Source organism: Rhodococcoides fascians NBRC 12155 = LMG 3623 (assembly GCF_001894785.1).
Lineage (GTDB): Bacteria > Actinomycetota > Actinomycetes > Mycobacteriales > Mycobacteriaceae > Rhodococcoides > Rhodococcoides fascians.
This window is the reverse complement of sequence record NZ_BCWW01000012.1, coordinates 113,934-168,174: the sequence shown is the minus strand read 5'-3', so window position 1 is coordinate 168,174 and position 54,241 is coordinate 113,934. Positions and strand designations below refer to the sequence as shown.

The 54,241-nt window shown below is 64.5% G+C and carries 60 protein-coding genes (1 of these 60 running past the window's edge); 22 read left to right on the top strand and 38 right to left on the bottom strand.

All coding sequences use genetic code 11. The features are described 5' to 3' along the window. Positions 1-23: 23 nt before the first annotated feature. The 6 genes from RFA01S_RS23015 to RFA01S_RS22990 all read right to left on the bottom strand — a co-directional run bounded on the left by RFA01S_RS23015 (position 24) and on the right by RFA01S_RS22990 (position 3,849). Positions 24-623, bottom strand: a complete 600-nt coding sequence (locus tag RFA01S_RS23015; RefSeq protein ID WP_032407536.1) for a DnaB-like helicase N-terminal domain-containing protein — start codon at positions 621-623, stop codon at positions 24-26. Between the two features lie 50 nt (positions 624-673). Then, complete coding sequence (locus tag RFA01S_RS23010) at positions 674-910, bottom strand: glutaredoxin family protein (protein WP_032407535.1); 237 nt, start codon at positions 908-910, stop codon at positions 674-676. Between the two features lie 402 nt (positions 911-1,312). After that, the gene (locus RFA01S_RS23005; RefSeq protein ID WP_032407534.1) at positions 1,313-2,437 is read right to left on the bottom strand and encodes a hypothetical protein; all 1,125 of its coding nucleotides are present in this window, start codon (positions 2,435-2,437) and stop codon (positions 1,313-1,315) included. Positions 2,438-2,475: 38 nt separating this feature from the next. After that, on the bottom strand, positions 2,476-3,132 hold the full coding sequence (locus RFA01S_RS23000) for a DUF6349 family protein (RefSeq protein ID WP_032407533.1): 657 nt from the start codon (positions 3,130-3,132) through the stop codon (positions 2,476-2,478). Next, positions 3,132-3,407: a hypothetical protein gene (locus tag RFA01S_RS22995; protein ID WP_032407532.1), complete on the bottom strand. Its 276-nt coding sequence runs from the start codon at positions 3,405-3,407 to the stop codon at positions 3,132-3,134. Before RFA01S_RS22995 ends, RFA01S_RS23000 begins: the two co-directional genes overlap by 1 nt. A gap of 64 nt (positions 3,408-3,471) precedes the next feature. Beyond that, positions 3,472-3,849 (bottom strand): hypothetical protein, encoded by a 378-nt coding sequence (locus RFA01S_RS22990; RefSeq protein WP_072692205.1) that lies wholly within the window; start codon positions 3,847-3,849, stop codon positions 3,472-3,474. A gap of 101 nt (positions 3,850-3,950) precedes the next feature. On the opposite strand from RFA01S_RS22990, the gene RFA01S_RS22985 reads away from it, so the two are divergent. Together RFA01S_RS22985 and RFA01S_RS22980 are read left to right on the top strand one after the other, a co-directional pair. Next, the gene (locus RFA01S_RS22985; protein ID WP_230074509.1) at positions 3,951-4,193 is read left to right on the top strand and encodes a transcriptional regulator; all 243 of its coding nucleotides are present in this window, start codon (positions 3,951-3,953) and stop codon (positions 4,191-4,193) included. Between the two features lie 110 nt (positions 4,194-4,303). Further along, positions 4,304-5,137 (top strand): DUF2971 domain-containing protein, encoded by an 834-nt coding sequence (locus tag RFA01S_RS22980; RefSeq protein WP_162182890.1) that lies wholly within the window; start codon positions 4,304-4,306, stop codon positions 5,135-5,137. Between the two features lie 90 nt (positions 5,138-5,227). Here the strand turns inward: RFA01S_RS22980 and RFA01S_RS22975 are convergent, their stop codons facing one another. The 3 genes from RFA01S_RS22975 to RFA01S_RS22965 all read right to left on the bottom strand — a co-directional run bounded on the left by RFA01S_RS22975 (position 5,228) and on the right by RFA01S_RS22965 (position 7,858). Further along, positions 5,228-6,865 (bottom strand): ParB/RepB/Spo0J family partition protein, encoded by a 1,638-nt coding sequence (locus RFA01S_RS22975; protein ID WP_052060752.1) that lies wholly within the window; start codon positions 6,863-6,865, stop codon positions 5,228-5,230. A gap of 89 nt (positions 6,866-6,954) precedes the next feature. Next, a complete protein-coding gene (locus RFA01S_RS22970; protein WP_032407529.1) occupies positions 6,955-7,338 on the bottom strand; it encodes a hypothetical protein in 384 nt (127 codons plus the stop codon). Between the two features lie 133 nt (positions 7,339-7,471). Further along, entirely contained in the window at positions 7,472-7,858 is a 387-nt protein-coding gene (locus tag RFA01S_RS22965; RefSeq protein WP_027494207.1) for a hypothetical protein, read from the bottom strand. A gap of 249 nt (positions 7,859-8,107) precedes the next feature. On the opposite strand from RFA01S_RS22965, the gene RFA01S_RS22960 reads away from it, so the two are divergent. The 4 genes from RFA01S_RS22960 to RFA01S_RS22945 are packed head-to-tail and all read left to right on the top strand — an operon-like array spanning position 8,108 to position 13,927. Continuing rightward, positions 8,108-9,580, top strand: a complete 1,473-nt coding sequence (locus tag RFA01S_RS22960) for a tyrosine-type recombinase/integrase (protein ID WP_081371403.1) — start codon at positions 8,108-8,110, stop codon at positions 9,578-9,580. Continuing rightward, entirely contained in the window at positions 9,577-11,385 is a 1,809-nt protein-coding gene (locus tag RFA01S_RS22955; RefSeq protein ID WP_032407528.1) for a hypothetical protein, read from the top strand. The genes RFA01S_RS22960 and RFA01S_RS22955 overlap by 4 nt, the downstream gene beginning before the upstream one ends. Then, positions 11,382-13,541 carry a hypothetical protein gene (locus tag RFA01S_RS22950; protein ID WP_032407527.1) on the top strand — a complete coding sequence of 720 codons (2,160 nt, stop codon included), beginning with the start codon at positions 11,382-11,384 and terminating at the stop codon, positions 13,539-13,541. Before RFA01S_RS22955 ends, RFA01S_RS22950 begins: the two co-directional genes overlap by 4 nt. Beyond that, positions 13,538-13,927, top strand: a complete 390-nt coding sequence (locus RFA01S_RS22945) for a hypothetical protein (RefSeq protein WP_032407526.1) — start codon at positions 13,538-13,540, stop codon at positions 13,925-13,927. Before RFA01S_RS22950 ends, RFA01S_RS22945 begins: the two co-directional genes overlap by 4 nt. Before the next feature lie 159 nt (positions 13,928-14,086). On the opposite strand, the gene RFA01S_RS27905 is transcribed toward RFA01S_RS22945, so the two are convergent. Both RFA01S_RS27905 and RFA01S_RS22940 read right to left on the bottom strand, forming a co-directional pair. Further along, a complete protein-coding gene (locus RFA01S_RS27905; RefSeq protein ID WP_155290127.1) occupies positions 14,087-14,227 on the bottom strand; it encodes a hypothetical protein in 141 nt (46 codons plus the stop codon). 370 nt (positions 14,228-14,597) lie between these two features. Next, positions 14,598-15,155, bottom strand: a complete 558-nt coding sequence (locus RFA01S_RS22940) for a TetR/AcrR family transcriptional regulator (protein WP_032407525.1) — start codon at positions 15,153-15,155, stop codon at positions 14,598-14,600. A 62-nt stretch (positions 15,156-15,217) separates the two neighbouring features. Here RFA01S_RS22940 and RFA01S_RS22935 point away from each other — a divergent pair, with 62 nt between their 5' ends. Next, entirely contained in the window at positions 15,218-16,582 is a 1,365-nt protein-coding gene (locus RFA01S_RS22935; protein WP_052060751.1) for an MFS transporter, read from the top strand. A 14-nt stretch (positions 16,583-16,596) separates the two neighbouring features. Here RFA01S_RS22935 and RFA01S_RS22930 read toward each other — a convergent pair whose 3' ends face one another. The 3 genes from RFA01S_RS22930 to RFA01S_RS22920 all read right to left on the bottom strand — a co-directional run bounded on the left by RFA01S_RS22930 (position 16,597) and on the right by RFA01S_RS22920 (position 20,151). Then, positions 16,597-17,796 (bottom strand): MFS transporter, encoded by a 1,200-nt coding sequence (locus tag RFA01S_RS22930; RefSeq protein WP_032407524.1) that lies wholly within the window; start codon positions 17,794-17,796, stop codon positions 16,597-16,599. 76 nt (positions 17,797-17,872) lie between these two features. Next, positions 17,873-19,384 (bottom strand): SulP family inorganic anion transporter, encoded by a 1,512-nt coding sequence (locus RFA01S_RS22925; RefSeq protein ID WP_032407523.1) that lies wholly within the window; start codon positions 19,382-19,384, stop codon positions 17,873-17,875. Between the two features lie 359 nt (positions 19,385-19,743). After that, a complete protein-coding gene (locus RFA01S_RS22920; protein WP_032407522.1) occupies positions 19,744-20,151 on the bottom strand; it encodes a MerR family transcriptional regulator in 408 nt (135 codons plus the stop codon). A gap of 227 nt (positions 20,152-20,378) precedes the next feature. Here RFA01S_RS22920 and RFA01S_RS22915 point away from each other — a divergent pair, with 227 nt between their 5' ends. Next, positions 20,379-21,596, top strand: a complete 1,218-nt coding sequence (locus RFA01S_RS22915) for a glycosyltransferase 87 family protein (protein WP_032407521.1) — start codon at positions 20,379-20,381, stop codon at positions 21,594-21,596. A gap of 123 nt (positions 21,597-21,719) precedes the next feature. Here the strand turns inward: RFA01S_RS22915 and RFA01S_RS22910 are convergent, their stop codons facing one another. From RFA01S_RS22910 to RFA01S_RS22880, 9 genes are all read right to left on the bottom strand, one after another. Continuing rightward, on the bottom strand, positions 21,720-21,989 hold the full coding sequence (locus tag RFA01S_RS22910) for a hypothetical protein (RefSeq protein ID WP_174557305.1): 270 nt from the start codon (positions 21,987-21,989) through the stop codon (positions 21,720-21,722). After that, positions 21,986-22,837, bottom strand: a complete 852-nt coding sequence (imuA', locus tag RFA01S_RS22905; protein ID WP_051364841.1) for a DnaE2-dependent mutagenesis accessory factor ImuA' — start codon at positions 22,835-22,837, stop codon at positions 21,986-21,988. Before imuA' ends, RFA01S_RS22910 begins: the two co-directional genes overlap by 4 nt. Positions 22,838-22,902: 65 nt before the next feature. Further along, positions 22,903-23,103, bottom strand: a complete 201-nt coding sequence (locus tag RFA01S_RS27525) for a hypothetical protein (RefSeq protein WP_139278507.1) — start codon at positions 23,101-23,103, stop codon at positions 22,903-22,905. A 2-nt stretch (positions 23,104-23,105) separates the two neighbouring features. Next, entirely contained in the window at positions 23,106-23,258 is a 153-nt protein-coding gene (locus tag RFA01S_RS27900) for a hypothetical protein (protein ID WP_169879469.1), read from the bottom strand. Positions 23,259-23,299: 41 nt separating this feature from the next. Beyond that, on the bottom strand, positions 23,300-23,686 hold the full coding sequence (locus RFA01S_RS22900; RefSeq protein ID WP_032407520.1) for a hypothetical protein: 387 nt from the start codon (positions 23,684-23,686) through the stop codon (positions 23,300-23,302). Next, positions 23,683-23,883, bottom strand: a complete 201-nt coding sequence (locus RFA01S_RS22895) for a type II toxin-antitoxin system HicA family toxin (protein ID WP_027494210.1) — start codon at positions 23,881-23,883, stop codon at positions 23,683-23,685. Before RFA01S_RS22895 ends, RFA01S_RS22900 begins: the two co-directional genes overlap by 4 nt. A gap of 99 nt (positions 23,884-23,982) precedes the next feature. Then, positions 23,983-24,816 (bottom strand): hypothetical protein, encoded by an 834-nt coding sequence (locus RFA01S_RS22890; protein WP_027494211.1) that lies wholly within the window; start codon positions 24,814-24,816, stop codon positions 23,983-23,985. 117 nt (positions 24,817-24,933) lie between these two features. Continuing rightward, on the bottom strand, positions 24,934-25,887 hold the full coding sequence (locus tag RFA01S_RS22885) for a DUF2637 domain-containing protein (protein WP_051364842.1): 954 nt from the start codon (positions 25,885-25,887) through the stop codon (positions 24,934-24,936). Positions 25,888-25,990: 103 nt separating this feature from the next. Then, a complete protein-coding gene (locus RFA01S_RS22880) occupies positions 25,991-26,608 on the bottom strand; it encodes a recombinase family protein (RefSeq protein ID WP_027494212.1) in 618 nt (205 codons plus the stop codon). A gap of 924 nt (positions 26,609-27,532) precedes the next feature. Between RFA01S_RS22880 and RFA01S_RS22875 the strand changes: the two genes are divergently transcribed. The 9 genes from RFA01S_RS22875 (at position 27,533) to RFA01S_RS22835 (ending at position 34,749) form a co-directional block, all read left to right on the top strand. After that, positions 27,533-28,018, top strand: coding sequence for a fluoride efflux transporter FluC (locus RFA01S_RS22875; protein WP_027494245.1), 486 nt, complete (start codon positions 27,533-27,535; stop codon positions 28,016-28,018). Next, a complete protein-coding gene (crcB, locus tag RFA01S_RS22870; RefSeq protein WP_027494244.1) occupies positions 28,015-28,380 on the top strand; it encodes a fluoride efflux transporter CrcB in 366 nt (121 codons plus the stop codon). The genes RFA01S_RS22875 and crcB overlap by 4 nt, the downstream gene beginning before the upstream one ends. 26 nt (positions 28,381-28,406) lie before the next feature. After that, positions 28,407-28,967 carry a universal stress protein gene (locus RFA01S_RS22865; RefSeq protein WP_027494243.1) on the top strand — a complete coding sequence of 187 codons (561 nt, stop codon included), beginning with the start codon at positions 28,407-28,409 and terminating at the stop codon, positions 28,965-28,967. Positions 28,968-29,334: 367 nt separating this feature from the next. Beyond that, positions 29,335-30,213: a phosphatase PAP2 family protein gene (locus RFA01S_RS22860; protein ID WP_051364869.1), complete on the top strand. Its 879-nt coding sequence runs from the start codon at positions 29,335-29,337 to the stop codon at positions 30,211-30,213. Positions 30,214-30,525: 312 nt separating this feature from the next. Further along, positions 30,526-30,957, top strand: a complete 432-nt coding sequence (locus RFA01S_RS22855) for a MerR family transcriptional regulator (protein ID WP_027494242.1) — start codon at positions 30,526-30,528, stop codon at positions 30,955-30,957. Next, positions 30,954-31,988 carry an arsenic resistance protein gene (locus tag RFA01S_RS22850; protein WP_051364866.1) on the top strand — a complete coding sequence of 345 codons (1,035 nt, stop codon included), beginning with the start codon at positions 30,954-30,956 and terminating at the stop codon, positions 31,986-31,988. Before RFA01S_RS22855 ends, RFA01S_RS22850 begins: the two co-directional genes overlap by 4 nt. A 170-nt stretch (positions 31,989-32,158) precedes the next feature. Further along, complete coding sequence (locus RFA01S_RS22845) at positions 32,159-33,064, top strand: LysR family transcriptional regulator (protein ID WP_230074817.1); 906 nt, start codon at positions 32,159-32,161, stop codon at positions 33,062-33,064. Positions 33,065-33,133: 69 nt separating this feature from the next. Beyond that, positions 33,134-34,306, top strand: coding sequence for a TDT family transporter (locus tag RFA01S_RS22840; RefSeq protein ID WP_080729195.1), 1,173 nt, complete (start codon positions 33,134-33,136; stop codon positions 34,304-34,306). 95 nt (positions 34,307-34,401) lie between these two features. After that, positions 34,402-34,749 carry a hypothetical protein gene (locus tag RFA01S_RS22835; RefSeq protein WP_051364864.1) on the top strand — a complete coding sequence of 116 codons (348 nt, stop codon included), beginning with the start codon at positions 34,402-34,404 and terminating at the stop codon, positions 34,747-34,749. A 31-nt stretch (positions 34,750-34,780) separates the two neighbouring features. Here RFA01S_RS22835 and RFA01S_RS22830 read toward each other — a convergent pair whose 3' ends face one another. From RFA01S_RS22830 to RFA01S_RS22790, 9 genes are all read right to left on the bottom strand, one after another. Beyond that, a complete protein-coding gene (locus tag RFA01S_RS22830) occupies positions 34,781-35,416 on the bottom strand; it encodes a uracil-DNA glycosylase (protein WP_051364861.1) in 636 nt (211 codons plus the stop codon). Positions 35,417-35,920: 504 nt separating this feature from the next. Continuing rightward, positions 35,921-36,598 (bottom strand): zf-HC2 domain-containing protein, encoded by a 678-nt coding sequence (locus tag RFA01S_RS22825; RefSeq protein WP_027494239.1) that lies wholly within the window; start codon positions 36,596-36,598, stop codon positions 35,921-35,923. Further along, on the bottom strand, positions 36,595-37,146 hold the full coding sequence (locus RFA01S_RS22820; RefSeq protein ID WP_027494238.1) for a sigma-70 family RNA polymerase sigma factor: 552 nt from the start codon (positions 37,144-37,146) through the stop codon (positions 36,595-36,597). The genes RFA01S_RS22825 and RFA01S_RS22820 overlap by 4 nt, the downstream gene beginning before the upstream one ends. Continuing rightward, entirely contained in the window at positions 37,147-38,133 is a 987-nt protein-coding gene (locus tag RFA01S_RS22815; RefSeq protein ID WP_080729192.1) for a DUF302 domain-containing protein, read from the bottom strand. A 259-nt stretch (positions 38,134-38,392) separates the two neighbouring features. After that, the gene (locus RFA01S_RS22810) at positions 38,393-39,382 is read right to left on the bottom strand and encodes a site-specific integrase (RefSeq protein ID WP_052059180.1); all 990 of its coding nucleotides are present in this window, start codon (positions 39,380-39,382) and stop codon (positions 38,393-38,395) included. Positions 39,383-39,483: 101 nt separating this feature from the next. After that, positions 39,484-40,656, bottom strand: a complete 1,173-nt coding sequence (locus tag RFA01S_RS22805; protein ID WP_032407519.1) for a site-specific integrase — start codon at positions 40,654-40,656, stop codon at positions 39,484-39,486. A gap of 204 nt (positions 40,657-40,860) precedes the next feature. After that, positions 40,861-42,093: a TniQ family protein gene (locus tag RFA01S_RS22800; RefSeq protein ID WP_052060749.1), complete on the bottom strand. Its 1,233-nt coding sequence runs from the start codon at positions 42,091-42,093 to the stop codon at positions 40,861-40,863. Further along, a complete protein-coding gene (locus RFA01S_RS22795) occupies positions 42,090-43,028 on the bottom strand; it encodes a TniB family NTP-binding protein (RefSeq protein WP_052060748.1) in 939 nt (312 codons plus the stop codon). The genes RFA01S_RS22800 and RFA01S_RS22795 overlap by 4 nt, the downstream gene beginning before the upstream one ends. Positions 43,029-43,032: 4 nt before the next feature. After that, positions 43,033-44,712, bottom strand: coding sequence for a TnsB C-terminal domain-containing protein (locus RFA01S_RS22790; RefSeq protein WP_072692204.1), 1,680 nt, complete (start codon positions 44,710-44,712; stop codon positions 43,033-43,035). A gap of 140 nt (positions 44,713-44,852) precedes the next feature. Between RFA01S_RS22790 and RFA01S_RS22785 the strand changes: the two genes are divergently transcribed. The 3 genes from RFA01S_RS22785 to RFA01S_RS22775 all read left to right on the top strand — a co-directional run bounded on the left by RFA01S_RS22785 (position 44,853) and on the right by RFA01S_RS22775 (position 46,852). After that, entirely contained in the window at positions 44,853-45,296 is a 444-nt protein-coding gene (locus tag RFA01S_RS22785) for a bleomycin resistance protein (RefSeq protein ID WP_237606111.1), read from the top strand. Positions 45,297-45,413: 117 nt separating this feature from the next. After that, positions 45,414-45,848 carry a MerR family transcriptional regulator gene (locus RFA01S_RS22780; RefSeq protein WP_052060743.1) on the top strand — a complete coding sequence of 145 codons (435 nt, stop codon included), beginning with the start codon at positions 45,414-45,416 and terminating at the stop codon, positions 45,846-45,848. Next, the gene (locus tag RFA01S_RS22775) at positions 45,845-46,852 is read left to right on the top strand and encodes an arsenic resistance protein (protein ID WP_032407487.1); all 1,008 of its coding nucleotides are present in this window, start codon (positions 45,845-45,847) and stop codon (positions 46,850-46,852) included. The genes RFA01S_RS22780 and RFA01S_RS22775 overlap by 4 nt, the downstream gene beginning before the upstream one ends. 236 nt (positions 46,853-47,088) lie before the next feature. Here the strand turns inward: RFA01S_RS22775 and RFA01S_RS22770 are convergent, their stop codons facing one another. The 6 genes from RFA01S_RS22770 to RFA01S_RS22745 form a co-directional block, all read right to left on the bottom strand. Beyond that, positions 47,089-48,330, bottom strand: coding sequence for an Nramp family divalent metal transporter (locus RFA01S_RS22770; protein WP_027494232.1), 1,242 nt, complete (start codon positions 48,328-48,330; stop codon positions 47,089-47,091). A gap of 99 nt (positions 48,331-48,429) precedes the next feature. Beyond that, positions 48,430-49,278 carry a cytochrome c biogenesis CcdA family protein gene (locus tag RFA01S_RS22765; RefSeq protein ID WP_027494231.1) on the bottom strand — a complete coding sequence of 283 codons (849 nt, stop codon included), beginning with the start codon at positions 49,276-49,278 and terminating at the stop codon, positions 48,430-48,432. Then, positions 49,275-49,844: a TlpA disulfide reductase family protein gene (locus tag RFA01S_RS22760; protein ID WP_027494230.1), complete on the bottom strand. Its 570-nt coding sequence runs from the start codon at positions 49,842-49,844 to the stop codon at positions 49,275-49,277. The genes RFA01S_RS22765 and RFA01S_RS22760 overlap by 4 nt, the downstream gene beginning before the upstream one ends. Before the next feature lie 59 nt (positions 49,845-49,903). Beyond that, a complete protein-coding gene (locus tag RFA01S_RS22755) occupies positions 49,904-50,533 on the bottom strand; it encodes a TlpA family protein disulfide reductase (protein WP_032407488.1) in 630 nt (209 codons plus the stop codon). A gap of 55 nt (positions 50,534-50,588) precedes the next feature. Further along, positions 50,589-51,236 (bottom strand): vitamin K epoxide reductase family protein, encoded by a 648-nt coding sequence (locus RFA01S_RS22750; protein WP_027494228.1) that lies wholly within the window; start codon positions 51,234-51,236, stop codon positions 50,589-50,591. Beyond that, the gene (locus RFA01S_RS22745) at positions 51,211-51,870 is read right to left on the bottom strand and encodes a DsbA family protein (RefSeq protein WP_027494227.1); all 660 of its coding nucleotides are present in this window, start codon (positions 51,868-51,870) and stop codon (positions 51,211-51,213) included. The genes RFA01S_RS22750 and RFA01S_RS22745 overlap by 26 nt, the downstream gene beginning before the upstream one ends. Positions 51,871-52,006: 136 nt before the next feature. Here RFA01S_RS22745 and RFA01S_RS22740 point away from each other — a divergent pair, with 136 nt between their 5' ends. Together RFA01S_RS22740 and RFA01S_RS22735 are read left to right on the top strand one after the other, a co-directional pair. After that, positions 52,007-52,405 (top strand): ArsR/SmtB family transcription factor, encoded by a 399-nt coding sequence (locus RFA01S_RS22740; protein WP_027494226.1) that lies wholly within the window; start codon positions 52,007-52,009, stop codon positions 52,403-52,405. After that, positions 52,398-54,241, top strand: the 5' portion of a protein-coding gene (locus RFA01S_RS22735) for a heavy metal translocating P-type ATPase (RefSeq protein WP_027494225.1). 373 nt of this gene lie beyond the right edge of the window; the window shows 1,844 of its 2,217 coding nt (coding positions 1-1,844); its start codon is at positions 52,398-52,400; its stop codon lies off the right edge, out of view. Before RFA01S_RS22740 ends, RFA01S_RS22735 begins: the two co-directional genes overlap by 8 nt.

The window sequence follows — 54,241 nt, the reverse complement described above, 5'->3', positions numbered from 1 at the left end:
GTCGATGGTTGCGTCGGTCATGGTCACCGCCTTCCGCGAAAAGTGTTGAGCCGCTGCCACAGTGCACGTTGAGCGCGCCCGTACTCGACCATGTGCTCGAACAGGTATTCCTCCGGCAGCTCCTCGGCGGCCTGGACGATCGACGCTGCCACGGTCCGGTAACTGCGCCGGTATGCCTGGGAGAGCACGATGTCGGCGTAGTGGACGGCGGTGAAGCCGTCCGCTCCGGCGGTGATGACCTCGTTCAAGCTGCGGAGCAGGGGCGCGTCCTTCGCTCCGCTGGATCCGGATCGCATGAAGGCTGCGGTGACGCTCGCCGGGTCGTACGGTTCGCCGGCCGCGACGAGACCTGCGATCACGACGAATATTCGCCGGTAGGCGACACCGTCGAAGTCATCGGCGGTCACGGTCGCGGTGATCCGCTGGTCCTCGGTGGACACTCCCCCGGTGTGTGCGCTCCACATCAGGGCGCACAGCAGCAGCGCCTCGGGGTCGGTGGCGGGTCGATGGGCTGCGCTCCAGTCGTCGACGGCAGCGACATCGTCGTCCACGGACACCAGGCCCCGCACAGGGATACGAGCGGGTTCGTCGGCGGGTGAGGGAACTGCACTCAGAGGCGTCATCGAAATAGGCTCGTTTCGCGGGCAGGTTCGAGCAGGGCAGAGGCGATCGGTCAGACGGCGGCGGTGAGCTTGTCGAGTGCGTCGATACGGAAGCCGCTCCAGTGGGTGTTCTCGTCGACGAACACGACGGGCATCTGCCGGTAGCCGAGTCGATCGGTGACGAAGTCGCGGGCCGCATCGTCTTCGGTGACGTCGACGGTCTCGTATTCGATGCCGCGCTTGTCCAGCCGCCGCTTCGTTTGATCACAGCTGTTGCATTCCGGCTTCGTGTACACGGTGATCGACATGAATAGCTCCTGAAGAATTGTTTCGGTGCCCTCAATTCTATATCAATGCACTCGACTTTTCCATAGATGGAGGTGGTCATAATTCGTCTAATTCGTTGCAGTGCAGACGTTTACATAGGATTTTACCCTGACGTCCAGCAGTGCCGAATATCGAATTACCAATGTCGGTAAAAGAAAGAGGCTCGTGGCCAATTCTGCTTTCATATGGGACGTACGACCGATTCCGGAGACGACTCCGACAAACCAAATGTGACGGGTAAGCAGAACACCGCCGGAGCTGGTGCTCTACGGCGGCGTTGTGGGATACGGCTGGCGGGGGCCTGCGTGGAAGTGACGGAGGGTGACGAGGCTCGTCAGTGGTCGAGTTCGTAGCCGTCGGTTGCGCGACGTTCGTGTTCGCGGTCAGTCTTCGTTCCGAACACGGTCAGCGCTGTGGGGTTGACGAGATTCATGGGGTGTCTCCGTTTTCGAGCTGTGGGGTCCAGCCGTAGTCGACGGTTGTGTCCGTTGTTGTGTCGTTGGTGCGTCATATTGCCAGGTGGTGCCGACACACTGCTGTGTGTCGGCACCACCGGGGCCGGGTTGGGGGTCAGCTGGTGAGTTGTTTGCGTGTGGGGTGGTCTCTATCGCGATCTTGGCGCTGGCGTAGATGCGGTCGGGGATGGTGACGATCCCGGCCGCGAGTTCCTCGACGGTGCGTAGCGCTGTTTGTCGTTCCTGCCCGGTGGCCGAGGCGTCGAGGGCGATACCGAGGGCGCTGCGGATCCGGCGCACGGTTCGTTGGTCCTCGACGCTGGTCACGCGCAAGCCCATGGTGCGGGCGTAGCCGTCGGCGCTGCGCCAGGCGGTGCGTGCTTTCTGTGCGGCGACGGCGAAGGCCTGCACGCGCTCTGCGGTGTCGGGGCACTGTTCGGCCCGGACATCGTTCATGGTCGCGAAGGCGTCGATGAAGGCTGCGGTGCGGGGCTCGGTGAGGTCGTCGAGCAGAGGCCTGATGAAGATGGAGTAGGGGTCGGCCAGGTAGGCGGCGTAGGAGTCCGCGACCTCGCTGTAGACGGTGTGGGCGGCGGCGTAGTCGGCTTCAAGTGCCTTCTTGGCGTTGCGTCGGTCGACGACATGGCTGCGGGTCCGAACGCTCAGGTACGCGGCCAGCGCGAGGGCGAGCACCGCTACGACAATCCAGACCAGCGGCGTCCAGTCGATCGGAACGTCGGGGGCTGCATCGACCGTCGGTGGTGCCGGAATCGCGGGCTGGTCGGCGGACGGCAGATCCGTCGCCTCCTCGGCAGGCACCGGTGGGAGGACCGCTCGGGCTGCGGTGGCGGCGATGGCGATGAAGAGCCCTCCCCCGCACATTTGCGGGGCGGTCCTGGCGTCTCCACCTGACATGCGGGACCAGTAGAGCGTGGCTGCGCCGAAGATCATGCCAGCGATACCGAGGATGGTGCATCCCCACAGGACGTACGACAGGAACACTTCGAGATCGGCGGTATAGGCGAGCGTCGGTTGGGGTATCGGGTTGTTCATCGGTGATGGGCCTTTCCGGCTCGGGTTGGGCAGCAAGGTCACGGGTGGCGGGCGAGGTGTGCGGCTGCGGTGGCGGCGGCGACGTCGTAGCCGCCCCACGGGGAGCGGCTCGGGACCGAGCGAAGGCCGATGGTGTCGCCGCGTCGGGTGATGACGGGCCATCCGGTGGGGCGTTCCCCGACGAGCTCGATGACCTTCGCGGTCCACACCTGGTCCTTCTGCGACGGTCTGCGTTCGGGGATCACGATCGGGAGGTCGTCGATCCAGCCGGGGTGGGCGTGATCGAGGGCGTCGCAGACTGCTTCGGCCTCGTCGGCGCAGTTCTCCCCTTCCCACGGGCAGCCGGTACACGCGCCGCGGTAGAGGTCGCCGCCGACGCATTGGCAGTCGGTGTCCCTGCTCGTGTCCGGGCAGCAGCAGTCCAGGTCCGCTGCAATACAGGTGGGTTGGCAGGTGTCTGTGGCTGCGGTGGGGTCGCAGATTCCCGGCCGGAACGCGTGGGAGGCGGCGGTCGAGCCGTGTCGCCCCCAGGTGGTCGCCCAGGTCTCGAATTCGGCGATGCGAGCTGCCACTCCTCGGGTGGGGCTGGCGAACAAGGTCGGGATGCCGTGCCGCTGGACGTGCAGGTTCTGCACCTCGGCTTCGGCGGCGGCGAGCACCTCGAAGATGTCGATCTGGCCTGCGGTCTCGGTCATCACTGCACGCCCAGTTCGGGGCCGGTGAGGGACTGCAGGGCGAGCGAGAGTCGTACGTCGTTGGCGTCGACGACGACGGGGTAGGTGCGGCTGTACCAGGCGCCGGGTGCGTCGAGGATGGCGGTGATCTCGACGCGGCCTGCGGGCGCGGTGCGGTAGCCGAGAATGTCGACGATCGTTCCGTCGAACTGGCTATCGAGCGAGATCAGTTTCATTCCAACTCCTTTGAGGCGGCGGCGCGCGGTCGTGGTGGGCGCGGTGAGGGTGGCGGTCATGAGTACTCCCCAGGTCGGTGGAGAAGGAGGTGAGCGACGACGGTCGCGGGCCGTGCGCAGATGTTCAGGAAGGCAAGGTTTGGCAGTCGGCGCATTCCCAGCGCCCGGCGGTCGAGGTGCAGGTCCGCCGCTCTTCACAGAGCCAGCAGATCTGGTTGCGCTTGCGGGTCGAAACCTGCTGCGCAGCAGCCACGGTGGCGGCTTGTGCGCGGTACTGCTCGCGGGTGCTCGCGTCACGGGCAGCGAGGTCGGCGCGGACCCGCTCCGGATCACGGGCCAATCCGTCGGTTCGTACGTTCAGCATGTCCCCGAACGCCGCGCGGCAGGACTGGCACACATCGCCCGGTGTAGCGACCGGAGCGCCACAACCCGGCAAAGCGCAGTCATCGAACAGCGTTGACTGCCAATCGCATTGGCGCGATTCGGTGTGCGTCGAGGTCATACCCCAACCCTACAGCGTTCCGCTGTAAGGTTGCAAGGGGTTCGTCGAAGTTTCTACAGCGAATCGCTGTAAGGTGCAGGTATGTCGAGTACCGCACCACTATGCGCATCCGCGAGGCAGTGATGGATGCCGACGAACTGTCCCTCGCCGACGTTCTGGCGTTGATCGAACGTAGGACCGGCAAAGCAATCACATCGTCGACGTGGCGGTCCTACGTCGCACGCGGGCAGGCCCCGAAGCCGATACGTCGGATCTCCAATGCCCCGCTGTACTCGCAGAAGGCAATCGAGCAATGGATCACCGACCGACCCGGCAGCGGCGCACGAACCGACCTGCGTCCGTGACCAGCGAACCAGCAGGCCAGCCCGAGAGCGAAATCGCAGTGCCCGAGTTCCCCACGGGGACGCTCTGGCACTACACAACCCCCGCCGGCCTTCTCGGCATCCTCGGCAACGTGGACGACAAACCCGAGGACGGCAAGCCCCGATCCGGCACCTACAAGCCGATACTTCACGCGTCCGCAGCCCAATTCCTCAACGACAAGCGCGAATTGATTTTGGGCTTGGAACTGATCAAGGACGGCCTGGTGGAACTTGGCATCGGAGGATCCTTCGACCACACCCCCGAAGCCAAGGCGTTCCTTCAAGAAATTGCGCGCAGCATTCAGCTGATCATCGACCAGAAGTATCCGCACATCATCGACTGTTCGACGATCTCGTTCTCAGCCGAACCGAATTCGTTGAGTCAGTGGCGCGCCTACGGCCAGGGCACAGGCGGGTTCGCCATCGGCTTCGACCCGAAGACGTTTCCTCGCGATTCCACGCCCGAGCGGATCGGGGGGCTGGGGTTCCAAAGGGTCACCTACGTGCGCGACACCCTCGAGGGCCGATTACTCGACGCCTTTCATTTGTTCATTGCGCAGGCCCAGGCCGACATACGCTCCGGTAAGCCCACCCAGATTGCGGTTAACACCGGCATTCAACGCCTCGCACTTCGTGCAGCCAGCGTCAAACACACGGGCTTCTCTGAGGAAAACGAGTGGCGGTTCGTAGAACCACGTTTCGGCCATCAGAAGGATGAGCCGAACGATCCCGATTTCAAAGTCGGAGCCGCAGGCCTCGTCCCCTACCGAAAGGTTCATCTACCGGTAGAGGCCGTGGTCGACCTCTGGGTCGGCCCGGGGCCGTACCAGTACGAGAACTACCTTGCAGCCAAGTCGATGTTGCGGCGCTACGGGTACGTCGCCGCCTTGCACAACGTTCATTGCTCGGACACGCCGTTCCGCTGACACATCAACTATTCGTCAACATATCTTGACGAGCGAAGAGGGCCCCGGCCATCGGGTGATGGTCGGGGCCCTTTGTCTACGCAGGGTTGGTCAGGCGTCGTCGTCGACTGCGGCGTAGGCGGCGTCGACGGTGATGTTGCCGATCGCGGCCTGCTCCACTGGGGTCAGGGTGTGTCCGCTGTTGGCGAGGAAGGTCAGGTAGCTGTCGATGCCGACCATGCCTCGGTAGTGCTTGGCGGAGAAACGCCAGTAGTCCTTGGCGTCCTGGGGGCCGGTGAGTCGGGCCTCGAACGCGGTGAGCACACGAGCGAGCAGCAGCACCTCGGCGCGTGCGACGGTGGCGCTGTCGGCTTTCTGCGGTGCCTCGCGTAGTGGAGAGCCCATGATGTCGACGTAGCGCTCTCCGCATTTGGATTCGGTGAACACATCACCGTGGGTGGCCAGGACGGTCACGATCCACTTGGTGGCGTTCTTCGGGACGTCCTTGCGTGACAGCAGACCGGTGAGGAACGCGCGCCGGGCCTCGGTGGCTGTCGCTCCGGCGCGGTTGAGTGCCTTGACCTTTCGGCGTTCGGCACGCTCGGTCTCGATGCGTTCGGCTTCGGCGCGCGCTGCCTTGCGTTGGGCCGGGGTCAGCCCGTCCTGAGCATCGTCATCGGATGCGCCGCCGAGTGCGGCGATTCGTTCGGGTGCGAGTTCGAGGCCGGCCGCAGCGCGGTTATCACGGTGCAGGAAGAACTCGTAGCTCCAGGCGGGCACTTTCTCGACCGTGTTGGCGTGCCGCAACTCCTCGTAGGGTTCGGCGTCGTCGTCGCCCTCGGTGTCGAAGTCGATGTCGTCTTCGGCTACTTCGTCGCGGGTCGCTTTGTCGACCCAGATGGCACCGGTCTCGTGGACGTGGATATGCCACAAGTTCGGTGCCTGCTCGGGCGCGTCGGCCGGGACCGCGCCGCCGTTGGCGGTACGTAGGTCGGCGAGCGAGAACCACTCCCCCTCACTGGTGGACGGTTCGTCGTGGAGCAGGGTGAATCCGCGTGCAATGTGGTCGGCGGCGGCGACTCGGGCGTCGGCTCGTTCGTCGAGTTTCCGCTGGAGGGTGCCCAAGCGGTACTCGAAGCCGAATCTGTTCTCGAAGATCTTCTCGATCGCATCGGTGATCCATGGCTCTGCGCGGGCCGCATCTTCGAGATCTGCCAGAATCGCGGCCCCTTCGAGGGTGAGCTGACGGTCGTCGAGCTGCTGGCGGGCACGCTCGGATCGACCCGCACGACCGGCCTGCTCGACGTACGACTTGGGGACGTGCAGCGCTGTCGCGACCTTCTGCACGTTCAGTCCCAGGTCGAGCAACTCTGCGACGCCTGCGGCGTGTTGGCCCTTGGTGAGGGCTTCGCGCTGGTCGTTGAGGTTGATCTGCTCGGTGATGCGCTCGATGCCTGCTGCCCGCTCGTCGACGGTCTGATCACGCACCATCACCGGGATGGAGGTGAGGCCGGCTTCTCGGGCGGCGAGGACGCGGCGTTGCCCGTCGTGAACGGCGAGGGTCCCGTCTGCGCGGCGCACTGCAAGCACGGCCTGACGGACGCCGAGTTCGGTGATGGAGGCGATGAACTCGGGTGCAGCGGTGATGTCGACGCCGGTGCGGACGTTGGCGGTGATGTCGATCTCGTTCGGGTCAGCGTCGACGAGGGTGTAGCCGGTGGAGGCCGGTGCGGGCATGGTGATGGTCATTGGTTTCTCTTTCCCCTGGTGTGATGTGATGCGGTGGGGCACCGGGCAGATAGCAGCTGCCCGGTGCCTCGTCGATTCGGGCCGGTCGGTCACGCCGGGTTGCACTCCGGGCAGTCGTCGTCGCATTCGATGCCGAACAGCCACTCGACTGCCTGCTCGGGGTTGCACTCGACTGCCGTGAATTCACCGAAGATGTCGGTCGCGACATCGGCTTGCGGTCCGGTCCGAGTCACGGTGGCCTCCCAGATGGGATCGGCGGTGCCGATGTCGGACCAGTCCCCGATCACCTCGTAGCCGTGCACGGTCAACAATTCGACCGACGCGGCACGGGTCCAGGACTCCGAATCGGTTGTTGCCGAGAGGAAGTCGATATCACCGTCGATGCAGCGGATCGTCACCCCCACCCGGCCGTCGGCTCGTTCGTCTCCGAACTCGGAGGTGATCGCGGTCAGATTCTTGCTTGTTTCTTCCATACCTCAACCTTACAGCGTTTCGCTGTAAGGTCAAGTGCTGCAACGCTTTCCGTGGAAATTACTCAGCGCTCGACACCAAGGTCCGTATTGCCGCCGGACCCGTTTCGCATCGCAGGGCGAACCATGCCTGCGCTCAGGATGGACCCGCTTTGCGGGTGGGGTTTTCGATGCGGGGTCGCAGGTTGTAGGTGTCGTACCACTGCTGTGCGGCTTGCTTGCTCATGCCGAGTATCTCGCCGATCTTCGACCACGGCACGGGCCGTTCCCGACCCCGCAGTCGTTTGATGATGGCGTACCGGTCGGAGGTCATCGTCGAGACCAGGAAGGCGTTGATCTCGAGTGCGTCGACGTCGGAAATGGCTGCGGCCATACCTCGCTCGGCGTTCGCCACCCAGGTAGCGGCGTCCTCGCGTCCTTGTTCGCGGACCATCTGCGCGAGGTCGACATCGACGAGAGCGTCGTTGTATCGGACGTAGAGCTCGGTCAGCTCGGTCGGAGTGAGGACCTTCTCGGATTCCATAACGTCAAGATATCTTGACGCTTACGATTCGTCAAGATATCTTGACGTTAGACGCTTCGGTCAGGCGACCGGGGTCGCCGCTTCGGCAGGGCACCACTGCTGTTCCAGGCGAAGGAAGCCCTTGCCGTTTCCGATCGGCATCTGGAAGCTGAGGCAGCAAAGCTTGTGCATACTCGGTCACTGACCGGATCATGAGCGGCGATGACAAGCAGCCGATGGCATGTTCGCACTACTGCCGCAGAGCTTCCCATGCCCCGCTCTTCTCCTACTGCAGACAACCTCACCCGCGCCGAAGACTGGACGGACTGGCTCGTAGAGACTCGCCAGACTCCGGGAATTCCCTTCTTGCTCTCGCCCGCTTTCGACTACGACACGGACCTGAACGATTTCTTTCGCACCACAGCGATGGTCACCATGGCCGCAACGACACAGATCGGGTACGCACGCGACCTCGCGAGCTTTCTCACTTTCGTCAACCACATTGACTGCAAACGTCATTGGCGGGACTTCAGCGAGAGCGACCACCTCTCGTACCTGCATTGGCGTCGACACGATCCCCACGGCCCACGCGTGTCCGGCAACACGTGGAACCGTGAAGTGGCGGCAGTCAATAGGTTCTACCGCTGGGCGCACACCGCCGGCCACGTGCGAGTCAATCCGATCCCCCAGACCTGGCGACGGCCCGCTCCTGCACACACCGGCTACGCGGTCTCGCGGCGGTCCGACGAGCTCCGCCCCGCGACCTACAGTCACGACGGCGGCCGGGACCGCATCCAATGGCTCCCCCTTGCCGACTATCGCAGATGGCGCGACGTCGGTGTTCGCGGATTCGACAGCTGCGGGATGCCGCGAGAAGGTTTTCGTGGCCGGTGGTCGGGGCGTAACGCGACCTACTGCGACGTGATGGTCCGGACAGGACTTCGGATCTCGGAACAATCTGCTCTCACCGTGCTGGAGCTTCCACACATCGATACGAATCAGAATGGTTATCAACGATTTTGGCTTCCCGGTGCTATCGCAAAAGGCCGCTCCGCACGGTGGGTCTACGTCCCGGCATCCCTCGTCCGTGATCTGGCTACTTACAGTGCCTTCGACCGAGCCAACGTCATCGCTGCAGCCCAGGAAAAGCAACGGTACGAGCGCATCCGGCACCCTTTGGTGGTGGAAGATCCGGAACATGCGATCGCCACGCACATCACGGGTGCAGCACTGAAGCGGACCATGAAAGTCTCGGAACTGAATTGGTCGGAGCGACAAAGTTTGTTGATCGCGCGCCCCGGCGGTCTCGAACCCGCCGCATTCTGGCTCGGCGAGCACGGTATGCCGCTGTCGGTTGCCGCCTGGAAGAAGATGTTCGCCGAGGCCAACGCCCGCTGCCAGCGCGCCGGTGTCCCGCTGGCAGCGCACGCCCACATGCTCCGGCACACGTTCGCCGTCATCACCCTTGAACAGCTCCAACGCGGTCACATCGCTGCCCTCGGCGCGATGAGACCGGAGCAGCGCGGGCACTACACCCGCATCTTCGGCGACCCGCTCGACTGGGTACGGCGCCGACTCGGTCATCGATCCGTGGTGACCACACAGATCTACCTCCACGCACTCGCCGAACTCGAGATGGAGACGAGAATGGCACTTGTGCCCGATGATTGGGAAGTCTTCACCCCGGACCCGGCCAGTACCGACGACGTAACGACTCTCCCGGCCAGCGGTGTCGTGCTGTGACCGAATCGCGAACTCACCCCGGGATGCACGCCCCACTTCCTACGCCCGGAAGCTACGCCCCGCCATCCGTTGCGTCCTCGGTTTCGTCTCTGGTCGTCGACTTTCACGGCGACGACGGACGCACCGAAACGTTCGACGTCGAGGTCCTGGCCATGCCGAGCTGGCACGTTCCGGTCGCGGAAGCCTTGTCGCTCCGTATCGGTCCTGCCGGCGACAGACGGACCCACAGTTCGGCAACGACCGTGTTCTCGTTTGCCGCACGGCTAATGCGTTTCCTCGAGAGTCTCGACAACAGCCCCGCTGCACCGGCTGACTTGACCGTGGCACACGTCGATATGTTCCTCACCAGGATCGACACCCCGCGAACAGTCGCCACGTGCACAGCCGAACTCAGTGAGCTCCGCCTGCTTCTTCGGCTGCCTCCGCTAGCAAACCAACTCAATGCCGAGGTGCTCGACCATCTCAGCACCCCGGCGGGGAAAGGCACGTTCACTTCTCTGACCGGGTATTCCGACGGCGAGTTCGCGCGCATCCTCGATGCCGCTCGTACCGACGTCGCGGAAATTCGTAGACGCATCACTGCAGGAAACGACGCAGTCACGGCTATGGCTGTGTCAGGTGTGGAGCCGTCGACGGAGTTCGAGCACATGGTCTCGCGTATGGCGACCACCGGCATCGTCCCGGTGACCGGCGGACGAATCGTCGCGCACCGTCACCGCCGCACAGCGTGGGCCGGCCAGCTGTTCGTCACACGCGACGATCTCGCACCCTTGCTGACCTTGTTCGTTGCAGTCACCGGCCGCAACGTCGAAGCCCTCAAAGAACTACCCGCCGAGCATCGGATCGTCGGTGACCGAGCGGTAGAAGTCCAGTTGAGCAAACGACGCAACGGCCCGAACCGATGGCACGACACCGTGACCTGGGAAATCGGACCGCCGCACCGAGAACTGCACACCCCCGGCGGTCTGTACCTGCTGCTGCACCGCCTCATGGAACGTGGACGGGCACTGAGCGATACGGCCGCACTCTGGTCGTCGTGGCGCAACACCAACCACGATCGTGGAACCGTCTCCGAACATCACAACCCGTTCGCGCAATCCCTCGCCGGCCGCGCCACCTTCGCGAAATGGAGCAGATTGCGAGAACTGCACTTCGACCCAGACGTTTCCGGACACAGCGCACCGCTGGGGCTGGACATGCGCCGCGTTCGCACCAGTGTCGAAGTACGCCGCACTCGATCCGTCGGTGGACATCTGCCCTCGGCTGCCCGATCGAACAGCGTCGAAGTGCTGTTCAGCCACTACCTTCGTGGTGATCCCACCGCCAAAGAGTGGGCGCGCCAGACGATTTCCGAGGCTCTCCGCGATGCCGAATCAGCGGCCCTGTCCGCACATACCCACGTCCTGGCCGAACACGGCGTCACGGAACTCGAGGTGCGCGCCGACACCGACGCCGATGAACCGGCTGTAGTAGAGGAGGGTGCCTGGACAGCATGCGCCGACTCCTCCGCGCACCCTGTCACCGGTCGTGTGTGTCGACGGGTGTCGTTCCTGGACTGCTTCCACTGCGGCAACTGTGTCGTCACCGCGACGCATCTACCCGCTATCACCGCGCTGACGTCGACCTTGTCCACGCGACGCACCGAACTCGACGAGCAGACCTGGTGGACGCGCTACGGGCCGACCTGGACTGCGATCCACCACGACATCTACCCGAAGTTCACTGCCGCACAACTCGACTCGGCGAAAGACGAGGCACCCGAGTGCCTCCTCGAACTCGCCGAAGACCCCTGGGAGCACCCATGAGCAACCCGATCGCCGTCACCCCGGCACCAGCTACCGACCCGCTCCTGTCCAATCCGGTACTCGGCGAGCATCACGTCCTGGCCGGCTTGTGGCTTCGTCCCGGCTACTCCCTCACAGACACGTCGCAATTCCGCGAAGACGCCTGGCGATTGGAACCTGCTGTTGCACAGGCACATGTCCGATCCTTGGTCGTCTCATTCGACACCCTCGCCGACCGCTACCGTCTGCCGGCCAAGGAGTTGTGCCTGGCGATGCTGTCCGGGCCGCTACCCGCAGGCGAGCGGCGGCAGTCTGCCGTTGGAATCCGCGGCACCTTCATCGAAGTGCGCAAGTTCCTGCACTGGCTCGCCGAACGCACACCGGCACACTCTGATCGAGAGCAGACGCCAGCATTGAGTTCCCTCACCGCGGCCGACGTCCTCGACTACCACCACTACTTGATGACTTTGCCCGTCGGAGTCGGATCGCGCGAGAACTCCCGACGGGCGGTATGCATGCTCTGGCGTTATCGCACATGCCTGACCGACACGCTCACCTTCGATCCGCGCCGCGTCGAGGGCTGGACCATGGCCAAATCCAGCTCCACCGAGAACGCCACCGGTCGCATCCCCGAACTTGTTCTCGGCCCGCTGATCACCTGGGCGATCCGCTTCGTCGACGACTTCTCCGGCGACATCCTCACCGCCGCCGCACACCGAGATCACCACCGATCCAAGCGCACCAACGGACGGTACGGGCGCAACAGCGGTGCCGCCGAAGCGCTCGAACACTACCTCGCGCAACACGAGGCCGACGGCGACCCGCTCCCCGGACATCAAGGCCGCCCGAACTTACGACAGATCGCCGCTGAGATCGGCACGAGCAGACACGGTCTCGACACCAACCCAGCAATCCGCAACCGTCTCTTTGCCTGCGCGGCACTAGTCGGAGTCACCGACCACACCTGGATACCGCTGACCATCGAGGGCCGACTTCACGGCCGTCCGTGGATCGCGGGCATCGTGCACCAGCACTCCAGCAGCGGATACCTGCGGCTACAACGTATGTTGCACATCGCTTGCTACATCGTCATCGCGTTCCTCTCCGGAATGCGGGACGCCGAGATAAAACACCTACGCCGCGGTTGCCTTAGCACCGCACGCGATCCCGGCGGCACCCCCTATCGGTGGATACTGACCGGGCTGGCGTTCAAGGGCGAAACCGATCCTCGCGGAGTCGCTGCCGAGTGGACCGTCGGGGCTCCCGCCGCCAGGGCGATCGCGGTCCTCGAGAAGATGCACCCTCCCGGCCAGGATCTGCTGTTCTCGCATCCGCCAGGCTCGGAGCAAATCCGCCCCCGAAACGACGCCACAATCGGGGCCTTGACCACCAATGCCACCTCCAGCCAACTGAAAAGCTTCGCCCTCTGGATCAATTCTTACTGCACCGAACATGCTCTTGCGGAATCGATTCCGTTGGTGAACGGCCAGCAGTGGGTTCTGAGTACTCGCCAGTTCCGCAGGACGCTGGCATGGTTCATTGCCCGCCGGCCGGGTGGGTCGATCGCCGGTGCCATCGCCTACCGCCATCTGAGCGTTCAAATGTTCGAGGGCTACGCAGGCACCTCGGATTCAGGGTTCCGCGCCGAGGTCGAAGCCGAACAGGCTCTCGCTCGCGGTGAAGACTTGATGAGCATTGCCACCGACCATCCCCACACGGTCACCGGTCCCGCTGCCGATCTCGCCTACCGCCGACTGGATGCGTTCACCACTGCCGCTGCATTCGCTGGAGCAGTCGTCACCGACGGCACTCGCCTCAAGCGCCTGATGAAACGATCCGAGCCCGCCATCTATCCCGGCACGTTCGCACTGTGCGTGTTCGATCCGGACAAAGCGATGTGCCAGCCTCGTCCGGATCAGGGCGGCAACACTCGACCACAACTCGGTCACTGCCAACCCTTGGATTGCAGCAACGTTGCACTGACCGCAGACAACATCGACGCGCTACGCACCGAACATCGATCGTTGCAGCAAGAACTGGCCACCGGGGCAACCCTTCCGCCGCTCTTGGTGCACCGACTACGTGAGCGACTGAGCCGACTGACCAACTTCCTCGACCTCTACGTAGATCCCGACCCGGCACCGATCCGCTCCCAGACGGTCAACCCGAAACGATGACCGATCAAGTAGATCAATCGGATGCAGCGCTCATCGACGAAGCGATCGAGCGCCTCGAAGCCGCCTCCGGCCGCACACCGTCGGTGCTGACTCTGGCGCGGCACCTGGGTCTTGCGAACACCACATTTCGGCGGCGCTACCCCGACATCGTCGATCGGCTGCGTGCCTCGGGCCCGGCATCGACCGCACCTGCCGTAGATCCTCCCAAGGTCGATTCGGACATTGTTCGACTTCGGCAACGGAACCGACAACTCACCGATGACCTCACGCTGGCGATGTCGAGTATCCAGCGCCTTTCCATCGACAACCGTTCCCTGCGTCGGCAGCTCCACGCTGCCGCTGCCGTCACGCACCTCCCGAGAAGGGGTGACGAGATCGAATTCTGATAGGCATCGCCACACACCTCAGTGCGCCCTTTTCAGTAGGCACGGCTGATAAGACCATCGCCGCTATTCGAGGGAATTACCGAGCTGTTCGAGGCGACCTGGGGTTTTGTCGCAGATTTTGGACAGACTTCTCCCAGGTAAGGGCGATAGGCGTTGTTGCTAGCGCTGTCGGCGGTGTGCCTTGGCGAGTCGGACTTGGCGTGTGCACGCCCGGTCCGAGACCAAGGGCAGCAGCAACCGAAGTTCGCGAAGAACTCCGGCGACTGCGCCGAGCAGAACAGCGTTCAGGACGAGGTCCATGACGCCACCTCCGCTTCTGGGGTGGAATGGCTGGCGCTGAAGAGCCAGCGTGACCTGCCGCGTTCTCGGGCAGGAGCTTGCGGCCCGACAACGGGCACGAAAAAACCCGGCCTCACGAATTGGGGAGCCGGGTTGTCGGTGTCGGACGAGATTTGGGCACGAAAGTACCGCGCGGTGGACATTACCCTGTGGATAACTCGATCCGCGGCCCTTCCGGCTGTGCGTTCGCAGATATGTCGGTTCGGGGAGTTGAACGATCACCGTCGTGACTGCTCGACCGGAAAGTCACGATCAGCCGACATCCGGAGCTCCATCGGACGCGGTCGACGCTCCGCGTGGCGACTGCCGACGATCGCTGATCAGGCCCTGACTACTTCAGACGTTCGACGAAGTCGGCGATGCATGTGCGCGCTTGCTGCGGTGTCGTATGCCCGGCCATGACCAGCGACCCGAGTCCGTGCATGAACGCCATGCACTGAGTTGCCAGATCCGTCGCCCGACGCCGGCTGATGCCCGGGCTACGGGTGTGGCACAGGTCTGTGAGGTGGTCATGGATCGCTGTGAGGTGTGCGCGATACGCATCGGCGACTGGGGATTCGGTTGTGATGGAGAGCAGTTCGAGCGATACCCCGACGCGGTGAAGCGAGCGGCTGGCGTCGTCGGTCGGTAGGGCTTCGAGAAGGAACTCCTCGATCGAGGGGTTCGGGCCCGCAGAGGCGTGCTGCCACCGTTCCACGCTGCGCCGGGACAGCCGGCTGAGTGCAGCGTGGAGGAGCTCGTCTTTGCTGTTGCCGTAGTACTGCACCAACCGGAGCGAGACACCTGCTTCGGCCGCGGCAGCACGCATGGTGACCGCGTCGAGTCCTCCGCGGGCCAGTAGTCGTTCGACCGCGTCGAGAATCTGCGTTGTTCGTTCCTCGGTGGCCATTCCACACACCTCCCGTCCTTGATACATTCGTATCACTTATACGGATGTATCAAAGGGGGAAGATGAGCTCGCGTCGCGCTCTGTGGGTCGCATCGATCGCTCAACTCGTCGTCGTGGTGGACGTGTCGGTCGTCAATGTGGCGCTCCCCTCCATCCAGGACGACTTGGGTCTGGGTACTGCGATGACGTCATGGGTGGCCACCGGGTACAGCGTGGCGTTCGCGGGAGCGTTGTTGGCGGCCGCGCGGCTGGCGGACTCGTTCGGTGCGGCTCGGGTCGTGTTGTGGAGCACGGTCGCGTTCACGTGCGCCAGCATTCTGGGCGGCCTGGCTGTGACCGGGCCGATGCTGGTCGCTGCTCGTATTGGACAGGGAATGGCTGCTGCAGCGTTGTCTCCGGCCACGTTCACGTTGCTGACCGTGACGTTTCGCGAGGGCCCTGATCGGACTCGGGCGATCGCCCTGTGGACTGCGGTCAGTGTCGCGGGCGGCGGGGTCGGCAACATCCTCAGCGGCGTACTGACCGAAGCGTTCTCCTGGCGCGCAGTGCTGTTGATCAATGTCCCGGTCGGGGTGTTCGTCGTCGTCGCCGCCCGCCGCCTGCTCGCCGCACGAGGACCGGTCGCCGGCACCGGGGTGAGGTGGTCGTCGGTGGGAGCATCGATGTGCGCGTTCGGTTCGGTCGTGTATTCGCTGTCGATGTTCGCCGACGACGGCCGGCTCTCCGGTCCTTTGGTGGCGGCGTTCGCGATCGGTGTCGCTTCGGCCGCGACTTGGATGCGTCTGGACCGACGAAGTGAGTCACCGTTGATCCCGTCGAGTCTGTGGCGTCGACGGAACATCGCCTTGGGGACGACTGCGACGGCGCTGACCGCGGTCTGTTTTCAGGTGGGTATCTGGTACTTCCTGACGTTCCGATTGCAGCAGGACTGGCAATACAGCCCGGTCCAGACAGGTCTCGCGTTCCTACCGCTGACGGTCTCGCTGATGGCGGTGAATCTTGCGCTCGTGCCTCGACTTCTCGACCACATCGGTGCCCGCGTACTGATCTCCACCGGGGCTTTGATTGCCGCGGCGGGGGTGTGGTGGATCGCGGACGCGCAGACAGGTGCGTTCTGGAGTGCCGTAGCCGGTCCCTCGATTGTCATCGGAATCGGTGGAGGCCTGATGAATACGCCACTCGCTACCGTCGTGACCTCGGGAGTACCGACAGAGCAAGCAGGGGCGGCATCAGGCCTGATGAACACCGCCAAACAATTCGGCGGCGCGGTCGGACTGTCCGCAGCAGCGGCAGCCACCACGATCTCTCACAACGAACGAGCACCGTATCTGGTGATGATTGCAGCACTGGCAGCAACGGCTGCGATCATCACGCTCACGCGAGCCCCTGCTGCAGACGATCTCACGCCGCGCCCGAACGTGAGATGACAACAGGGGCAGCGTCATTCGGCCCTGAGAGGAAGCGAGGGCACCGGTGTGAGCGCAACGAGCACTGCCACCGCCGCGGGAATCACCGCGAATGCGAGGACGACGGGGGTGTAGCTTCCTGCCACGTCATGGCCCACCGACAGAGCGAGTGGACCGAACGCGGTGGATCCCACAGCGATCATCGTCGATACCCCACGTATTCCGCCGATGTGCGCGGTGCCGAAGTAGTGCGCGTACGCGGCCGCCTCGATGGCACGCATCGAACCCGCCGCACACCCCAGGATCAATCCGTACACGATTGCCATGACTCCTGGTGCTACCAGCGGTATCGACACCAGGGCCGCGCACAACAGCGCCATCGATATCGCGACACCGAGCTTCGGTGCCATCGAATCGGCCAACGCCCCGAGAGCCAGGGTGCTGAACAGTCCGGCAACCGTCTGCGGGATGAAGTTCGCGGCCGCCGCCGTGGCGCTCAATCCCTGCTCACCCAGCAGAGACACCTGATGAAAGTTGACGGCGGTGCTGAGCATGCCCGATGCCGCGAGACCTGCGGCGATGGCCCAGAACATCGGGGTGCGAAGAGCTTTTCGGGTGGTCCATACGTGTTGTTCCTTGGCAACCGTGGGATGGCCGTTGTCGGATGACTGCGGCGACACCACGGACCGTGGGTCGACTTTTCCGGCTGCTCGCAGTCCGATCAGAGCTACCGGAACAACGATGAGCCACACGGCAATTCCCTCGTAGCGCCACACGGCGTCGACGCCGTGGCTGGCGACGAGTCGTTCGAGAAGCACCGGTGCCAGGGAGATTCCCGCTGATCCTGCCGCGGCGGTGATGCCGAGCGCCAGCCCGCGGCGCTGCGTCACGTGGACCGCGACTGCGGTGGTGGCGGCGAGTCCGAGTGCACCCTGGCCGACCATGCGGATACCAACGAAGCCTGCCGTCAGGCCGAAAACGTCAGCGGCGAAGCTCAATCCGATCAGGACGGCTCCGAAGATCAACCCGAGAACCGTCATGACCGCGCGGACGCCGTACCGGTCGAGGGCTCTGCCGACCATCGGCATCGCGGACGCTCCGGCCAAGGTGCCGATGAGGTAGCTGAGCGATAGATCCGTTCGCGTGATTCCGAGTTCGTCGATGAGGGGGTCGGTGAACACCGAGATAGCAGCTGTCTGACCGGGTGCGGTCATGATCGATGCGATGCTCGCCATGGCCACTATCAGCCACGGCGAGCTCGATCGGGTTACGCTCCGACGGTTGGTGGGAAGAAGACGCACGAGGTTCGGCTCAGTGTCCGCCGGACAGCTGCCCGGTCAACCGAACGTGCCGCTCGGCGGACGCCGCGTTCAGTCCGATGATCTCGGCGTGCTTGCCTTTGGCCTCGTATTTGGTGGTGATGGCGTCGAGTGTCGCCACGGTGGATGCGTCCCAGATGTGGGCACCGCTGAGATCGATGATGACGTTCTTCGGGTCGTCGATGTAGTCGAACTGGTAGATCAGATCGTTGCTCGACGCGAAGAACAGCTCACCGGTAACGAGGTATACGCGGGTATCGACCAGGCCGTCGTTGTTGGTGTCTTCCTCGGACACCTTGGTGACGGTGGTCAGGTGCGCGACCCGGCGGGCGAAGAGCACCATCGCGGTGACGACTCCGACGACGACTCCGTAGGCCAGGTTGTGGGTGGCGACAGTGACGACGACCGTCGCGAGCATCACTGCGGTTTCACTCTTGGGCATGCGCCGCAACGTCTTCGGGTGGATGCTGTGCCAGTCCATTGTGCCGATCGCGACCATGATCATGACGGCGGCGAGTGCGGCCATCGGGATCAGCGCCACGATGTCGCCGAGTCCGACCACGAGGATCAGCAGGAACACTCCGGCGAGGAATGTCGAGATTCGTGTCCGGGCACCCGAGGCTTTGACGTTGATCATCGTCTGGCCGACCATGGCGCAACCACCCATGCCGCCGAAGAAGCCGGTGATGATGTTGGCTGCGCCCTGGCCCCAGCTCTCGCGGGTCTTGTTCGAGTGTGTGTCGGTGACGTCGTCGACGAGCTTGGCGGTGAGCAGGGACTCGAGTAGTCCGACGATGGCCATGGCGATCGCGTAGGGCGCGATGATGCTCAGTGTCTCGAAGTTCAGTGGCACGTCCGGGATCAGCAGGGCGGGCAGGCTCGACGGCAGCTCGCCTTCGCCGCCGACGTTGGGAACATTGAGGGCGAAGACCACTGTGGCGACGGTCAGCAGGACGATGGCCACCAGGGGTGCGGGAACGACGGAGCTGATCTTGGGCAGTAGGAACATGATCAGCAGACCGACGGCTACCAGCGGGTAGACCAGCCACGGCACCCCGATGAGTGACGGGAACTGGGAGGTGAAGATCAGGATGGCCAGTGCGTTGACGAAGCCGACCATGACGCTGCGCGGGATGAAGCGCATCAGTTTCGCGACACCGAGGACGCCGACGACCACCTGCAAGAGTCCGGCGAGGATGACGGTGGCGATGAAGTAGTCGAGGCCGTACTGCTTGGCGACCGGGGCGATGACCAGGGCGATGGCACCGGTGGCGGCGGAAATCATCGCGGGACGTCCGCCGAGGAAGGCGATGGAGACGGCCATGGTGAAGGATGCGAACAGCCCGACTCGCGGGTCGACGCCGGCGATGATGGAGAACGCGATGGCTTCGGGGATCAGTGCCAGGGCGACGACGAGGCCGGCCAGGACTTCGGTTTTGAGCCGACGCGGTGATTTCAGGGCGTTCATGACGGTGTGTTCGCTCTCGGACACCTCGTTCGGCATCGTCGAGACGTGTTCTGCTGGTGACACAGTTGTCTCCGTTTCCGGTTGTTCTCACCACGGACTCGTCGGCATGAGCAGGCGTCGCCAGCGGTAGCGGGTGGACGCATCGCTGCGTCCAGGGAAGGTAGGTGCGCGGAACCCGATGGGCATCCGCGTGTCGTGTCGACGCGTGCGTTGTTCGCGCGCTGTCTGTCACGATGTCAGCAATCTCTACTCTTACGCAATGGTAGGGTTAATGCAAATCGGGCGGGCCGTGCGCCGCGTGCAAGCGAGGTGGAGGTGACGAACCAGTCGGTGCGGCAGGATGCGTGCGCACCCCGAAGCCTTTGCGACTGAACGTTATCGACCTCGGTCGGGTTTCACTCCTGCGCGGCGGCGTGTGAGTTGTCGAGCAAGTCGGTGAGTTCTTCGGCGTATCGCAGATGTCGGCGAGCTCGACGCACGCTGTCTTCGGCTTTTGCGTGACACTGCTCGACGAACTCTGCGGCCGCTGCACGCTGGGTTGTCGAGGCTCCTCGGTCGTCGAGTACGTCCAGGGAGTCGAGGAGTTCTTTCATCTCCGAGAGCGTGAAGCCCAGTGGCTTCATCCGGCGGATCACGAGCAGGCGGTCGACGTCGCTCTCGGTGTAGAGCCTGAAGCCGCCTGTCGTGCGCGCGGAGGGCATCAGCAGGCCGACGTCTTCGTAGTGCCGGACGGTGCGAACCGATAGCTCCGTTCGCCGAGCGACCTCGCCGATTTGCATCGTGGTTCGTTCGTCACGCGACATACGCACCCTCCGTTGAGTTCTCACGCCGACGTCGATCGATTCGCATACAGGCGCGCGTGGCCACTCTAGCCGTGCGACAGGCCACCGCTAGCGAGTGGCGGACCACCCATCACCTACTCTACTGTTACGTTAGTGTAGACATGGCTGTGGTGGTGCGTCCCCGATGCCCGACACGGCATCGCCCCCCATCGAGCCTCGATCCCCCGCTCTGTCAGGAGAGAACTTGCATGCGTGTGTCCGCTGAACCTTCCACCCGCCGTGAGCGAGTCACGCTCGCGGCGGTAGTCGTACTCGGGTTGGCGCTAACGGGTGTGGCCGTCACCGTTCTGATCGGTCAGGCCCTGAACGACCACCAGATCGATCTGGCCGTCTTTCAGGATGCGGGAGCCGCGTACGTCAATGGATTCCCGCTGTATTCCGAAGACTTCCCCACTCGGTCCGGCCTTCGCTTCATCTACGCGCCGATAGCCGCAGTGCTGTTCGCGCCGATGACGTTGCTGGAGATGACGACTCTGCAATTGCTGTGGTCGGCGGTCAATGTTGCGCTCGTGTGGTGGGTCCTCGCTGCGGTACTACGCAAGCTCGATGTCTCGCGACCTGCTGTGACGGCGTTCGCTGCCCTCGGTGTCGCGTTGCTCCTCGAACCCGTCCGATCGAACTTCGGGTTCGGGCAGATCAACATCATTCTGATGGCGCTCGTGGTCGCCGACTGCGCCGCTGTGCTGCCGCGTCGAGTTCGCGGCGTAGCGACAGCGGTCGCGGCGTCGATCAAGATCACCCCGGCAGCGTTCGGGTTGTTCTTTCTCGTTAGACGCGACTACACCTCGATCGCTCGCGCCGTCGCCACGGCGATTGCTGTTGCTGCGGTGGGCATTTGGCTGCTCCCCGGAGCCTCGGTGCACTTCTGGCTCACCGAGTTCTTCGCCACCGAACGAGGCGGTGGCCACGGTTTCGTTCGCAACCAAGCGTTCACCGGGGTGCTTGCTCGACTGGGAGTCGATGGCCTGGTCAAGGACGCAGTGTGGGCGCTCGCCGCCGTGGCCATCGTCGGCGCTGCCGCCTGGTCGGCACGCAGGTTCACCCGGTCCCACGAACCGATGCTCGCGCTGGCGGTTGTCGCACTCGCCTCGCTGCTGGCCGCTCCCTTCGCTGTGACCCACCATTGGGTGTACAGCGTGCTGCTCATCCCCCTCACCATTGCTCCGCAGTATCGGAGTTGGCGCCTGTTGCTCGTCGGGTCCATCGCCGTGTTCGTGATCGCTCCGTACCAGCTCCTCGACGGAATCGACTCAGCAACAGGATCATTCGAGCTCGCACTACGACACATCGGCGGTAATGCGCAGTTCCTCACTGCGCTCGTCCTACTGGCTGCAGCAGTCGTCGCCGCACGCAACAGGCACCCCGACCCGGTGCCGACCGCGCCCAAAGCCGTCGTCGCCGCCTGAGTCGGCTTTACCCGCCCAGTGTGCTCACCAGGGAACGGCGACCTCCAGACGACGTCTGATGAGGGTGCACCTACTCGACCCTGAGGTCGTCAACGCGACAACCCGTTCCCCACGCACGTTCGGTCAAACGGTCAAGATCGTACCGTCGCTACAACAAAGCCACTGTCCGCGTGATGTTTTCGCCCACGCATGGAGCAGACCTGGCGCTTTGACGTCCATCGAGAGGCCTTCGGAGCGGACCTTGAGCGGCGTTCCGTCGCGGAATGATCCGCCTCCGGACGAGCCTGCCACGGTGAGCGCCACGTTGACGAGGACTCGCTGGGGTGGATCGACGATGCGGCGCGTGGGGGGATCGAAGGTCACGGGCCAGTTCTCGTACAGATCACCGTTCATTGCGCGACCGCCAGTCGGTGCGGCCGGTGGACGGGAGTTGCGTCGGTACCCGCTGGGGCCCAGCGCACGCCGTGCTCGCCGAACGTAGGTGCAGTGAGGGTGAAGCGGCCTGTGCGCTGGGTGATTCCGCGTCCGTGGACGGTGGTCTCGAGGGTGATCGAACGGATACGACCCCTCCCCTGCTCGATGCCACCGTAGCCGACGGGACGAGAGGAAATCGTCACGTCCAGGCCGGGCATTCGACCGTCTGTGATCGCGAGTATCCCTGCATGAGTGCGGTTTCGGGCCAACAGGGCACGCGCGCGGGTCGGCGGTACGTCGCGACCGTGAACGGTACTGATGACCAGATCGATCCCATCGATGCAGATATTGGCGGCGTCGAGAGGGTCCGCTTGACCGGGGTCGATCAGGGCGATCTTCGACAGGTCCCCGCCGTGTTCGTGGACGGCGAGGAGCCCGAACTTGGGTTGACCGATCAGGGCGACGTGGTGGCCGGCCGCGGTGGCGGTGGCGACGAGCCCAACGAGAATCGATCCGGCACCGGTGATCGACAGGGCCGTTCCTCGGGCCAGTGCGCCACGTGGCAGCAGTTCCGACAGAGGCATGGGCACCGGCAGGGTTCTGAGGGTTCGTGAGCGCACAGGGCCGCTCAGGGCTCGTTCATCGCCTTCCATCGCGGCGGCCTGCACCTTCGGCTGCGCTGGAGGGAATGCGGGCAAGTCGTCGGAGTCGGCGGGTGCGTGGTCGCGGCGTCCGGGGATCGCGGCCATGCTGCGGCGAAGAGCGGCGAGCTGCGCGGCCTTGTCGAGGTTGGTCAGGTCGGGGATCGTATCGGCGGTACCGGCCATGAGTGCGACCTTTCGCCGGACGGAACAGTCCCCTCAATCTATGCGAACATACGTTCGATGTCGAACTACCTGCATACGCCCGACGCTGGCCCTGGTTCGTGAACTCTGGCGGCGTTCACGAGGTACGCGAGGGAAAGTTCGGGGTCGGCTGTCAGGTGGCGATGTTCGGCGAGCACACGGGTGACGTGATCGAGGTCGGCGAGCACGGCCGGGTCGTCGGGGTCGTACCCCTCGTCGACGATGGCGGCGCGTTCGTCTGGGTCCATGCCTAGTTCGACGCGGCGGCGTCGGGTGCGGTTCCCGCGTCGTAGATCAGGTCGTCCGATCCCACGTAGCGGTAGGCGCGCTGCCCGCTTGGCAGCGTCACCCATCCGTCCTGTCCATGATCGGGATCCGGATCGAAACTGCGGTCACTGGTCATGGGAGCAGTATCCCGGCCTCCGCGTCCGCGGAGTCAGGTGGTCAGCTGTTGACGAGTTGGCTGGCTCGCTGAAACGTCACTCCGAGAAGTGATCCAATATCGCGCACCGGGACGTGCGCGCCTGCGAGCTGCTTGGCGAACGCTTCGGTCGAGGCCTTCACTCGCGCCTCTTCTTCGCTCAGATGGGCACGTTGGGCTTTGATGTCGGCGACGCGGGCGGCGAGGTCTTCTCCCCCGGGCTCGAGCTCGATGTGTTGTTCGATCTCGACGTCGGCGAGGGAGACGCCGGTTTCGAGAGCGATCAACTCCTTCGCCGCGGTGGCGACGTCGTCGATGCGGCGGGCCTGGGTCAGAGCGTCGAGTTCAGGGACAGCGATCATCCACCACTTGCCGTCGCGGGTAATGGACACCGTGTAAGTCTTGCTCACTTCTGAGCCTCCTTCATAGCTGCAAGGATCTTCCGATACACGCCCGGCGAAATAGTCCGGTGCCCATCGGGCACAGTCACTTTCACAACTCCGTCGGCCGAGACCCACGTGCTGTGTGAACCGACCGTACGAACCGACGAGAAGCCGGCCGCCTTGAGGGCCTTGACCACTTTCCGCGTGGGCTGCTCGGTAACCATGACTTTAGTCTAGCCGGTTGGACACTTTCTAGTCAAGTGGGCTAGACAAATGTGGATCGAACGATGTCGGGGTGGGCGTCCCGGAGGCGATCTCAGGGATCACCGCGTGAACTCGATGTCGTATCCGCCGAGACCATCGATCGATAGGATGTACTCCACACCATCGAGTGTCGTCATGTTCCAGCCTTCCTTGACGCTCAGGGTTTCGCCCACGGGCAGGTCGAGAGCCGAGGTGACCGATCGCAAGCCGACATCCCCGTCCCTCACTTCCTGAATACCGACATACTTACCGCTGTATTTGCCCTGTTCGGCATTTGTCGCCTGGGTAGAGACCGAACTCGGCATGGCTGAGTCCGGGGATATGTTCTTGACGGTGACCGGGAAGTAGACGCTCACGGGGTACGGAGGCTGGTCAGAGTCGATGATGGCGTCCTCGCTCAGTGCAAACTCGACCGGTGCGCCCACTGTGATCTCCAGCCTCACCTCGCTCAAATCCCGCCTCGTGTCGCTGTAGATCGCGGTCTGCCCGAACGTGCATGGACCTCCCCGCGACCATGGGTCCGTCGTATCGCAGATCATCGGGTCGGCCGACGGGGAGGGTTCCGCTTCCTGTTCCGGAGCAGGCTCAGGGGAGGGCTGCTCCGCGCTCGAGGCGGCCGCGGCGTCGGTCGTCGACGCGTCGTTGTCGTCTTCGGTGAGCGCCCCGACGGTGATGATGCCCGCCAGGATGACACCGACTCCGCCGAGTGCGGCCCACATTCGCCAGGGGGGCTTCGGCTTTGGTCGACGGAAGGTCATGGTGGTTCGCACGAGACCGTCCTGTCGGTCGACGAGCTCCCAGCCTTCTTGCTGCTTGCTTGCGATCGTTTTCGATTCGGTACCTCGGATCGCTTTGATCTCGGTGACCTCGTACCCCGCCTGTTCGGCGTCCATGTCTCTTCCCGTTCTTCGATAGCGGTGGTGTGAGTCGCTCAGTACAACCGTATCGGGCGAATTCTGTTGCGGCTCTGGCTGATAGGTCTGCGCATGTTCTGACGGCTCACTGTTGTGTCATCGCGCCGCATCCGCGTAGTCACGATCGCTGCTCATCGGGGCGTAGTCGCCGACGCGGTAGTCCGAACTCGTCTGCGCGGCACCGGAGTGGTGGTCGGGGTCGGAGTGGTGGTCGGGGTCGGCGGCGTGTGCCTGGTTAGCCAGGATGGGGGCGGCGGTGCTGCGCTCGGCGGCGATGTTCTGCTGGACTTGAGTCCAGGTCTTGATGTGTCGCGAGACTGTCGAGGTGTGGAGTTCGAGGTGGCGTGCGATGTCGCTCAGTGACCAATCGGGGTGCGCGAGGTAGAGGTCGACGCTGGTCCACACGGCAGGTTTGAGCAGGCCGTTGTCGAGGTCTTCGTCTATACCGGCAATGCCCGATACCGTTCCGGCAGTGTTCTGTTCGACTTCCGCGCGGGTGGTCGGTTCGTTGGTTCGAGCTGGTGCGGCCGCTTCGGCGGTAGCACCTGCAGTGTCATTCTTGGTCGTGGTCCGGCGGCGGCGTGGTGCGCGCAGGACGACCGCGACGACCTCGCTCATCGTGAGGACCATCGCGGGCGCTAATGCTGCTATTGCAGCTGCGACGGCGGCGTTGAGGACGGTGGCGGTCAAGACTGCGTGGTAGGCGTTACCTGCGATGGACAAGATCGCCGAGACGGTCAGCACTGCGACGACGAGTCGCCGGCCTCGCCTGGTGGCAGCGTCGGTGTGCTGAGAGAGGGCGATCCGGATGACGGCGGCCGCGAGGATAGGGCCGTCAAGGGCGACGGGGATGACCCAGGCGTCGGCCGGGTCGATGCCGGCCATGACGGCGAGGTCGAGCAGGGTGGAGAAAGAGAGCTTGAACGAAGCCGCGCCGACGATGATGGCGATGGTCAGGCCGGTGATCAGTGCGCCGGTCAGTACGCGTGGGTGGATGTCGAGTGTGTCCTCGCTGGTTGCGTCGAGGTCGAGGGTATTAGCGTTGTTCATTGATCGCAGTTCCGTTCTGTGATCGACCGGCCCCGGTGGTGTGTGGAGCACTACCGGGGCCTCTGTGTCGGCTGGTGAGTGTGGTGGCGCGGTTGCTGGCGAGCTAGCTTCCGGTCGTTGTGGTGCGGGGTGAGCTGGTGTCGCGTTGGTGGCGAGCACGAGCAAGCGAGGCGTAAACAGCAGAGCGACTGAGGCCGTAAAGGTCCATGAGGGAAGCTGCACCGTATCGACCGGATTCGTAGTCTTCGAGGATGCGTTCGTGTTGCAACGCTGTGAGTTTGGGTTTGCGTCCGGTCATCCGGCCCTGCTCTTTGGCGATGGCCACACCTTCACGCGTGCGTGCGCGGGTCAAGTCGGCCTCGAATTCGGCCATCGCGCCGAGGACGGTGAAGAACATTTTGCTCGCCGGGTCGCCGGGGCTGTAGACCTGGCCACCGTAGATCAGGCGAGCCCCCTTGCTGTCGAGTTCCGTGACGATGGCGTGGAGGTCTGTGACCGAGCGGCCGAGTCGGTCGAGTTTGGTGACGACCAGAGTGTCTCCCTCCCCCACTGCGGAAAGGGCTTCGTTCAGACCGGGTCGTTCTCTGTTGCGTCCGGTATAGCCACGGTCGGTGTAGATGTTGCCGGTGTCGACGCCGAGCTTGCGGAGGGCTGTGCGCTGCGCTCGCAGATCCTGTCCGCGTGTGGAGCATCGCGCGTACCCGATCAGGTTTTCGTCCACCTGAAGCCCTCCATCTCGAAACCTGCGACCAAACTGGACTTTCTTGCAGGACTATCTACCAGGACACCGACAGGCTGGTCGAACACCCACCCGATGTCAGTTTCAGAAGACGACTGCACTAGTTCAGAAGACGACTGCACTTACCCACCACACGGGAGCGCCGGTCAGTAGCATTCATCCCGCCGAGCTACGCGTACAACCACCATATAGAACAGCTTCTGTGATCGAAAAGTCCTCGATCTACCAGTGAACATGATTGCCCTCGACACGTCGTGTGTGTTCCCTTGGAGTCTTTGACTTTGACGTAGCTCGTCACCGGTATGTTGAGTGCGCTTGTGCGCCAGACGTTCTATGCGTTCGATTCGAAGTATCCCGATTCACTCTCGACCTACTGCAGTGGGGTTAAATTGGGTGGCGCAGTTCATGTTCGAGTGTGGTCTAGTCGACTGCGTGTCGATGCGGCGTGGCAATGAACCTCGGTTCCGAGCCTGGTGCCCGCTCTGAGTTCGACGACAATGCTGTGTTCGGCGAAATGTTCAGCGTCTTGGTGACGCCGTGTGCCACGTACCCGTGTTGAGAAGATCGCGGTGGTCGGCGGATCGGGAATACCGGGCTTGATACGCGAACACAGGTGTCCAATCCGACCCGTTGCACGGCCGGTGCCGTCGTGGCCGGTGCCGTCGTGGCCGTTAGTCGAGCTCAACAACCGGGTTCGGTTGTTGAGCTGCAGCGCTGGCACATAGACACCTCGGCCTGCTGACCGAGAATCTCGAACGTACATCGGATCTGCTTGGGTCGATCCCTGGTCAGGCTATAGTGGTGTCCGGCGATGGATCTCCGCCGAGACCGCCCCGTAGGGGGTTGTCTGAACCGCCCCAACCCTGGGGCTGATGGCTCCTTTCCCTGAGTGGAAGGAGTCTGTCCATGAACGGCCATCACGACCCGAATCCGACCCTACCGGTCGATCCCGACAGTGCGCCCCCAAGCCCGCTGCATGCGCGAGCGTCCGCGATCGCCGCCGTCGGTGTCGGTGGATTGGTCGGGGCCCCGCTCCGATACCAACTCGGACTGTGGTGTTCCTCTGCCGCGAGTGGCTGGCCGGTGACGACCTTCGCTATCAACATCGTCGGGGCGTTCCTGCTCGGAATGCTGCTGGAGGGATTGGCTCGCCTGGGCCCGGACACAGGGTGGCGGCAGCGGGTCCGGCTGTTGGTGGGCACCGGGATGCTCGGTTCGTTCACTACCTACAGCACACTGGCCGTCGATACCGATCTGTTTCTGCGCAGCCATCAGTGGTGGGCCGCCGGCAGCTACGCGGCCGGCACCGTACTGGTGGGTCTGGTCGCCACCACCGCCGGAATCGCGATCGCCGCGCGACTGCGGACACGGCCCGCGGAGGCAACACAATGACGACACTCTGGATCGCCTGCGCGGGCAGTGCAGGGGCGATCGTCCGTTTTGTGCTCGACGGGGCCATCAGGCACCGCCGGGCGTCGGATTTTCCCTGGGCGACAGCGATCATCAACGTGACCGGATCACTGCTCCTCGGATTCGTCACCGGACTGATCCTTTTCCACGGACTACCCCAGGAACTTCAGCTGATCGTGGGCATCGGTTTCTGCGGCGGGTACACCACCTTCAGCACCGCCAGTTTCGAGACGGTGCGGCTGATCCAACGTCAGAAGTACATCGCTGGCGTGTTGAACGCGGTCGGCACCCTGCTGGTGACTGTCGTCGCCGGCGGTGCCGGTCTCGTCCTGGCTTCCGTATGAGGAGAAAACAATATGAGGAGAAAACAATGACCGAGGACGATCCCAGCCACGCCTCCTGCGACGACCTAGGGGACTGGCGCGCTCCGCTACAGGTGGACGGCCCCGCCGCCTCGGTAGAACCGGTGTGCCACCTGGTCGTGGGGTTCGACCGGCACCCAGCAAGCCACGCTGCCTTGACCTACGCGATGGACCTTGCCGGTCGACTGAACGCGTTCCTGCATGTAGCGCACATCGTCGACACCGATGACCTGCCGATCGACCCGGACAGCGACGACTGGGAACAACGCATCGCCGACGCTGTCGAACAAGAGCGCCGCGAGGCATGCGCGATGCTGGCCGCCATCCCCGGGAACTGGGCGTTCTACTCGAGGCGGGGCAACCCGGCTCGACTGTTGACCACGATCGCCGACGCCAACGACGCCCTGATGATCATCATCGGTACCACCCGCGGCGGGATGATGTCACTGGTGGAGAGGGCCGTCGGCGAATCGGTGTCCGCGACACTCGCCCGCCACGCCCACCGCCCGGTCCTCCTCGTCCCCGCTACCGATAGGCAGCATAGTGACGCAGCCCAAACACGCCGGTGACCCATCCGCCGCACCGGGTTCCCGCCGCGCGCTTCCAGAAAGAAATCCACCGAACCGCCACGACCATCGATGGGGGGCGTGTCGGTTCGTTGTCGCGTTCGGGACGGTCAGCATGCTCGCGGACTTCGTCTACGAAGGTGCCCGCTCGATCACCGGCCCCCTCGCCTCGCGGGGGGCTACCGCCTTCGTCGTCGGGGTGTGGTCACCGCATCCGACGAGGTCGCAGCGCTGATGGTGCGCTCGGTCTCCGGCCCGGTGGCATACACCAAGCCGCCGCTTCTGGGCGTCGACGTTTCCGGTTACGCCCACCCCGTCATCGCCGTGCACTTCCTCTGGATCGCCGGCGCACTGGCGCGTCTGCGTTCTCGTGATCGACGAACGGAGCGGCAAAGCCATCCGTTCCCCAGCCGAAAACCGATCTGCTCTACGACATTCGATTCCCGCGTCGCTCACCGTCGTTCCCGCAATCCAGGTCATCGCAGTGGCCGCCCTACTCGCCACCGGTCGTCGCCGCACCTGGCACCCCACCGTCCATCCCACGCAACCCAACCAAGGAAAGTCACCTATGTTTCCTGCTCGTCCGTGGATTCGGCCGTTTGCCGCCGCTCTGCTCGCATTTGCCGCACTGCTCGCCGCCGGCACTCTCGCCTCCACCACTGCTGTGACAGAGGCGGGTCTGCGGTTCCACGACCGTATCGCCCTTCATCGCGCCGGCTGGGCCACTGCCCTCGCCGAATTTGTCACGGACTGCGCACAACCGGTCGTCGGAATCGTGGTGGCGATCGGTATCGCCGCATGGCTCACGTGGAGAGGCCGACGGGTCGACGCGGCATGGGCCCTGGCAGTGATGGCATCTACCCTCGTCGTGTCGACAATCGCGAAATACAGCATCCGCGAACCCCGTCCCCCGCAACGGTTCTGGCTGATTCCTCCCGACACCGTGTGGTCGTTCCCGTCTGGACATACAGCGGTGGCTGCGGCCATGATCGGGCTTGTGGTCCTGCTCACCGCTCGGGCGCACGTAATTGTCCGGCGGTTGGCCCGCACGACATCAGTGCTGTTCGCGCTCGCCGTCGCTGCCTCCCGGCTGTACCTCGGCGTACATTTCCCGCTCGACGTCGCCGCGAGCATTCTTGCCGCCAGCACTGCGCTCCTCGCACTGTGGACCATGTGGTCGATCCCTCCGGTCCGACACTGGGTCAATGTCCGGCTCGGACCGACCCCTCAGGCAGCCTCACCCGACTGATCGCGGACCCACTCCGACTCCGAGCACTACGTGACGGGAAGGTGAATACAAGTCCGCCGTCGACCGTCCGCGGCTGGTAGCGCAGGTGAGGATCGTTGCCCACAACTCGATACCCTCAGGTTGGTCAGCCGTTGAGAGCGTGCACGCCGACGGGGCCTTCATCTCGCTGAGAGGCGTCAGGTCTAGACGGATGAGCGCCCGGACGTCCGGGCGCGGTCTCGCTGGGAACATGGCCCGACGTTAGCCCCAGCACCTGCGTGGAAGGTCAAGGATTTGACCTTCCACCCGACTCGAAGGTTTATCCTCGTGCGCATGTCCGCTCTGCGCATTTCACAGCTGTCATCGGCGACCGGCGTCCCGGCGACCACGCTACGGTTCTACGAAAGCGAGGGCCTGCTCCCGGCGGACCGTTCGGCGAACGGTTACCGCGTTTACGACGACCGCGCTCGGCAACGCTTGGCGTTCATCACCGCCGCCAAGAGCCTGAACCTGTCGCTGCCGGAGATCAAACTTCTCCTTCGTGTCTGGGAGAAAGACTCCTGCGCAGCAGTCAAAGCCGAACTCGGCCCCGCCATCGAGTCCCACATCGCGCACGCCAACGAATCGATCGCTCAATTGACCGCTCTGCGTGAGAGTTTGACCGACGCGCTGGCCCGGCTCGGGGACACACCCGACGCGCCGACGCCATGCAATCCGGACTGCACCTGGCTGATCTCAGCGAACACCGCGGTGGGCACCGCATGAACATATCGAGCACCACCTCGGTGGTGGCGTGGCTGGAGAAGTTCCAGATCCCGCTCTACCTGCTGGCCCTGCTCATCGGTGGCGGTGTCGGTTTGGGTGCGCCGTCGTCGGCGCATGCGTTCGAGATTGCTATCAATCCGGTACTGATCGTGTTGCTCTACGCTACGTTCCTCGCGGTTCCGTTCTCCGCCATCGGCGCATCGCTGCGCGACGGCACATTCTTGCTCAGCGTCGTAGTACTGAATTTCGTGCTCGTTCCAATCGTCGTATTCGCTCTGACCCGGTTCGTTGCTGCTGATCAGGCGGTACTCGTCGGTGTGCTGTTGGTGTTGTTGGCTCCCTGCATCGACTACGTCATCGTCTTCAGTGGGTTGGCCGGTGCAGCGTCGGAACGGCTCCTCGCGAGCGCGCCGCTGTTGATGTTGTTGCAGATCGCGTTCCTGCCGCTCTACCTGTGGTTGTTCGTCGGGTCCGAGCTGGTGGAGATCATCGACATTGCACCGTTCGTCGAAGCGTTCGTGCTGTTGATCGTTGTTCCTCTGGTGTTGGCGGCCCTGACGCAAGCACTTGCGCGTCGTCGGCGTATCGGCACCCAGATCATGGATGTGATGGCCGCGGCGATGGTGCCGGTCATGATGGCCACTCTTGCCGTCGTCGTGGCGTCGCAGATCGACGCAGTCCGCTCCGAAGGCTCCCAGCTGTTTGCCGCGGTGCCGATCTTCGTCGCGTTCCTGGTCATCATGGCGGTTGTCGGATGGGCGACGGCCAGAGTGACCCGCCTGGACGTCCCGGACGCTCGGGCCTTGATCTTCTCCGGTGCCACCCGAAATTCGTTGGTCGTTCTGCCGCTGGCGCTCGCGCTGCCACCAGCACTGTCTCTTGCTGCCGTGGTCGTGGTGACGCAGACACTGGTGGAGCTGATCGGAATGGTCGCCTACGTCCGACTCATCCCCTGCCTTGTCCCAGCTCACGCTGCGAGAGCACCGGTGAAGTTCGAAACAACTCGCACGAACCAAGGCAATCCTGGGTGACGAGAACTGGATAAAAGCAGGTGGCGTCAGTGAGGGTGAACGAACCACGGGATCCAGTGCCGCGACCCCGTTCCACTTCCCGCGAGCATTGAGCATCGAATGGGGACTTTTCCGGCAAACGCGCCTGTGGGCTCCGCGCCCGCTACGACTGCAGTCTCTACGCTGGCACCGTGCCCCTGCCGACCCATGTGACCGACCTGATCAGCTACGAATTATTGCTGTCCGTCGCCGAGCTGGGAAGCATCGGACGCGCAGGGGAGGCGCATGACATGTCGCAGCCAGCGGCGAGCGCACGCCTGAAAGCACTCGAAAGCCGCATCGGGGTAGCACTCCTGCATCGCGGGCAGCGAGGTGCCACCCTCACCGCAACCGGCGAACTGGTCGCCGGCTGGGCCGAGCGCGTCATCGCCGAAGCCGCCGAGCTCGCCACGAGCATCGCAATGCTGCGCACCGACCGCCACAGCCACATTCGTATCGCCGCAAGCCTCACCATCGCCGAATACCTCATACCGCGATGGCTCATCACACTGCGCTCCCACGACACTTCCATCACACCGACTCTCACCTCCGGAAACTCTGTCGACGTAGCCGCATCGGTGCTCGACGGCCGCGCCGACATCGGATTCGTCGAAAGCCCCGATCTGCCCAGCGGACTCCACTCGAAGGACGTTGCCCGCGACGAACTCGTCGTCGTCGTCGCCCCCGATCATCAATGGGCTCGACGAACGATCACGGCGAGCGAACTGGCCGCGACACCGCTGGTCACCCGCGAACCCGGGTCCGGCACACGTCTCGCGCTCGAACGTGCGCTCCGGACTGCGGGCCCACTCGCCGCGCCACTGCTCGAGGTGTCCTCCACCACTGCCATCAAAGCTGCCGTCATCGGCGGCCTCGCACCGGCCGTACTCAGCTCCCTCGCGGTATCCGCCGAGATCGCCGCCGGAACGCTGGCCCGCGTTCACACAGAGGGGCTCGACCTGCGCCGGTTCCTGCGTGCCGTGTGGCCCGCGGGCCGTGAACTGCGAGGACCGTCGAGCGACCTGCTCGTCGTCGCCCTCAAATCCCCGCAGTCATAACCTGAGGTTGGGACCGGCCAGGTAATCGGTGTCTACCGGTGACGACTGTGTGCGAGGACGCTGGAAGTCATGACCACGACAGCTCTGCACCGCTCCTCCATCACGTCTCGGCGCGGCGACGATACCGAGCGGCCGCGCAAGTGGCCGGTGCTCTCCGACCTCGACCACCCGAGCCAGATCTTCGAACACATCACCCCCAACTGGTTCGCCTCGGTCATGGGCACCGGTATCGTCGCCAACGCCGCCGCCACCCTGCCCGCCCACATCCCCGGACTGCACGTGTTCGCAACGATCGTGTGGATCGCAGCGTCGGTCGCCTTGATCACACTCTCCGGTGCCTTCGCAGTGCACTGGATCCGACACCGGCAGTATGCGCGTGAGCACGCCGCGCATCCGGTGATGGTGCAGTTCTACGGCGCACCCCCCATGGCGCTGCTGACCGTCGGTGCCGGGACGATGCTGCTGGGCAAAGACGTCATCGGAGCGGCGCCCGCAACCGTGATTTTTGCCGTCCTGTGGACCGCTGGCACAGCCCTCGGGCTGATCACCAGCATTCTCGTGCCCTACCTGATGATCACCGCCCACGATCACCAGACCGCCGTCGCACTCCCGGCGTGGTTGATGCCCGTCGTACCGCCGATGGTGTCCGCCTCCACCGGTGCGCTGCTGCTCCCTCATATCGCGGATGGGCAATGGCGCCTGGCCATGCTGTCCGGTTGCTACGCGATGTTCGGGCTGTCACTGATCATCGGAATGCTGACCATGACGCTCATCTACGGACGGCTCGTCCACGGCGGAATCCCGCCGGTCCAGGCAGCACCGACGGTGTGGATCACCCTCGGCATGATCGGTCAATCGATCACCGCCGCGAACCTGCTCGGCAACGATGCACCCTTGGTGTTCACCGGCGAGACCGCCTCCGTCGCAACCGGCCTGCACGTGTTCGGCATTCTGTACGGACTGACGATGGGCGGCTTCGGCGTCTTGATGTTCACCCTCGCAACCGCCCTCACCATCCATGCCGCCCAGAAGGGACTGACATTCTCACTGACCTGGTGGTCGTTCACCTTCCCCATCGGCACCTGCGTCACCGGTGCCACTGCCCTCGGCGGCGCTCTGGGGTCGGCCGCGGTCGAGGCCCTTGCAATCGGACTGTATGCGGCCTTGCTCGCAGCCTGGGGCACAGTCGCCGCCCACACTCTCCGCGGCAGCGTGCAAGGAAAACTTTTTCAACCCAGCTGAACCGACCGCCGGGTAGTACCCACTCGGAACGCTGATACCGAACGAACAGCGTTGATCCAATCGACCACTGACCCCGGAAAGGACTCACGATCACGATGAACACACCGAATGCAGACACACCGACTTCCGATACCCCGAGACGGGGCAGCCGCGGACGCGTCTGGGCACGAGTCACCGAAAATTATCTGACCTGGCTGTTGCTGATGGCGGGAACAGCTGCTGCGGGGGCCTTTCTCACGGCCCTCGCCGGCGGGTTCGAGGGCTGGACCGTCGTCGCAGCGATCGTGACAGTGGTGCTGTTCGCGGGATGTTGGTTCTCATATCGAGACGGTGCACGCCGGGGTGCCGCCGAACCACACATCATCCAGTACCACCCCGACAGCCCGGACGAGGTGATCGACATCGACACCGACACCGGCGAACGCCAGCCCCACCAGGACTGACCGGTCGGAGGCAGCAGCAGCACGATCCGCCCTACCTCAGCACAGTGCGGGGTTCAGGTGCCTTCTCCAGGTGCGTTGCGACCGACAGTGCTGCGTTGATCAACCGCTGGCGAGCAGCCGCCGGTGCGTGTGCGTTGCGAGCCGAGGGGTGCGGTGCCGCTATCACCGGGAGGAGGCGGGTGGGAGCAGATGCAGTGATGACGCGCATGTAGCCATCGAGAGCCTTCGCACCAAGAACGAAAACCACCTCCAGTTTCGGCAGCAAGGCCATAAGCTCGCCGACATATGGGCCCGCCTCACCGAGAACGGATGCCGTCGGCGATACCGGATGACCGGCGTCATCGAGCACTGCCCACGGCACAATATTCCACTTGACGCACTGCACCCGGTCGATACCCGCGTCGGCGAACACCGATTTCAGCACGGGGTTCGTTCGATCTGGATTGTCGAACGAACACATGTTGGTCCCGCCCGGACGTATCGTTTTCGGCCCCGGAGACTCCAACAGCACCAGACAGCGAGCCGCGTCGCCGCCGTCGTCGGGATCGAACAGTGGAATGGACCGTGCAGTGTCGATCCTCCATCGCAACACCGACGCATTGAGTGAGCGGACCGGGGCATCGTGCGCTCGGGCGTGCTTTCCGGACCACACGTCATCATCTGTCATACGCCGCACTCACTGCTGACCCACGCCACACGTACTGCTGGCCATGGGGAAACGCACCGTGAGCCGTAGACGCCAGCTCTCGGTGGCTCGCCTCGACGACCACTGCTGAGCGTTTGACGACTCCGCTGCCTGAACACACCTATGAGATAACCACGACAGGCCGTGTGGTGCCTATTGCACCCGTCTTCTCATCGACTTCGATTCCAGATCAGGTCGGATACCCCCTAGGGTACTTACATACCCCCCTTGGTATATGCCACAGTGGGTACCGAACCGACCGAAAGTATGCACGACTTTTCTGGAATGAGTCCGGAAAACGAGCGACGGACCGATGCGGTGCGGCGAACGCAGAGCCAGCGCGTTCGGACTCGGATGTCGATCCGGGGTACGTCGTCAGCGTCCCGATCTCACTCGACCGCGGTCCAGCCGTTCGGGCGGCCACGCGACCGACACGCTGTCCGAGGCACCGCATCGAAACCTGCCCGTGTCCGTGACGACTCGGTCTCAGCGAGAGGCCCGCGCGATCGTGTTGCCCGCCGGATCGTCGATCACGATCGAGTGGATGTCCTCGACAGAAAGGGACGTTGCGCCGGTCACCGCTGCTGCTCGGCTCGCGGTGACCGACCATTGAGCTGCTTGTTGTCGAGTCCCGTCGTTGCCGACCACTTGCAGAGTGAGGATGCCTGCGCCGGGGAGTTGTTGAACGTCGACGTCGATCGATGTGCCCCAGGCTTTCGTGGTGAGCTCGAGGTCACCTGTGGCCCCGACGGTGCTCGACAGAACGAGCGGGCGGGCACCCGCATCGTTCACCGTTGTCGAATCGTCGGAGCGGGCGAGGGTACTGAGCGGGACGATCGCCGCAGCGACTCCCAGAACGAGGGTCGCCGACACCGCAGTCCACACTCGCCGCCGCCTCTTCTCGGAGGTCCGTTGATGCCTCATCGCGCTCAGCAGGTGGTCGAGTCGCTGGTCTGCACCGGCCGTCGAGTGCACCGGTGAGAGATCTGCTGGCTGCCTGCGACGTCGAAGCACTCCTGCGACGGGTGCCAGGACGTCGATTTCGGTTCGGCAGGCAAGGCAGTCGTCGAGGTGTCGTCGTACCGCTGCTCGGTCGTCGCGCTCGAGTCCGTCGAGTACGTACGCCCCGAGCAGTGGTCGGATCTCGTCGTGCGCTGAGCTCATGGAATCAATCCCAACTCGTCGAAGATCCGGCGTAGGGCACGCACAGCGTAATAGGAGCGGGACTTGACCGTGCCGACCGCGATATCGAGGTGCGCGGCCACTTCGGAGACGGTTCGACCCTCGTAGTAGATGAGCACGATGACTGCTCGATGCTCCTCGGACAACCGACGCAGCGACTCGTCTATGAGCCACCCGTCGAGGACCCCGCCCAATTCGTCGTCGATGCACTCGGCGGCGAGTGCGATCTGATCGTGGACGAGAGTCGGCCTGCTCGTGCTCGCCCGCCACTGATCGGTGAGTACGTTTCGCGCGATGGTCATGAGATAGGACCGCGTCGATGCTGCCGTCACATCGATGCGGTCGATCCCGCGCCACGCGCGCAACATCGTCTCCTGGACGATGTCCTCACACTGCTCGCGGGTCTGGGTGTAGCGGCTGACGAATCGAGTCACTGCGTGCTGGTGCTCGCGGAAGAGCGCCGACATGGCGACTTCGGACGCATCGACGAGCTGGTGGTTGTGCTGTGAGCCGGATTCGACACCGTCCACCTAACTGCCCGAGCCGGAAGCGGCATCGGTGAAACCGGTCGTGGCGGCGGCGACCATGTCGAGAACAGGATTGGTCGGCGAGATCGAATGCCGAGCGGCGAGTACACGGATATCGGGGTGAGCCACGTGAACGATCCCTTCGGCATCCTGCCACGCCACGTATCGGGCGGGGAGGTCGATCCCCATGGTCTGCTGCGCTCCGACCAGCGCAGTCGAGACCGCAGGATTACCGACGTAGGTGACCATGGTGGGCCTCAGAGGTGTCTCGGCAGCGGCGGACGCGAGATCGACGGTTGCGACTGTGGGCTGATTCTTGGCCGCGAACGCTGCCTCGTATCGGGCAATGGACGCTGCAACCGATGCATCACTGGTCTTCTCGACCAGGTATCCCGGCGCTGCGGACACATCGGTGCCCTCTGCGGCGGCCGCCGAGGATCCCGTCGCATCGGACGCGGTCGATGCCGAGCCGGCCCGGAGTCCGTCGAGGGCGTCGGACGAGACCGGGATGCCTGCGAGCGTCGCGATGTACTCGGCGGAGTTGTATGCCAGAAACACCGTTCCGTTGGCGGCCTGCCAGACCAGGTACTTCTGTGGAAGGTCGATCGCGGCCCGTTGGTCCGCGGCGATCAACGGCGACGCCGCTTTCGGATTCCCCCCGATCACCACGGTGGTCGGGCGGATCGTCTCACCTGCTCCCTGTGCCAACTTCTCGAAATCCACAGTGGCTGCCACAGCTCCCGCCGTCTCCAGCGCGCGCTGTACCCGAGAGACCGTGTCACTCACAGAGTAGTTACTGGCGTACACCACCAGTCCGGGTTCGGACGGTGCCACATCGGGTGTCGCAGCCTTCGCGTCCGCCGACGTGGACACCGGAGTGCTCGACACCGCCACCGAACCGGTGGGTTCGGTGGAACCGCACCCGGCGAGGGCGATCACCGCCGCCGACGCGAGCAGCGACGTTGCCATACGGAACCTTGAAGTGCTCATCACGTGTCCTGTCCTCGTGCCCACGCCAGCGGTGGGCTTCACTGTGGTGTACGCACACCGAGCCTGAGGGGTTCACCCGAACCGAAGTTCCCTCCGGCGATTGCTCCCGGAATGTCGGTGCACCGGAGGGCGACACAGTCGAGTTCACGCAAGCGGAGATCTGATCGATCGGTTCACCCCGGTCTCGTCGAGCGTCTCCACGCCACAGAAGCGGCCTGAACGGGTGCAGGGACCATCTTCGCGGCACGAACGGCCGACCTCACGGCGGCACTTCTGCCTCGACGAATTCGAGAAGCCGCTTCAACAGTGAATCCGCACGCTCTTCGACGTCGTCGAGCGTCGAATCGACGCCACCGAGTAGCTGGTGTGCGTCTCGGCGTGCCCGAGTCCCGTGTTCGTAGTAGCCGGGGTCGAGTAGCGAAGCCGAGGCGGGCTTGGGTACGAGATCTGTGCTCGGCTGCCGTGCCTGCACCGAATGGTGTCGGTGCACAGGTGCTCGTCCGTCCAGGTGCGCTCGAACGATGTCGGCGACCGCATGGGCGGTAAGTGCAGTCGCAGTCAGCGGGGTGTGACCCCACCGGTCGATTGCGGTCGACAGCGGCTGTCGACCGGCCGGATCGACGTACCGGTCGAATCCGCTGAGCCCGGTACCGCCCACGGCATCGAGAGCGTCGGCGAGCATTCGAGTGTTCGGGTACCGCGTGTGATGGCCCAGCACCTCCAACCAGCGCTGGAACACCGTCCGCGGCGAGATACCCGTCTCCATCAGTGCGAGAGGAGTGACGGTGCGAACGCCGCGGCCTGTGTCGATACGAAGGGCATCGATCCTCGGATCGGCGGTGACGTCGCAGGGCCGCAGGGCCGCGATCTGGGTGTACGGCAGACCGGTCGAGGCAAAGACCAGGACGAGGGCGTCTCGCCGCGCGAACAGTTCGGACGGCCAACCGGATTCGGGGAGGCGCGCGATGACGCCGCCGATCACGGCTGCCAGCTCGTGCAGGCGCGCCGTACGCGCCACGTCCAGCGCAGCCCGGACGACCTCCGCACGGCCCGGCTGGGGTAACAGGTGCCGGGAATGGGCGGCGTCGATCACCGCGATCCGGCGGCGCTGGGTCGTGGACGCCGCGGGGTGCGCCGAGAGGAACCGAGCAAGTGAATCCGGGGAGGCCGCCAGTGGTGTTTCGTCATGGGCGGTGCACCAGTCCTCGAACAGTGACCACGTGTGCCGATCCCGCTTCGGCACCGCCACGTTCGTGATATCCGCTGGTCGAATCGAACCGGTGCAGTCGTCGTGGTCAGCATCTACCCCGGTCGCCCTATCGGCGTTCACGGGTGAAGTCACACGCCCGGTCATAGACCGAGTTCGGTGACCGCGTTGCCGACCAGAGGGGCGTGCTCGCGGGCATATGTCTCGACCATTGCGGGTGTGGTGTGCCCGGTCTGGCGCATGATCGCATGTGCATCGGCACCGTTACGGAAGGCTTGGGTGACGAATCCTGCCCGCAGGGAATGGCCGCCGAGCTGCATGACAGTCTCGGGGTCGTACCCGGCGTGAGCTGCGCGGCGGCGGATCGCCGCATGGACCGCTGCCCCGGACAACACAGTGTCGGAGAGGTTGCCGTTCTTGCGGACAGACCGGAACAGCGGCGACCGTTTCTCGGCGGTCGGCAGGGTGCCGCGGCAGAGATGGGAGTCGAATTGTGCTGCGCGAGAAAGCAGTCGAATGACGGCGGCTCTGCCCCCGGTGTCGAACGCGGCGACGATCTGCAGCCATCGCACCCACGCGCAGACCGGGCAGGATTCGTGCCGGTCGGTGAACGGAAGCGCTTTCACCGTTCCGATGCCGGTTCCGTCCTGGTCGGTCTTCGATCTTCGGATCCGTACGTGCGCACCGTCGAGACGGTCGCGGCGCACATCGCGGCATTCCAGCGCTACGAGTTCGCTGCGTCGAAATGCGCCGGTGTATCCCATCAGCAGCAGCGCGGTGTCGCGGCGTTCGAGCACCTCCGACGCCCACCCCGCTGTAGTGCGTCGGGCGTGGTCGACGATCGTGGTGATGTCGGAGGTCAGCAGCGGTGCGCGCGGGTTGCGGGGCCGCTCCCCCGCCGACGCGTAGTCCCGCCGGATACCGGCGAGGGTGGCGCGCACCATCTCGTGCCCGCACGGGTTGTCGTGTCCGGTAGCGCGGTGGCGGTCGGCGATCGCCGCAATCCACTTGCCGAACGTCGCGGCCGCGTACGCCCGCGTCCCGTCGACGGTGAGCGTGTCGGCCGCGGCGACGAGGTAGGCCGCCACTGTCGCGGGATGCGCCGGCAACGCGTGGTGCCCGGCGACGGTGCACCAGGTCTCGAAGCGTCGCCACGCCGAGGTGTAGGCCCGGCGGGTACCGGTCGAGCGGGACGCGGCCATGGAACGCTCGATCCGAGCAGCAACCTCGGGCGGTAGGTCTGGAAACACCGCCGCGGCACCCGGCACGACAGCCGGGATCGTGGTCGGGCCGTCTACGAGCTGGCGATCTGTCATGGCTGGACTGTAGCGGGCCCTCCCGACAGACTTCTCAGGCCGAAAGCACGCTGAGCAGGCGTTTCCGCGGAGACGGTGCGGGAAGGAAAATTCTCGTCGGTCACCGCACAAATAACGTTGGTGACTATGACCCCGGCGCGAAAAAGGGCTCTTTGGCTATCGCCGCGCGTGCATCGCGGACGACCCCGCTCCATCGGGCGAGAGCTATGTCGGCGGATGGTGCAGCGGGATCCCGTGGTCGAGGAACAGTTGCACCGTCTCATCCAGCTCCGCTGCGGTGCGGCACCCCCGGAGCAGGAAGTTGTACAACGAACTGGCGGATGCGGGATCGACGCGCGCTGCCGCGATGGCGGCCTCGGCCGCAGCGTGCGCGTCAGCCCATAAATCGCGCTCAGGTGCGGGATAAGACGAGCGCGTCGGAGCGGTCCCAGGATCGACCGGCTCATACGGTCGTGGGCGCAGCAGAGATGCGTGCGCACCGCCGGCATCGATCTCACCGCTCTCGACCATCGCAATGCCGATCGCTGCGGCCTCGAGGACTGTCGCCTGCTCGTCCCAGTGCAGGTCCTCGAACGGAACCCACGCGGTCCGCAACGGGCGAGAACGACCGGCGGCCTTCCAGATCGCAACGAGCCTCGTCGCCCACCGTCCGGTGCGAACCAGTGGCGTGGACACTTCGTCGACGACGGTGCGCAGAAGCCGGAACCACACTGCGGCATGTACCCGGCCTGGGCCGAGTTCCACCCATCCCGTCGTCAGAGCCTCGGTGCTGCGCCGATCGAGGTCCGTGACCGCTGAGGGAACCGGAACGGGCGAGACCCGTTCATGCGAACCGAACCGGACCTGATCCCAGAAAATTGCATGACCAGGCAACGCAGAGCAGGGTTCGAGTCGACAACGGTGGTCGAGGCAGCTGCTCAGCACCGGATATTGATGCAGCAGAGTCATGTTCATATCAGCAGTGGATTCGAGGCTGTCGATACATTCCGGGCATGCCCGACTGCGCGGAGTGCTCGCCCACGGCAACCATGCTTCGCTCGTGGGTGTGCGGCGTCGTCGATCCTCCCTCGCGAGGTCGGCCGGTAGCAGGATCGAGAACTGGTGGACGTAGGTGTCGAAGTCGCAGTCGGCGGGGTCGGTGCTGTCGAGCAGCCACGGTGTCCACCCCGCCAACGTCATCATCCGCACCCTCTCCACCGGGACCGCGCCGCGACCGGCCAGCTCGACAAGTATCGGCTCCGGTGTGTAGCGGTCGAGATCCCCGACAGCACAATCGATTTCGAGGTCTGCAAGCAGGTCAGAGGGCCTGATGTGCGGATACAGCTCGCATATCCGGGCCAACCAGGACGAGAGGGCCTCGCCTGGCAGTGGCTGCGGGTGCAGCGGCCACGGGCGAACGTACGCACCATCGGGCATCGGTGCGAGCCGCGCGTTCATGCGAGGTGGCGCTCGAACTGGCGACGTCGCTCCGTGGGGCCAACGTACGGAGTGCGCGTGAGCACCGATGAGGTGATCGCTTCCTCTCCGCTGTCGACGGCGGTCACTGCTGCGGCAGTGAGCAACGTTGCCAGTTCACCGATGGTGCCCTCGGAGCGAGTGAGAAGGTAGTCGGTCATCTCCAGTGATGTCACGTGAGAGGGTTTGCGGAGGGGGAAGCTCGTGGTGAAACTGGCCAGCAGTGATCTGGTGTCGGCTGTGTTGGTCCAGACCGGCAAAGTGATGGGGTGGAATCGATTCTCCAGCTGCGGATCGGTCCGGATGGCGAGGTAAGCATCACGGGTGCCGACAGCGACGAGAGGAATGCGTAGTTCGTTGCCCAAAAACCGCAGCACGTTCAAGAATTCGCGGCGCACGTTGTCGCGGCCGGCGAGAACATTGTGGAGCTCGTCGATGATCAACATCCGTACGCCGGTGACGCGGAGCAGCATCAATGCTTGCTGTTCGAGTTCGTGGACCCGATTGCGGGGCCTGGTCGGTGTTCCCAACGCTGTGAGCAGTGCGAGGTAGAACCGGCCGGGTGACGGGTCCGGGGGCATCTGCATGCACAACACCGGTATCTGCTCGCGATCGGACAAGCTGATCGGCGGATGAGTGCGCCGGAACTTTTCGATGATCATCGACTTGCCGTTGTTCGTCGGACCGAGCAACAGTAGGTTCGGCATACGCTGTCGGTCCGGCCACGACAGCAACGTCTCCAGATGGTCGATGACCGTACGGGCCTGCGGATACCCGATCCACCTCTCCGACCGAATCGACCGGATCCGGTCCGCGTCGTCGAGTGCGGTGAGCGGTCGAACCGACTCCCGCAGGTGCCCCAAACCCTCGCTGGACGACTCGGTGGGTTCGTCGCTGCTTCCTGTCGATGCGGTCATCGCGTCACCATTCCTCGATGTCGCTGAAGACCGGCGTTGCGGTGCCGCCGTCCGCTCGAGGCTCCACCGGCGGGTGGATCGCGGGGATCGGTGCAGACGCGGCGCCGGTGAGATGCGTGCGGCGGGCACGGTTGCGCTGGGCTTTGCGGGTGGCTTTCTGCGAGCGGTCGGTGACCTCGCGCATCTGCTCGATCATCGAAAACAGTGCGCTCTCATCGACGTTCGACCGACCTTGTTCGCGGAGACGAGTGATAGCAGCTCTGTGCTCCCACAGTGTCACCGCGGGATGTGACATCGTCCGGTACGGCACCTCGACATAGCCGGCACCGTCTGGTTCGAGGACCCAGATTCTGCTCAAATCGCGTGGGTCACGTCGTATCACGAACCGCCCCAAATCCTCTCGCCGCGCAACCCACGGTTTGAGCGCGTTCGAGAAGTAGTGCACGTGATCGAGAACGAAGCCCGTGCGCGTCAGACGTCGCCGGATGACGGGAAGAAAGTCCACCAGGAACGCGGTTTCGCCGAGCACCACACGAGGGGCATGACCAGCTGCGGCGACCCCGCCGGCCCACACGGCGGCCGAAGTGTTCCCGATCCCTGTGTGAACACTCGCGTGATACGAGGCTATGGCCAGGACCAGCCAGCGCTCCAACTCACGCAATGTCAACGCCGCATGCTTGTCCGAGTCGTAACTTCCTCGGTCCGCTGGGTTCGAGAAGGTGGTCCCAGGCAGCTCGTGCACCGCCGTCATCGCCGTTCCGATGATGCGTTCGACGATCCCGCCGTAGTGCGGTCGACCCGGAGGACGGTATTCGAGTGTGATGGCGTGCTGGGCGCATCCGCGGCGCAGCGCTTCGCTTTTGAACTCGGAGGCGTTGTCGAGATACAACTGTTTCGGCTTCCCTGCCATCGGCCACTGCACCTGCTCCGCGAGCTCGCATGCCTCCAGCCATGTCTGCTTCTCGCAGCACACGCGGCCCAGGCACAACCCGACCGATATCGACGACGGCGCCTCCAGAGTGACGACGAACCCGAGTACGGAACGGCTGAAGACATCGATGGCGATCGTCAGGTAGGGGCGACCGATCGGTTGCCGCTCGTACTCGTCGACGACCATCACATCGACGACGGTGTGGTCGATCTGGACCTGATCGAGAATCCCCGCAACCGTCGGTGGATCGTCGCCGGCGGACTGACGTGGGCGGGCGGCATCGGGTCCTCCGCGTGACCTGGCCACCGATGCCGGATGGAGCGCGTCGATACGCGCGGTGACAGTGTTTCTGGCCGGCACTGGCAGACCCGCGCGGTGACAGGCCAATGCTATACGTCGGTGCAGCGCAGCGATACTGAGCTTCTGGCGGTGAAGAAAATAGCGGGTGAGGTGATCGCCGATCACTTCCTCGACCTCAGCCGCTACTCGGCTGCGGCCACGCCCTCCCGACGAGACCTTCGTCAGAAGATCGGTGACCGTACCCGTCCCGTCCCTGAGTTTGCCAAGCAACGCATAGACCCGACGCCGCGACAACCCCAGTCGTTCGGCCGCATCGTCGACCGCTTCCGAACGCACCGGATGCCCCTCCAGCAAGGGAGCCAGGACAGCGAAACGGGCCTCGGCCTGGGACCACCGCTCCCCCGACGCTGTCAGCACACCGGTCTCCACGACGTCGAGCTTGTCGGGGTCCATCTCAAGCCTCCCTGTCACCGAGAGCCGAACGTGCGACCGTGCACCGCACTTCTGACATCAGAATGTCAGAAGACACGTGCACTCACCCTCGAAACGCCTGCAAAGAGTGCAGCCGTCTTCTGAAGTTGACACCTATGGGCATGTCGAAAGTGGTACCTGCGCTGCCGGTACGAGACATCGACACCGCTGCCGAGATATACGTCCGATCGTTCGGCTTCACGACCCGGTACACCGACCCGACTTTCGCGAGGCTCACCCGCGACGACGTCGAGATCCACTTGTGGGCCGCCGACGACGACAGCTGGGATACCCGTTCAGACCACGCGGCATGGCCGGTGTGCAGCGGAGCCGAGACGTTCCTTGCCGGCACCGCCAGCTGCCGCATCGCCGTGGACGAGATCAACGACCTTTACGCCGAGATGTCCCGCGCGGGGGTGCTTCACCCCGCAGACGTAGGCCGTCCCGTCTCGACAGGCTGGGGAACGACGGAGTTCGCAACTGTCGACATCGACGGCAATCTGATCACGTTCCATACCGAGAAGAGGCAACACGAGCCCAACACTCCAGGCGACGGCGCACCCTGACCCCACCCCCCCTCGAGGAGCAACGAGCCCGACGTCCCTCGTGCTGCCGCGGACTCGATGGCGGGCCGGACTCGGCCGGTTTGCCTTCGAGCCGACTCGAACCTTTAGTCTGCGGTCATGTCTGCTCTGTTGATCTCGCAACTGTCCTCGGCAACCGGGGTGCCAGCGACAACGCTGCGCTTCTACGAGAGCGAGGGCCTACTTCCGGCGGACCGAGCCCCGAACGGCTACCGTGTCTACGACGAACGAGCACAGCAGCGATTGGCGTTCATCACCGCCGCGAGGAGCCTGAATCTCACTCTGCCGCAGATCAAGTCGATGCTGCGTGTGTGGGAGAACGATTCGTGCGCCGCGGTGAAGTCCGGGCTGCGACCGGCACTGCGTGAACACATCGCCCGAGCAGAGGAGTCGATCGCGCAGCTGACCGTGCTGCGGGACGCGCTGACCGCCGCGCTGGTTCGTCTCGACGAGACCCCCGACGCGTCGACACCGTGCGACCCGCAATGCAGCTGGTTGGCGTCGACTTTGACCGCACCCGTGAGCGCGTCATGACCGAAACAGCGCGAACGTCGGCGGTGCAATGGTGGGACACCCACCAGATCGGCCTGTATCTACTCGCACTCGTCGCCGGCGCAGGGGTGGGGTTGTCCTTCCCCTCCGCAGCACCGACGTTCGAGCACGCCATCAATCCGGTGCTGATCGTTCTGCTCTACGCGACGTTCCTCGCAGTGCCGTTCGCCGCGATCGGCCGGTCCCTACGTGATGCCCGGTTCACCACCGCGGTGGTCGTTCTGAACTTCGCAGCCGTCCCCATCGTGGTGTTCGCACTGACCCGCATCATCGCCGGGAACGAAGCTGTCCTCGTCGGTGTGGTACTGGTGCTGCTCGCCCCCTGCATCGACTACGTCATCGTTTTCAGCGGACTGGCCGGCGCGGCGTCGGAACGCCTTCTCGCCGGGGCACCGCTGCTGATGTTGCTGCAGATCGCCCTGCTGCCGTTGTGGCTGTGGTTGTTCGTCGGGGCCGAGACTGTCTCGATCATCGACATCGCCCCCTTTGCCGAGGCGTTCGTTCTACTCATCGTGATCCCGCTGGCGCTGGCTGCGGCGACGCAGCTGTGGGCGCGACGTCGACGTCTGGGCGAGCAAATCATCGAGGCGATGGCAGCGGCGATGGTGCCGGTGATGATGGTGACACTCGCGGTCGTCGTCGCCTCCCAGATCGACTCAGTCCGCAGCCGTATCGACCAACTCGCCGCTGCTGCAGCCATCTTCGTGGTGTTTCTGATCGTGATGGCGTTCGTCGGTGTCGGTGCCGGGAAGGTGTTCGGTCAGGACGTGCCGGCGACGCGGGCGCTGGTGTTCTCCGGCGCCACCCGTAACTCGCTGGTCGTGCTGCCACTCGCCCTGGCGCTACCACCGGCGTTGAGCCTGGCCGCCGTGGTGGTCGTGACGCAGACCCTCGTGGAGTTGATCGGAATGGTGCTCTACGTCCGCTACGTGCCGCGTCTGGTGCCGGGCGAGACCACCGCCGCGACAGGACAGTCGACGCAGTGAGGGACGTCATCACACGCGCCGAGCGAGCATCGATGTCATGGACAAGGCGTGTGTCGAGCAACGTCCGGTCGACTGCTTCTACGGCGGGGCAATCGGTGTGCGGCGGTTCGTCCTGCTAGACCCCGACTTCGGCGGCAGAACCCACTCATGCTGATTCACCGTGCACAACACCATCACCACACGAGCGGTGATCGTCCTGAAATACAGGCGTGCAGGACACGTTTACCCGCGCGCAGTCAGGCCACGGTCAGATAGATCAATGCAATGTTGAGTGCGACGACGATTCCCGCGATGAGCCATGCCGCGTATGCGGTGATCCGGTGATTGACATCGCTGCCCATCAGGATGCGGTCCGATGTGAACCGCACCAAGGGAATCAACGCGAACGGGATACCGAACGACAGCACGACCTGCGAGACGACCAGTGCCCGACTGGGGTCGACTCCTGCTGCCAGAATTGCCAGTGCGGGAACAAGGGTCACCAGTCGTCGCACCAGAATCGGAATGCGCTTACGTAGTAGGCCGTCCATGATCATCGCGCCGGCGTACGCCCCGACCGATGTCGATGCAAGACCCGAGGCCAGCAGGCCCACCGCGAACAGCAGCGCCACGACCGGCCCCAGAGTGTCCCCAACCGCTGCGTGGGCTCCTTCGATGGAGTCGACACCCTCGCGGCCCCCCAACGTCGATGCCGCCAACAGCAGCATCGACATGTTCACCGCACCGGCCAGCAGCATCGCCAACCCGACATCGATCCGGGTGATCCGCAACAACCGCTGACGGACAGGCCCTGCCTCGGGGTGTCCGTGCCGGTCACGTGCAAGGCCGGAGTGCAGGTACACCGCGTGCGGCATGATCGTCGCACCGAGCATCGCGGCGGCGATCAACACGCTTTCCGCGCCGTCGAACCGCGGAATCAAACCGGCCGCGGCCTCGGTGAACGATGGCGGTTCCACGACGACGCTGGCAAGAAATCCGACGGCGATGACACCGAGTAGCCCGAGAATCACGAACTCGAAGGGCCGTTGGCCCCGCCGATCCTGGACCATCAGCAAGATCATCGATACGGCCCCGGTGATGAGGCCGCCGATCAGGAGCGGCAGGTCGAAGAGCAGGTAGAGGGCGATTGCACCGCCGACGATTTCGGCGAGGTCGGTCGCCATGGCGACCACCTCCGCTTGCCCCCAATATGCCAGTCGCACAGTCCTGCTCGACTTCTCGCGGACTACTTCGGGCAGTGTCATTCCGGTGACGATGCCGAGTTTGGCGGAGAGGAACTGGACGAGACCGGCCATCACGTTCGCGGCAACGATCACCCAGACCAGCAGGTATCCGAACTGCGCGCCGGCACTGACGTTGGAGGCGACGTTGCCGGGGTCGACGTAGGCGATCGCTGCGACGAAAGCCGGGCCGAGCAGAACCAGGCCCGACCGAAACCTCGAGGGCGGCCGAGACGATCGGCGCTGCAGCACAGACATGACCACACCCTCCGGCACCAACAGTATGTCAGGACCCTGAAAATATAGTTCGGCTACCCGAACAATGCAATGCGGCGTGGTGGTTCGGCGACATCTCGATCAGATGGGCAGGACCACTGCACTGACGAATTCGTTGCGGATCCAGGCGATGAACAACCCCCACACTCCGGTCAGCAGCGCCACGCCGACGGCGATCATGATGACACCGCCGGCGACCTTGATCTTCTGTGAGTTCCTCCGAAGCCACCCCACCCCGCGCATCGCCGAACTCGAACCGAACGCGAGGACGACGAACGGTAGGCCGAGTCCCATGCAGTACGCGACGATGAGAGTGACCCCGCGGGCTGCGGTTGCACCTTCGGTTCCTGCCGCGACAGACAGAACACCGGCGAGGGTGGGGCCCAGACACGGTGTCCAGCCGAGCGCGAACACACCGCCGAGCAGCGGCGCTCCAGCGAGGGACGAGATCTGCTGAGGTGCGAATCGGGTGTCGCGTTGCAGTGCGGGTATCAATCCGATGAACGCTGCACCCATGATGATCGTGATGACGCCGCCGACTCGTTGGAGTACTTGCTCGTTGATGCGCAAGGTGCCGATGACTCCGAAGATCGAGGCTGTGGCGAGGACGAATACGATCGTGAATCCGGCGACGAACAACGACGCTGCGCCGGCCACACGCCAGCGATTCGCCAGCTCCGGCGACGACGTGCCGGTGGTCGAGGTGCCGGTGGCCGAGGTGCCGGGCGATCGGGTATCGGCTGATTGGGCGTCGGCACCGGCGATTCCTGCCAGGTAGGACAGGTATCCCGGCACCAGCGGCACCACGCACGGGGAGGCGAACGAGACCAACCCGGCGAGCATGCATGCCGCGATCGCGAGCAGCAGGGGCCCGCTCGATGCCGCGTTCTGGAAGGCCGACCCGATGTCCTGGGCGAGAAGAGTCGTCATTCCGCGGCTATCCGTTCGACGACGGGAAGGAGGTCGTCGGTGAGCAGGGCGCGCATGAAGACCGCGGCCACGCGGTGCTGACGATCGAGTACCAGCGTCGAGGGGATCACGCTGGTCGGGTAGTTCCCGCCGAGGGCGACCAGTGTCCGCATCGAGGGATCGTAGATCGAGGGGTAGGAGACGTCGTTGTCGACGACGAAGTCCTGCGCTTTGTCCTTCTGTGGATCTCTGACGTTGAGACCGAGGAACTGCACGCCACGCTCGCGGGTGGTCTCGTAGACCTCCTCGAGGTCGTCGGCTTCGCCGCGGCAGGGGCCACACCACTGGCCCCAGAGATTGATCACGACGACCTTGCCGTCGTAGTCCGACAGAGCGGTCGTCTTGCCTTCCTCCATCAGATCGGGGCCGGCGAGTTCGCCTATGGTTCCGCGTGTTTCGGGGGGATCGTAGACGATGTCGGTTCGACCGCCGGGGGCGACGAAGTCGAAGCTGCCTCCCGGGGGCGCAGCCTGTGCGCCGTCGGAGCATCCGGAGATCAGTAGTACAAGGGCAAGAATCGATCCCATTGCCGCGGTGGGCGTGCTGCCCTGACGGCGCGCACCGACCCACACTGGTGGAAGACGTTTCATGAGGTGAAATCCTTTACTGCAGTGCGGATCTGGTCTGTCGTCTCGAACACTGTCGGGTTGGTGATGCGCTCGACCGTTCCGTCCGGGTGGAGGAGAAAGCTCAGGGGAAGGACCGGCGGTGCCGAGAGCGCGTCCAGGACGCTGCCGCCGTCGATGTAGTTCGGATAGCGGACGCCCAGTTGCGTGAGCAGCGCGGCCGCGTCCGCGGGCCGGTCCTCGACGTCGATTCCGATAACTGGGATCGCGTCGGGTTCTGCGGCGTAGGCATCGAGTACCGGCATCTCGTTGCGGCACGGGCCGCACCAGGATGCCCACAGGTTGATCAGCGTCACCTCGCTGCCGAGAACGTCGGCGAGATCGACATCGTCGGCGCTGCCGATGCAGCGCGCTATCACTCCCGCCAGCGGACCGCCTTCGCGCGGTACCGGCGGCGGACACAGCGGTAGCTCTGCTGCTCGTGCCGCGTCATCCGGCGGGCGGGACAATGTGGGTTCGGGTCCGACCGGCGCGACATTGTTGGCGATGGCCTCGGACGGGCCGCCCTCGACGCCACCGGAGCGGGGCCACAGTGCGACGATCGATGCAACGACAACGACGAGCATGACGATCGACCAGCCGCGCGTCATCGCCGTGACCTTCTTTCTCGAGAGAGCGGCAGAGGGGCGAACGGTACGTCGCGGATCATAGGAGCGTGGACCAGTACGACCAGAAACGCTGCGCGATCAGGGCGATGAGGGCGAGAAACCACACGGTCAGCGGAATCGAGTGATTGCGAATCAGCGAGTCAAGCCATAGCCGAAACCATTGCCCAAGAGCGGATTTCGACCTGGCGCGGTCGAGGTTGCGCAGCGTGACGTACCAGAAGATCGGTACGGTGACCGCCCACACCGCCATGCAGTACGGGCACAAGGCACCGATGTCGTAGAGGCTCTGCGCGATCAGCCAGTGCACGAAGACTGCGGCAGCAGTGACACCGACCTGCATCGCTCCCCAGAACCACTGCGCGAACACCGCACCGGCGAGAAGGGCAGCACCCACTGCTGCCACGACGGCGAAGCCTGCGATCCCGAGGAGGGAATTGGGAAATCCGAACGCAGACGCCTGCGGGGTGTCCATCACCGATCCGCAGTTGAGCACCGGGTTGATGCTGCAGGTCGGGGCGTAGGCGGGATCGAGCGCCAGAGCGAACTTTTCTACCGTGAGCACGAACGCGGCAGTCAGGCCGATCAGGCCGCCCACCAGCAGCAGCCAGGGCAGGCTCCGGCCGAACGATCCACCTTGTCGGGTCTCGTTCGCTGGGAGGTCAGCCGAGTGCAGAGTCGAGGGCATCGGCGAGGTCTCCGTACGTGGTGGGTTCGATCTTGGTGCCGTTGAGGAAGAACGTCGGGGTGCCCTGCACGCCGAGCGCGATCCCGTCCGCGACGTCGGCCTCGATGCGCGCGAGCGTCGCAGGGTCGGTGTAGGCGGCATCGAAGGCGCTCATGTCGAGCCCTTGCTCGACGGCGAAGCTGCGGAACAACTCGTCCTGCGGAACCTGCTGTTCGCCCCACTGCGCCTGCGTTTCGTACATGCGCTGATACATCGCCTCGAATCCGCCCTGCTGGGCCGCGGCCTCGACTGCGCGTGCGGCTCGTTCGGCATTGAAGTGCGAGGCGATCGGAAAGTAGCGGGCCACGAAGCTCACCCGGTCGCCGTACTCTTCACGCAATTGCTCGATCGCCGGGTAGGCCGATCGGCAGGCCTCGCACTCGAAGTCGAGGAACTCCACGAACGTGACCCGGCCGTCGGGCACCGAGTTCAACCGATGACTGTTCTCGCGCACCGCAATCGAGGCAGGGTCGGTCGCGGCCTGCTCGGCGGCGGCAGCATCCGGAGACCCCGATCGATCCACCACCAGAAATACAGCCAACGCGGCGGCGAACACGATCACCAGGGACAAGGAAATCTTCAACGCTCTGCTCATACAACTACCTTCTCGATTCGTTCGGATTGATCAATGGGTCCGATATGGGCGTTTCGACCCGCTATGACACTAACAATCGTACGAACGTTGACTAATGGTCCTTCCCTAACGATCGCATGATTGTTAGATTGTGCCCATGGCCTTGGAACCTCTGGACTCGTGCGATCTGTTGTGTATGGACCTCCCTTACGCCGAGAGGGTTCGCGCTACTCTGCCCGCGGTCGGCGATATCGAACCGGTAGCCGACGCTGCCCGAGCATTCGGCGACCCCACCCGACTGACCATCGCGCTCGCGTTGAACGCCGGCGGGCAGATGTGCGGCTGCGACATCGCGTGGATCGTGGGACAGAGCCAGAAGCTGGTCTCCCACCATCTCCGCAAACTCAAAGCCGCGGACGCCGTCACATCGAACAGAGACGGAAAGTTGGTCATGTATTCGCTCACCGACCGCGGCACCCGACTGCTCACGACACTGACCGAGGCACTGCCCACCGCCTCGGCCACCGCTGATCTCACCGGGGTCGATCATGGCTGACGCGTGCTGCGGACCTACCCCGGCAGCGCCGACCACCGAATCCACTGCTGACGGTGCGGACACGGGAGGTCCAGCTCCAACCGATGCACTCCCGAGGTTGTGGCAGGTCCGCGAGCTGCAACTCGCCTCGGCCGCCACGATCATCCTGGTCGCATCGTGGTTGCTCGGTCGAACGGGTGCCGATGCGGTTGCGACCGTCGGCGCTCTGATCGCTGCCGCGATCGCCGCCGTCACCTTCGTTCCCGCGACGGTGAGAAATCTGCGACACGGACGCATCGGTGTCGGCACGCTGATGACGATCGCGCTCCTCGGTGCCATCGCATTGGGCCAGATCCCCGAGGCCGCGATGCTCGGTATCTTGTTCTCCGTCGCCGAGGGACTCGAGGAATACGCGGTCACCAAGACCCGCCGCGGACTGCGCGCACTCCTGTCGTTGGTGCCGCCGACGGTATCTGTCCTGCGCGGTGGAACCGAGCAGGCCCTGTCCCCCGACGATGTCGTGATCGGGGACATCATGGTGCTGCGGCCGGGTGAGCGAGCTGCCACGGACGGCACCATCGCTCGCGGTTCGACGAATCTGGACGTGTCTGCGATCACCGGCGAGTCCGTGCCCATCGAAGCCGGTGTCGGTGACGAGGTGCATGCCGGTGCCATCAACGGCGGCGGGGCCATCGAGGTCACCGTCACCGCGCCGGCATCGGAGAGTTCGCTTGCTCGCATCGTCCGCATCGTCGAACAGGCCCAGGACCGAAAAGGGGCCGGCCAACGGCTCGCGGACCGTATCGCACGTCCGCTCGTGCCCTCGATCATGATTCTCGCCGTACTCGTCGCCGGCGTCGGTGCGGTGCTCGGTGACCCCATGTTGTGGCTCGAACGCGCACTGGTGGTCCTGGTCGCGGCATCACCGTGCGCGTTGGCCATCTCGGTGCCGCTGTCGGTGGTGGCGGCGATCGGGGCTGCGAGCCGCAACGGGGCATTGATCAAAGGCGGTGCAGCAGTGGAAGAGCTGGGCCGCATTCGCGTCGTCGCCTTGGACAAGACCGGCACCCTCACCGCAGGACGACCGGAGGTCGTCGACGTCGTCACCGCTGCGGGAATCAGCCGCGACGCCGCGCTGGCCGTTGCTGCTGCGCTCGAAGCGCGCAGCGAGCATCCACTCGCCCGCGCCGTACTGGCCTCCGTATCGACCGTCGCGGCAGCCGATGATGTCACTGCCATCGCCGGGCACGGCCTGACCGGCACCCTCGACGGAGCCGCGATCAGGCTCGGGAAACCGAGCTGGTTCGACACACACCCCAGCTCCGAGGAGTTCCGCGCCGACGTCGCTCGTCTCCAGAGCAGCGGTGCCACAGTCGTTCTCGTCGAACGCGCCGGAGTTCTGATCGCTGCGATCGCCGTCCGCGACGAACTGCGGCCCGAGGCCACCGAGGCTGTCCGCCAACTCACCGCGCTCGGTATCGACACTGCGATGCTCACCGGCGACAACGCGCTCACTGCGCAGGCTCTGGCGACCCAGGCGGGCATCACCGCCGTCCACGCCGAACTACTGCCCGAGGACAAAGCGGCCCTGCTGACCGACATCGCGGCCGGACGCAAGATTGCCATGGTCGGCGACGGCATCAACGACGCTCCCGCCTTGGCGACCGCAGATGTCGGTATCGCCATGGGCGCGATGGGAACCGACGTTGCCATCGAGACCGCCGATGTTGCCCTCATGGGGGAAGACCTCCGGCATCTACCGCAGGTGCTGGCCCACGCTCGACGCGCCCGGCGCATCATGATCGAGAACATCGCCTTGTCGATTGCCATCATCGGCGTGCTCGTCCCACTGGCTGC

Bases quoted from the DNA above. Each gene is read 5' to 3' on its own strand.
- RFA01S_RS22915 (WP_032407521.1), top strand. From the start codon at position 20,379: ATGCGTGTGTCCGCTGAACCTTCCACCCGCCGTGAGCGAGTCACGCTC.
- RFA01S_RS22975 (WP_052060752.1), bottom strand. From the start codon at position 6,865: ATGACCATCACCATGCCCGCACCGGCCTCCACCGGCTACACCCTCGTC.
- RFA01S_RS22840 (WP_080729195.1), top strand. From the start codon at position 33,134: ATGACCACGACAGCTCTGCACCGCTCCTCCATCACGTCTCGGCGCGGC.
- RFA01S_RS22740 (WP_027494226.1), top strand. From the start codon at position 52,007: ATGGCCTTGGAACCTCTGGACTCGTGCGATCTGTTGTGTATGGACCTC.
- RFA01S_RS22885 (WP_051364842.1), bottom strand. From the start codon at position 25,887: ATGAACAACGCTAATACCCTCGACCTCGACGCAACCAGCGAGGACACA.
- RFA01S_RS23015 (WP_032407536.1), bottom strand. From the start codon at position 623: ATGACGCCTCTGAGTGCAGTTCCCTCACCCGCCGACGAACCCGCTCGT.
- RFA01S_RS27900 (WP_169879469.1), bottom strand. From the start codon at position 23,258: ATGACCAGTGACCGCAGTTTCGATCCGGATCCCGATCATGGACAGGAC.
- RFA01S_RS22970 (WP_032407529.1), bottom strand. From the start codon at position 7,338: ATGGAAGAAACAAGCAAGAATCTGACCGCGATCACCTCCGAGTTCGGA.
- RFA01S_RS22890 (WP_027494211.1), bottom strand. From the start codon at position 24,816: ATGGACGCCGAACAGGCGGGGTACGAGGTCACCGAGATCAAAGCGATC.
- RFA01S_RS22780 (WP_052060743.1), top strand. From the start codon at position 45,414: ATGTCTGCTCTGTTGATCTCGCAACTGTCCTCGGCAACCGGGGTGCCA.
- RFA01S_RS22825 (WP_027494239.1), bottom strand. From the start codon at position 36,598: ATGAGCTCAGCGCACGACGAGATCCGACCACTGCTCGGGGCGTACGTA.
- RFA01S_RS22850 (WP_051364866.1), top strand. From the start codon at position 30,954: ATGAACATATCGAGCACCACCTCGGTGGTGGCGTGGCTGGAGAAGTTC.
- RFA01S_RS22775 (WP_032407487.1), top strand. From the start codon at position 45,845: ATGACCGAAACAGCGCGAACGTCGGCGGTGCAATGGTGGGACACCCAC.
- RFA01S_RS23010 (WP_032407535.1), bottom strand. From the start codon at position 910: ATGTCGATCACCGTGTACACGAAGCCGGAATGCAACAGCTGTGATCAA.
- RFA01S_RS27905 (WP_155290127.1), bottom strand. From the start codon at position 14,227: ATGGACCTCGTCCTGAACGCTGTTCTGCTCGGCGCAGTCGCCGGAGTT.
- RFA01S_RS22800 (WP_052060749.1), bottom strand. From the start codon at position 42,093: ATGAACGCGCGGCTCGCACCGATGCCCGATGGTGCGTACGTTCGCCCG.
- crcB (WP_027494244.1), top strand. From the start codon at position 28,015: ATGACGACACTCTGGATCGCCTGCGCGGGCAGTGCAGGGGCGATCGTC.
- RFA01S_RS22790 (WP_072692204.1), bottom strand. From the start codon at position 44,712: ATGGACCCCGACAAGCTCGACGTCGTGGAGACCGGTGTGCTGACAGCG.
- RFA01S_RS22945 (WP_032407526.1), top strand. From the start codon at position 13,538: ATGACCGATCAAGTAGATCAATCGGATGCAGCGCTCATCGACGAAGCG.
- RFA01S_RS22760 (WP_027494230.1), bottom strand. From the start codon at position 49,844: ATGGGATCGATTCTTGCCCTTGTACTACTGATCTCCGGATGCTCCGAC.
- RFA01S_RS22875 (WP_027494245.1), top strand. From the start codon at position 27,533: ATGAACGGCCATCACGACCCGAATCCGACCCTACCGGTCGATCCCGAC.
- RFA01S_RS22960 (WP_081371403.1), top strand. From the start codon at position 8,108: ATGCCCCGCTCTTCTCCTACTGCAGACAACCTCACCCGCGCCGAAGAC.
- RFA01S_RS22990 (WP_072692205.1), bottom strand. From the start codon at position 3,849: ATGACCTCGACGCACACCGAATCGCGCCAATGCGATTGGCAGTCAACG.
- RFA01S_RS23000 (WP_032407533.1), bottom strand. From the start codon at position 3,132: ATGACCGAGACCGCAGGCCAGATCGACATCTTCGAGGTGCTCGCCGCC.
- RFA01S_RS22895 (WP_027494210.1), bottom strand. From the start codon at position 23,883: ATGGTTACCGAGCAGCCCACGCGGAAAGTGGTCAAGGCCCTCAAGGCG.
- RFA01S_RS22830 (WP_051364861.1), bottom strand. From the start codon at position 35,416: ATGACAGATGATGACGTGTGGTCCGGAAAGCACGCCCGAGCGCACGAT.
- RFA01S_RS22910 (WP_174557305.1), bottom strand. From the start codon at position 21,989: ATGAACGGTGATCTGTACGAGAACTGGCCCGTGACCTTCGATCCCCCC.
- RFA01S_RS22745 (WP_027494227.1), bottom strand. From the start codon at position 51,870: ATGAGCAGAGCGTTGAAGATTTCCTTGTCCCTGGTGATCGTGTTCGCC.
- RFA01S_RS22835 (WP_051364864.1), top strand. From the start codon at position 34,402: ATGAACACACCGAATGCAGACACACCGACTTCCGATACCCCGAGACGG.
- RFA01S_RS22930 (WP_032407524.1), bottom strand. From the start codon at position 17,796: ATGGCGAGCATCGCATCGATCATGACCGCACCCGGTCAGACAGCTGCT.
- RFA01S_RS22935 (WP_052060751.1), top strand. From the start codon at position 15,218: ATGAGCTCGCGTCGCGCTCTGTGGGTCGCATCGATCGCTCAACTCGTC.
- RFA01S_RS22795 (WP_052060748.1), bottom strand. From the start codon at position 43,028: ATGACCGCATCGACAGGAAGCAGCGACGAACCCACCGAGTCGTCCAGC.
- RFA01S_RS22755 (WP_032407488.1), bottom strand. From the start codon at position 50,533: ATGACGCGCGGCTGGTCGATCGTCATGCTCGTCGTTGTCGTTGCATCG.
- imuA' (WP_051364841.1), bottom strand. From the start codon at position 22,837: ATGGCCGGTACCGCCGATACGATCCCCGACCTGACCAACCTCGACAAG.
- RFA01S_RS22925 (WP_032407523.1), bottom strand. From the start codon at position 19,384: ATGCCGAACGAGGTGTCCGAGAGCGAACACACCGTCATGAACGCCCTG.
- RFA01S_RS22815 (WP_080729192.1), bottom strand. From the start codon at position 38,133: ATGAGCACTTCAAGGTTCCGTATGGCAACGTCGCTGCTCGCGTCGGCG.
- RFA01S_RS22920 (WP_032407522.1), bottom strand. From the start codon at position 20,151: ATGTCGCGTGACGAACGAACCACGATGCAAATCGGCGAGGTCGCTCGG.
- RFA01S_RS22985 (WP_230074509.1), top strand. From the start codon at position 3,951: ATGCGCATCCGCGAGGCAGTGATGGATGCCGACGAACTGTCCCTCGCC.
- RFA01S_RS22750 (WP_027494228.1), bottom strand. From the start codon at position 51,236: ATGCCCTCGACTCTGCACTCGGCTGACCTCCCAGCGAACGAGACCCGA.
- RFA01S_RS27525 (WP_139278507.1), bottom strand. From the start codon at position 23,103: ATGGACCCAGACGAACGCGCCGCCATCGTCGACGAGGGGTACGACCCC.
- RFA01S_RS22855 (WP_027494242.1), top strand. From the start codon at position 30,526: ATGTCCGCTCTGCGCATTTCACAGCTGTCATCGGCGACCGGCGTCCCG.
- RFA01S_RS22785 (WP_237606111.1), top strand. From the start codon at position 44,853: ATGTCGAAAGTGGTACCTGCGCTGCCGGTACGAGACATCGACACCGCT.
- RFA01S_RS22995 (WP_032407532.1), bottom strand. From the start codon at position 3,407: ATGACCGCCACCCTCACCGCGCCCACCACGACCGCGCGCCGCCGCCTC.
- RFA01S_RS22965 (WP_027494207.1), bottom strand. From the start codon at position 7,858: ATGGAATCCGAGAAGGTCCTCACTCCGACCGAGCTGACCGAGCTCTAC.
- RFA01S_RS22770 (WP_027494232.1), bottom strand. From the start codon at position 48,330: ATGTCTGTGCTGCAGCGCCGATCGTCTCGGCCGCCCTCGAGGTTTCGG.
- RFA01S_RS22950 (WP_032407527.1), top strand. From the start codon at position 11,382: ATGAGCAACCCGATCGCCGTCACCCCGGCACCAGCTACCGACCCGCTC.
- RFA01S_RS22765 (WP_027494231.1), bottom strand. From the start codon at position 49,278: ATGACGACTCTTCTCGCCCAGGACATCGGGTCGGCCTTCCAGAACGCG.
- RFA01S_RS22805 (WP_032407519.1), bottom strand. From the start codon at position 40,656: ATGACAGATCGCCAGCTCGTAGACGGCCCGACCACGATCCCGGCTGTC.
- RFA01S_RS22865 (WP_027494243.1), top strand. From the start codon at position 28,407: ATGACCGAGGACGATCCCAGCCACGCCTCCTGCGACGACCTAGGGGAC.
- RFA01S_RS22940 (WP_032407525.1), bottom strand. From the start codon at position 15,155: ATGGCCACCGAGGAACGAACAACGCAGATTCTCGACGCGGTCGAACGA.
- RFA01S_RS23005 (WP_032407534.1), bottom strand. From the start codon at position 2,437: ATGAACAACCCGATACCCCAACCGACGCTCGCCTATACCGCCGATCTC.